Raw genomic sequence first — 54,152 nt, forward strand, 5'->3', positions numbered from 1 at the left:
GCGGCATTAATATAGCCAAGGACATGTGCTGCGAGGCCGTTAAGACTATAGCGTTTTTTCTCAGTCACTGCAATAACCCCAGGCAAAGCCGCCTCGTTAATCTTGTTTGCGGTTTGCTGATCGATTGCGTACTTCCACTTGAATGGTTGTTTAACTGTCGCTAAGGTTTCTCTAAGCTCTACACTGTCGACACCGAGATCAACCAAATTCGAACAGACTTTTTGCAAATGATAAATCTGCGCAGGAAATACAAACAGATAGGATTGCCCAACAGTACCTGTCAATGGCAATCCATTTCTGTCCAAGATGTCTCCGCGTATACTGTTAGCGGGCGCCTCAACAATTCGGCTTTCCAGCGCACGGATGCTTAATTTGTCAGTTTCAATAACCTGTAGAAAAAAGAGGCGGCCAAAGATTGCAAAAACACCTATTGTTACAATAAAGAATAATTTTCTAAGACGAGAAACAGAAAAAGCCATACTATCACCCTTAGGATAGTATGGCCATAGAAATTATTCCCTATTCCGCGCCGTCCACTAGTAAGTATGGAACTGGCAGGTTGGTGACGATTGAAAGAACCTCCTGTCGCGTGTCCGGAGTAGCACGTATCGCCAATAGCCCCTTGGACCTATCAAGTGTTGTCACAACTCCAAGGTGCTCATAACCCTCCATAATCTTGCAGATAAAGGTAATATCCGCAGGAGCAACCTGAATATATACTGCTGCAGGATTATTCATGGGCTCACCTGGCGACGAAGCATAGAAAACGGGGCAACTGGCTGTTGGACATCCATTCTTACAAGCTGTTGTGCGTGGGGAGCGACTGATATTTCATTTCCCTCTACATCAGTCATCCGTGTGATTATTTGTTGGAAATTCGACTGGCCTGGCTGCATGATTTCAATTTCTTCGCCTGTCTTCATATTATTTCTCTGCTCAACGATTGCGGTTTTGCTAACAGGGTCATAGGAATGAACTAGACCAACAAAGTCATGGGTTTGATGGTAGGTTCGATCGCCATAAATCTGATCAGCCTCAGTTGTCTTAGCAAAGGCGAAGCCGGTAGTGTAAGCGCGATGTGAAATTTTAGCTAGTTCAGTAAGCCATTCCGGTCGGGCAACAAAGTCTGATGGGTCGGCGAAATATGTATCAATAGCCTCCCGGTAAACTTTAACAACAGTTGCCACATAATGCACACTTTTCATGCGGCCCTCGATCTTAAAACTATCCAGTCCTGCCGCGATCAAATCGCCAATATGTGGTAACATGCACAAATCTCGAGAGTTAAAGACATACGCGCCGCGTTCATCTTCTAGTACAGGAAAGTACTGTCCAGGCCGAGTTTCCTCTACTACAGAATATTTCCAGCGGCAGGCTTGGGCGCATTCGCCGCGGTTAGCATCTCTACCAGTTAGATAATTGCTTAATAGACACCGTCCCGAATAGGAAATACACATTGCGCCATGAACGAAGGCTTCCAGTTCCACCTGGGTTTTCTCACGGATGCCGCGTATCTCGGACAGTGACAACTCACGGGCAAGCACAATACGCTTTGCCCCCTGGGACTGCCAAAATTGAGCTGACGCCCAGTTGGTATTGTTAGCCTGGGTGCTAATATGAAGCGGCAGTTTAGGCGCTACTGAACGAGCCACGCTAAATATACCAGGATCAGAAACAATGAGCGCGTCCACACCGGCTTCAGACAGAAATCTAATATACTCCGGCAATCCAACCAAGTCTTCGTTATGAGGAATAATATTCACCGTTACATAGACCCTGCGCCCAAGCGCATGGGCGTAGGCAACAGCTTCACGCACATCATCATCCGTGAAGTTGTCGCTAAATGCCCGCAGGCCATAGGCCTTGCCGCCTAAAAATACCGCATCTGCTCCATAAGTTAATGCAATCTTTAGTTTTTCCAGATTACCCGCTGGTGCCAATAGTTCAGGTTTCTTCATCAGATTCTCCTCGATGTTCTCGATAATAGGAAATAGCCACCCCGTCGCCGTCAGACAACAAGGTGGTTGCAAAACGTTCATCAGTTGAAACAAAAGCCAAGTACTCGCGCAACCGTTTTACCAAAGTCCGATAACGGCGCGGCGGATTTTCCTCAGCGTTTACCATACCCCGAAATAAAACATTATCAGCCACCACAACTGCGACTGGCGCAAGTTTGTTAAGTAATAGCTGCAGGTATGCAAGGTACTGCCCTTTAGGTCCATCCAAAAAGATAAAATCAAAATCACCAGTTAGCTGGTTAAGTATTGTCAACGCGTCACCGACCAGTACTGTCACACGTTCACTAAATCCGGCGTCAGCAATATGTTGTTTGGCGATAGCCGCTCTTTCGGCATCAATTTCTAAGGTTACCAAGGTTGCGCTCTCTGGCATCGATGCCGCAATTAACAAAGTAGAATACCCGATTGCCGTGCCAACTTCCAACAGCCGCACAGGCCGTTTCTCCCGAACGACATCAACGAGTATTTTTTCGCACTCTGGCCTCAAGATAGGTACCGATTCCTCGGATGCAGACCGCCGCATGTCTGCGAGCAAGGCATGTACTCTTGTCATTTAATTGCTCACCTGGGCAATCGCCGCCAAATGTTGTTCATAGGTTTTCGAGAAGTGATGAACACCATTTTTATCAGCAACAAAATACAAATTATCGGTTGCTGCCGGGTAGAGGACAGCTTTGATTGAGTCAATGCCAGGATTGGCGATCGGGCCGGGCGGCAACCCCATATTCAGATAAGTATTATACGGGGAGGGAATCTGCGTATCTTGAATCGTTAGCTCAGGCTTCGGATAACCCAAAATGTATTGAATCGTCGCGCAAGATTGCAACGGCATTTCCAACTTCAAGCGATTCATGAACACTGCTGCAATGATCGGACGTTCAGACTCGACCTGAGCCTCCTTTTCAACCAGAGAGGCCAGTATAATAACATCTCTCAGGCTAAGGTCCATTTGCCGAGCTCTTTCTTTCATTTCTGGTGTGAAGCGATCGTTAAATTGATACAGCATCATCTTAAGTAACTGTGGTTCGGTTACCCCTCGCGCTACGCGATAGGTATCAGGAAAAGCGAAGCCCTCTACCGGGTAAACAATATCGGCCCCAGCCTGTATATACTCATAAGGTCTCAGGACTTTAGCAGCTTCTTTAAACTTAGCGGCATCAGCAAGATTCTTCTCAGCCAAAAGAGCTGCAATTTGGTCAATCGTATATCCCTCTGGTACGGTAAATTGCCGGTAGGCTACTTCACCTCTGGCTAACATGCCCACAATGTGACGTACACTCATGTTGGGACTGAAGGAGTACTCCGCTGCTTGCAACGATTTCTCCATTCCTTCTAACCGGGCTACCATCCGAAAGAGGGAAACGCTCCTGATTAAGTTTTTTTCATACAGCACTTGTCCGATCTCCTGGGTAGACATGCCTGGCTTTACTGTTATCATCACTGCAGCGGCAGATCCGGCGCTAATCGGCTGAGCCAACTCATATACCATTCGCCCGCCAAGCAGACCAGTAAGCATCAAGAGTGCCAATACAGCCGGGAGAAGCCACCGGCGAATCTGTGGTTTAGTTTGCAGCATTATACCACCTCTTTTTTGTGGCTTGTTCAATACGGGATAAAGAAGACTTGATGTAGTTGGAGTTTTTACTCCATTTGAATCCTAGTCCACTTATCCAGGACTTAGTCGTTCTTTCTCCCGCTTTCGAAGCGGGAGTCTTAAATCGGGTTAGTCATCGATAAATCCCTTTATAAAGCATACAGTACTGCCTGAACAGATGTCAATATGCGACAAAATGCTGCACGTATTATGATGCACATTTTTACAAGAAAAAACCGTCGTTACATATGAGACTAGCAGTAATTGTGCAGCTAGAGCAAAAAAAACGCCGTTACTATGAAACTAACAGCAATACTATTAAGGCTAGTCAGAAATAAAACCACCGTCGCATATGAGACTAGCGGCAATTGTAGGGCCTAGTTATAAAAACCGCCGTTACCTACGAGACTAGCAGCAGTTGTAGGACTAATCAAGAAAAAACCGCCGTTACATATGAAACTAGCAGCAATTGTAAGGCCTAGTTATAAAAAAACCGGGGCGAGATGCCCCGGTTAGCTATTTTTTAGTCCTCTGCTTCTTCTTCAGCCATGATTTCATCGTATGCTTTGATCACAGCTTCGTACTCTTCGTCTGTCGGGTCTACATAGACTTGTTCGCCTTTTTCATCCTCGTCAATCCGAGCGATGATAGCATCTTGTTCGCCGCCGCAGCAATCGCAATCGGACTCTTCTTCGGAACACTCGCAGCCTTCTTCTTCATCCATTTCAAGCGGTACTAAAATGGCAAAGTTCTTATCGCCAACAGGAATTACCATTTCTTCCCGATAATAGAATTCATTGCCTTCTTCGTCAGTAATAACGACAATGGCATCTTCTTCCATACCGTCGAGATCATCTTTTTCAAAATCAGCCATATTCACACCTCATTTCGCTATTTGGAAACATTGGGTAATCTACTAGGTAATGTAGTCATTTTATAGTAGATAATCGGCCATGTCAAGGAACATTCTACTAAGATGGACGAAAGCTCGTTGTTAAACTATCGAGATATCCTTGCAAAATAAATACTGCCGCCATTTTATCAATTACCTGCCGCCGTTTGGCTCGGCTGACATCGGCTTCAATTAAAGACCGCTGAGCTGCGACTGTCGACAAGCGTTCATCCCACAGACGAATAGTGATCCCCGGAAACTGTTCTTTGAGTTTGTCAGCGAACTGTTTGGTTTCCTCACCACGCGGACCGATTGTGCCATTCATATTCTTAGGAAAGCCGATGAGCAGGGTGTCAGCTTCGTATTCATCAATAAGCTGCTTCAGGCGAGTGATATCTTTTGCCCATGCGGAGCGTCGGATAACTTCCACACCCTGGGCTGTAATCATGAGCAAGTCACTGACAGCCACCCCAATCGTTTTATCGCCAACATCTAATGCCAGTATGCGCATACATCCTCCAATTTATACCAAACAAGCAAACTTATATCACTTTAAGACAAAATTCCGAACAAACCGAAGCGCAATAACCGCAAAGCACGCATCGTTTCTGGTCAACCACAGCTTTGCCTTGCTCTAGAGTCAATGCGCTCATCGGGCAACGGGCCACACATTGACCGCAGCCAGCGCACCAGTCTTCAATTAAAAGCCGCCGTTTCTTGCCAGCCACTGCTGACACCTGCTCGGGCAGCGGTTTACGTCCCTCAAAGATAGCGCAATTGAATGCAACCTCATCAGGCGTCTGCATCCCAACGACAACTGAGGCGAGGTTAGCTTTGTTCAGAATCCAGGAAAATGCCTGTTGGGCATTTTGCCCTAAATGCCCGCCGCCTAACGCCTTCATACCATATATGCCTTTACCGGCACTGGCAGCATCATCAATAGCCGCAAGCATGTCGTCGACCGTCCCGTCAAGAATGCCAAGTCCAGCTTTATTAATGATTGGATGGATAACATCAATTTCTTCGATTAATGCGGCGGCGCGTACAACTTCAACCGTGTGGGTCGACACACCAATGGCGCGCACTAGGCCACGTTCCTTCGCTTTGACGAGAAAATCAAGCGCCGGGCGATGACCTTTAAGCGTGAGTCGGGATGTCTGTTCATGCAGACTGAAAATGTCTATATAATCTCTGCCAATTTCACTGCAGGCAGTATGAACACTCTGTTCCATTGCCTGGTATTCATACGCATAGGACTTGGAAGCAATGATAACATCACCATCAAAGCCGTTTAGGCCTGCCCGAATGTGAGAGTATGTGCCATATAATTCTGCCGTATCGATAAAGTTAACCCCAGCGTCAAGCGCAACGCGGATTACCCTGCCACCATCCTCTGATGATAGCCCTGCTTGCAGCGGACCAATTGTCAATGCGCCAAACCCTAGACGGGAAACCTGAATACCTGTCTTACCTAATGAACGCAGTTCCATGTTACTTTTCCTTCACATACGCTCCGACCAATTCCTCCAGAATCTCGTCCCTTTCAAACTTTCGAATCAGCATCCGCGCATTGCGGTAGCTGGTGATATAGGTGGGATCGCCGGACAAAAGGTAGCCAACGATCTGGTTAATGGGATTATAGCCTTTCTCTTTCAGCGCCCGGTACACAGTCACGATTGTTTCGCCAACGTCTTTCGGCTCTACATCGTCAACCTTATACATCATGGTTTGATCGGAAACAGGCTTCATACCACATCATCTCCTTTAAGGATATTACCTTGGGCTGTTAATAGACAATGTCTATTATTTCTATATTCGACTCTTGCTATGTATTTCCTGTCTGGCAGTAAGTCAATTGAATTAAAAGCGCGGTGAAACCACCGCGCTTTTTATCATTTCTTAATTTGGCTATCAACCACTGTTCTCGCCACAGCAAGCGCTTCGATCAGTTTTTCAGGATTTTTACCACCTGCTTGGGCCATATCGGCGCGTCCGCCACCGCCGCCGCCAGCGGCTTTGGCAACTTCTTTAATAATGTTGCCTGCATGAACACCTTTTGCTTGCGCCGCTTGGGTCGCCATGGCGACAAAGCTGACTTTGCCCTCCTGCACAGCGCCAAGCACCACAACTCCTGTTGTCATGCGATCACGGACCATGTCTGCTAGCGAACGAAGTTCGTCCATGTCACCGGCTTTCACTTGACCGACAGCGAATTCAATACCGTTAACATCAACAATTTCTGCCAGTAGCTTTTCTACAGTCGCTTTCGCCATGCCGCCCTGAACAGCAGCAAGTTCATGCTCAAGCTCTTTTGCTTTGACAAACAGCCCCTGAATCTTGGCGCTAATTTCTTCAGGCCGAGATTTTAACAGTGCAGCAGCTTCCTGTAACAGTGCCTCACGTGACTTGACATATTCCAGCGCGCCATAACCGGTGACAGCTTCAATCCGACGCATGCCCGCGCCGACGCTGCTTTCCGAAATGATCCGGAATAATCCGATTTCACCAGTTCCCTCAACATGCGTTCCGCCGCAGAGCTCGCGACTGACATTACCGACAACGATAACGCGAACTGTTTCACCATATTTCTCACCAAATAGAGCCATCGCGCCCATTTCTTTGGCTGTTTCTTGTGAAGTTTCAATGATGCCGACTGGGGTATTAGTGAGGATTGCTGAGTTGACAAAATCCTCAATCCGGCTCAATTCTTCCTGAGTAATTGAAGCGAAATGCGAAAAGTCAAACCGCAGACGCTCAGGGGTTACTAATGAGCCGGCTTGATTCACATGCGTGCCGAGAACATGGCGCAGTGCAGCTTGCAATAAGTGAGTTGCCGTGTGATTGCGAGCCGTTGAGCGCTTTCTGCACGAATCAGGTCGTACTCCTACTACTTCGCCAAGAGTTAGAGCACCTTCTATCACTTCGCCGATGTGATAGGTCGTTCCATCAGGCAGTTTCTTTGCATTCGCGACTTGCATCCTGCCGGTCGGAGAAACAATCTCACCTGTGTCTCCCACCTGACCGCCGCCTTCTGCATAGAAGGGTGTACTATCTAGGATTACTGTCACATCTTCGCCTGCATGGGCAGTCTCAACTACCTTGCCGTCCTGCAAAAGCACAAGAATCTTTGCTGTCTCGGCGGCAGGATTATAGGTCACGCGCTGGGTGACCAGTGCGGATAAGTCGGGAATAATGATTTTATCATCGCGCTCTTGGCGTGCGGAACGAGCTCGTTCACGCTGTTCTTTCATTGCTTCGTCAAATGCAGCTTTATCAAGTTGCATACCGTTTTCTTCCAATATTTCAAAGGTCAGTTCCCAAGGGAAACCAAAGGTATCATACAATTTAAACGCGGTAGCGCCATCAAGTAAGATATCATTGCGTTGCTTCATGTCATTAACGTGCGCGTTTAGCAGTTCAATCCCTTGGGCCAATGTCGTATGAAATCGTTCTTCTTCTTGTTGGATGACTTTCTTGATAAAAGCCTTCTTTTCATTAAGATCGGAATAAACATCAGCAAATATATCAGCGACGACATCAACAATGTCTGCTAAGAATGGCCGTTCAATACCCATCAACCGTCCATGACGGACAGCCCGACGCAACACCCGGCGCAGCACATAACCTCGTCCTTCATTTGAAGGCAAAACGCCGTCAGCAATCATCACCGTTACGCTACGGGCATGGTCGGCAATCACTTTAAGCGAAACATCCGTTTTTGCTGAGGTTCCATAGCTAACTCCGGCTACCTTCATCGTATGTTCGATAATCGGGAACAGCAAATCAGTTTCAAAGTTTGACGGCTTGCCCTGTAGCACTGATGCGATGCGTTCAAGTCCCGCACCTGTATCAATGTTTTTCTTAGCCAGCGGCGTATAGTTGCCAGCTTCATCGCGATCAAACTGGGTAAAGACTAAATTCCATATCTCTAAATAGCGATCACAACTGCAGCCGACTTGGCAATCCGGTTTACCGCAACCGCGCGCTTCTCCCAGGTCAAAATGTATCTCAGAGCAGGGACCGCAAGGTCCTGGCCCGATTTCCCAGAAATTATCCTCAAGGCGAATGATTTTCTCAGCATAGATGCCAATTTCATTACGCCAAATGTCAAACGCTTCATCATCAGAGGTATGGATTGTAATCCATAGCTTATCTTTCGGCAATTTAATTTCTTCAGTAAGGAATTCCCAGGCCCAAGCAATCGCTTCTTTTTTAAAATAATTGCCAAAGGAGAAATTACCCAGCATTTCAAAAAAAGTATGATGGCGAGCTGTTCGGCCCACATTCTCAATATCGCCGGTGCGAATACATTTTTGACAAGTGGAAATTCGTTCACTCGGCGGTTTCATCTTGCCGGTGAAAAACGGTTTAAACGGCGCCATACCTGCGCCAATCAAGAGCAGACTCGGGTCATCCTGCGGAATCAACGAGGCGCTCGGCAACACCAGATGTTCTTTACTGGCAAAAAACTGCAAGAACTTTTTACGCAGTTCACTTCCTGTCAAAATCATCAACCTCCACAATACATTGGCACATTCTTCTGGAATTATACATAATTTTTATGGGTTCTGTCAATCATTGGACAAGCTAGCCGGTCGATGAATGCATAGACGCAGTGCATGACGGAGCACCACTTTTCCCAACGCCGCCAGAGGCACGCCAAGCAGCAAGCCCGCTAAGCCGCCGACCTCGCCGCCGACCAACAAATAAAAAATAACGGTTATCGGATGGAGCCCTACCTGCTCACCCAAGATACGCGGTCCGATCACGGTACCTTCCAGTTGATGGATCGCGAAAAATAGCAATGCCACTTTTCCTGCTAGCAATGGAGAATCTAACAAAGCAATAACAATCGCTGGCGTAGCGCCAATAAACGCGCCAAAATACGGTATGACGTCAAGCGCACCAGCTAGTAGGCCAATCAGCAACGCGAAGCGGACATCAAGTATCGTTAAGCCCACGCTGACCAAGAAACCAACAATCACGGCAATCGTAACTTGGCCACGAATAACTCCGTTCAAAACCTTGTTGATATCTTTAAGAAACAATCGCACCCCCGGCCGCCAACTGCCTGGAACACTCAAGTAAAACTTCCGTTTCATTTCATGGCTGTCATATAGAAAATAGAAGGCTAATATCGGACTAGTAACGATGCCAACACCATGACTAACTAAGTTTAGCAGTGTATCAACAATACCTGAGACTGTATTTTGCAACATCATCTCCACTTGTGCTAATCCGTTATCAAAAGCCAACCGCAATGAATATGGCATAGTCGTATTTTGATATTGAGACTGCGCCGATTGAATTAAACTGTCGCCATGAGTGATTAGCGTCGGCAATTCGCGAGCGAATACTTCTAATTCCCGGATCAAGACAGGCACTAAATAGCTAGTGCTAATGATCAGGGTGCTGAGAAGACAAATATAAATAACGATGATTGCCCAAAGGCGGGGCATCTTTCTGCGTTCTAGGTAGCATACCGCTGGATTCAACAGAAAAGCCATAAGAAAAGCAATGACAAAAGGATATAAACTTGCTCTTACCCACCAGAGGAAATACGCCGTTGCTAGAGCTGCTATTATAAGTACTGCGATGCGAACTGCACGCTGAACCATCACAATATGTACACCTCAGAGTGGAAAAACCGGAGGCCAACGGCCCCCGGTTTTTACCGGTATTTAGCGGAAATTCTTCATCAAACGTTTTCGGGTCCGGCGTGCTTCTTTCATCAAATCTTGCGTTGAACCCATAAAAGATTCACGGACAGCATCAACTCCACGCTCAATAAGTGGTTTCCGATGTCGCCGCATCATTGGAACCATGACAGCGCCAATCATACTGCCTACGACGCCTCCCCAGACTAATCCTCGCCAAAAATTCATACTGCAACACTCCTTTGCACGGCTGTTTATTGAACGACTTCTTGCAACGGAGCCTCATGGGCGGTTAGAGAACCGTCCACTTCGACGTCAAAAATTTCGACGTCTCCTTTGTCGCTGACGCTAAATTCTACGCAACAATCCCAACAATAGAATTGACCGGAGGCAACCTTGCCAACCGCTTTGCGTCCGCAAACAGGACAAACGAACATGCATTACACCTCGCGAAACCGAATTCTCACTCGCTGTGCAGTAGTTGAGACATAGCTTCCGGCACTAACAGCCGATTTGAGTGAACTATCTGTGCCTGTGGTAGCGGCATGGCCTTACGGCCAAACAGAAAATCAGAAACTATTCCGTCAGAAAGCTCATACCCTGTTAGTTCCCCTGTTTGCGGCTGAAAGAAAATGTCGGCCAACATGCCTAGATATAGACCGGTTTCCGTATAGATGGTTTTACCGGCCAATTCCTGAACCCGGAAGCAACCTTCCAGATCAAGCAGTGCAATCGGTTGCAGGCAACTTGCATCTCTTAGCATGATGGCGTCAGTTCCCGTTCGGAAGATATCGCCAAATATAATGCTACGACACTCAGAAAACCAGGCTTCCGCACTGACTAGTAAGCCGCAAATCGTTGCTTTGCTAATATCAACTACCAAATCTTGAACTTCGCCAATTTGTTTGCCATCATCTAACGATAATACCGGCAGACCGATCAATTCCGTGATCCTGTACATATTGGCCTCCGTTCAGATTTACTGTTAGTATAACCAACTTTGCGCGGTGTTATTTCCTATTCGTTTTCTTTTTGCTTAAAATCGCCAATCTATGCTGCGCGTAATTCTCAGCGTTTCCCGATCAGCGAATCGCAGTCTGAATAATGCCACCGCCAATCACCGTGTCACCGTCGTAGAATACAACTGATTGGCCGGGAGTGATCGCTCGTTGCGGCGAATCGAAGACAACGTGCACCTTGCCGTCAGAAAGCGGCAAAAGCGTCGCCTCTGCCTCACGAGCGCTGTAGCGAATTTTCGCCTTGACGGTTATGCTTTCTGTAAGTTCATCAATCATAATCCAGTTCAGATCATCGGCAATCAATTCTCGTGCAAAAACATCACGATCATCGCCGACCAAGAGTTCGTTTTTGGCATAATCAAGTGCAACAACGTACAGCGGGTGTCCGGCAGCTAGCCCTAGACCTTTACGCTGTCCCACCGTATATAGCGGCAAACCAGCGTGACGTCCGATAATCTTTCCAGTTGTATCAATAATGTCGCCTGGTTTTAAGCTTTCCGGCGCGTGATCACCGAGATAACGCTTATAATCATTATCAGGAATAAAACAGATCTCCTGACTGTCAGGCTTGTCCGCCACAGCGAGATCGAATTCCCGGGCCAACTGTCGTGTTTCAGTTTTCGCATAATCTCCTAACGGCATGAGAAAATGCTGAAGCGTCTTCTGATTAAGATGGTATAGCGCATATGATTGGTCTTTGCTTGTATCGACACCCTTTTTTAGCAGATGCCGGCCGAGTACTTCGTCATAGACGATACGTGCATAATGCCCAGTCGCTACATACTGAGCCCCTAGCTGCTTGGCTTTTTCCAGCAGTCCAGCAAACTTGACATAGCGGTTACAAGCGATACAAGGGTTCGGCGTCCTGCCACCAGCATATTCCTTGACGAAATAGTCAATAACCGTTTCCTGGAACATCTGCCTGAAGTTCAGGACATAGTATGGTATGCCTAGTTTGTCCGCCACTCGCCGCGCATCCTCTACTGCGGAAAGCGAACAGCAACCGCGGCTATCAGGGTCGATCTCGGTTAAATCGTCGTCCCAAAGCCGCATAGTCGCGCCAATGCAATCATAGCCCTGATGAACGAGAAGGGCGGCAGTTAGAGAACTGTCCACCCCGCCGCTCATGGCTACTACTACTCTTTGTTTGTCAGCCATATATTTCAATCCCTTATCTTACGTCTTACTTGTGTTTTTCGTGATAGTCGCGAATTGCCTCATGCAACGCATCAGCTGCAAGGTTGGAACAATGCATCTTCGCTGGCGGTAGCCCATCAAGTGCCTCAGCGACTGCTTGATTGGAAATTTCCAGTGCTTCTTCAATCGTTTTGCCTTTGACCATTTCAGTCACCATACTACTCGTTGCAATCGCTGCTCCGCAGCCAAAAGTCTTGAACTTCACGTCGGTTATGATGTTGTTTTCAACCTGCAGATAGATTCTCATGATATCGCCGCATTTAGCATTTCCAACCTCGCCAACGCCGTCTGCTTGTTTGATCTCGCCCACATTGCGGGGGTTGGTGAAATGATCCATTACTTTATCGGTATACATAGTTTTTCTCTCCCATTTAATAATTTTCAGTTATTCATGCCGATGACAAGTACTGCAAGGATTAGAAACTTGTTCTGACGCCGCTGCTCCATAAAGCGGTGACATGCTGCGCAGACGCGCAACAATCTCAGGCAGAACTTCGAGAAGATAGTCGACCTCCTCTTCCGTATTGCCCAGTCCCATGGTAATACGTAATGATCCGTGAGCCACTTCATGTGTCAGCCCCATCGCCAAAAGCACATGCGAGGGGTCAAGCGACCCCGAAGTGCAGGCTGAACCGCTCGAAGCAGCAATCCCCTTCAGGTCAAGGTTCAGCAACAGTGATTCACCTTCGATGAAATGAAAACTAAAATTAACGCTGCCTGGCATACGCTGAGTGGGATGACCATTCAACTGCGTATGGGGAATGGTCGCGAGCACCTGACTAATTAGCTTATCGCGCAATCCCTGCAAGTGAGCGATTTGCTCATTCATATCTCGCTTAGCAATTTCCGCTGCCTTGCCAATTGCCACTATGCCTGGCACATTTTCCGTGCCTGCCCGCATATTCCGTTCGTGAGCGCCGCCTTGCTGCAAAGATTCAAGGCGTACACCGCGCCGAGCATACAAAGCGCCAACTCCCTTAGGAGCGTTAAACTTATGACCAGCCATAGTCAACAGATCGATGTTGTCCTCTTTTACATTAATCGGGTAATGACCGACCGCTTGCGTCGCGTCTGTGTGAAAGAATATCTTTTTCTCTCGCGCCAGTTTGCCAATTTCACGGATAGGTTGAATTGTTCCCACTTCGTTATTCGCAAACATGATGCTGATAAGAATTGTCTGGTCTGTTATTGCGTTCCTCACATCGTCGACAGATACCATACCATATTGGTCGACCGGAAGATAAGTAATTTGGAAACCTTGGTTGGCTAAGTATTCACAAGTGTGTAAAATCGCGTGATGCTCGATTGCGCTAGTAATGATATGATTGCCTTTCTTGCGATTAGCGTAAGCAATACCTTTAAGAGCTAAGTTGTCTGATTCAGTGCCGCCACTGGTAAAGAAAATTTCGTTCGGCTCGGCACCAATCAAGTCAGCCACTTTTGCGCGCGCCTCATCGACAGCCTTGCGCGTTTCGCGACCGAAGGAGTGGACGCTTGAAGGATTGCCGAACTTATCGGTCAGGTATTCCATCATCGTAGCGACGACTTCAGGGTGTACTGGTGTTGTAGCAGAATGGTCAAAATAAATTCTTTTCATACCTTCATCCCCTATTCTTTAATTGGGTCTTCCCCTTGGCACAAGTCCGCGAGGGTAATGGAATCAAGAACCGAGCTGATGCTATCACGTACTTTCGCCCAGACATTTCTGGTAACACAGGCGCAAGCGCGTTCACAATACTCATTGTCAACTGCGTCAGACAGTAAACAATCTACAGGAGCGATAGGGCCTTCCATGATGCGGATAATGTCGCCAACAGAAATGGCGGTGGGCTCTTTGGTTAACGTATAGCCTCCCTGAGCACCACGGACACTTTTGACAAATCCAGCTTTTCGTAGTGTACCCATAAGCTGTTCTAGGTAGTGTTCAGATATTCCCTGCCGTTGCGCCACGCTTTTTAGCGAGATAGGCCCTTGGCCGTGATGCAGGGCTAAGTCATACATAGCCGCTACCCCATAACGACCCTTTGTTGAAAGTTTCATAGTCTTCCCGCCTTTTCCGACTATAACGATAGGATTTATTATATATAAAATATAGCAAAAAAATTAACGCCTGTAAAGTAATTCCCAGCAAAATATATGACATTATTATTGTGTGAATTTGTTAGAGAGTTATGCGCAAAAAAACTGAGCCCGCCAGTTGTTGGCGGACCCAGAGTCATTAATAATTATGGATTAACTTTTGTCCGGAAGGTTTGTTTGCCGTCTTTCATTTCAATGATGACAGCACTCTTGATCGGGTCATGATTGGCGTCCATAGAAAGCATACCGGTCACAACTTGCAGGTTTTTGGTCTGGGCCAATGCTTCTTTGATCTTTGCCGGCTCAGTGCTGTTGGCGCGTTTGATCGCGTCAATCATCATCAAAGCACCGTCATAACCGAGAACAGCGAGAGCATCTGGATCTTGGTTATATTCTTTTTTATAGGCTTCAACGAACTTAACAACCCGAGGATCTTTGTCTTGGGCAGAATAATGGTTGCTGAAGAACGTATTGGCTAACGCAGCAGCGCCAGCAATCTCAGGCAATTTGGGTGAATCCCAGCCGTCAGTTCCCAGCATTGGAATCATTATGCCAAGCTCGCGCGCTTGTTTGATAATTTTGCTTGCTTCTTCATAGTAAGCCGGAATGTAGATGACGTCTGGATTCGTTGCTTTAATCTTGGTCAAAGCAGATTTGAAGTCTTGGTCTTTTTGCAGGAAAGCTTCTGTAGCTAGAACTTTGCCGCCGTTTTTCGTAAAGTTATCTCCAAATACTTGGGCTAACCCTTTAGAATAGTCGGATGAGCTATCAACATAGAGAACGGCTGTTTTGGCTTTAAGGTCCTTACTGGCAAAGTTAGCCATAATTGCACCTTGGAATGGGTCAATAAAGCACGAACGGAAGATATAGTCTTTGACTTTACCGTTTTCAACTGTAATCTTTGTGTTGGTACCAGTTGGAGTTAATAAAGGAATCTTGCTGTCGGTCGCAACAGGCACTGAGGCCAAAACGTTCGCGCTGGCCGCCGGTCCGATAAGAGCAACCACTTTGTCTTGGGAAATCAGTTTCGTCGCCGCATTCGCGGATTCAGCCGGCTCAGATTTATTGTCGGCGATAATTAATGTAAGTTGTTTACCTAATACACCACCGGCCGCGTTCGCTTCTTTAAAAGCGAGTTTTATGCCATTGGCAGCAGATTGGCCATATTGCGCGACACCGCCAGTCATTTCAAAGTTGCCACCAATTTTAATCTCTTTCGACTCCGTTTTGGTCTCTGCTTTTCCACCGCAACCAGCCGCGAAGACCATCGTCAAAACCGTAGCCGCAACTGTTGCCACTTTCCAATTACCCATGTTTACTCCCCCTGCCTCTTGATTTGTTCTGTGTATTTAATTTTCCATTCGCACACCTGAACAACCTAGCACTTACTACTCTTTCTTTAATCGTATTTCCCATTAGCACATTAGTCTCTTCAGTACGTATATATTGTTAATATTTTGTATAATGTACATTATATATGCCTATTGATAATGTGTCAATCGTATATTTATCTTACTACAGTAACACACTGCTTTTGCACAAAAAATAAGCCCGCCGAGTACGGCGGGCTTATTTACTAATTACGGATTACGGATTAACTTTTGTCCGGAAAGTTTGTTTGCCTTCTTTCATTTCAATGATAACAGCACTCTTGATCGGATCATGATTGGCGTCCATTGAAAGTATGCCGGTAACAACCTGCAGATTCTTGATTTGCGCCAGAGCCTCTTTAATCTTAACAGGTTCTGTGCTATTGGCGCGTTTGATCGCGTCAATCATCATTAAACCGCCATCATAACCAAGCACAGCAAATGCGTCCGGCTCTTGGCCATACTCTTTTTTATACGACTCGACAAACTTCGCAACGCGCGGGTCTTTATCCTGTGACGAATAGTGATTAGTGAAGAACGTATTAGTGAGAGCCGCAGCCCCGGCTATTTCAACCAGCTTCGGCGAATCCCAGCCATCGCTTCCAAGCATAGGAACGCTTAGGCCAAGCTCACGAGCCTGCTTAATAATTTTGCTAACTTCTTCATAATAGGCTGGAATGTAGACAACTTCAGGATTAGTGGCTTTGATTTTAGTAAGAGCAGATTTAAAGTCTTGGTCTTTTTGCAGGAAGGCTTCTTTGGCTACAATTTTGCCGCCATTTTTAGTAAAATACTGTTCAAATACCTGCGCCAGCGCTTTCGAATAGTCAGAAGAGCTATCTACGTAGATCGCGGCAGTTTTCGCTTTTAGGTCATTGCTAGCAAAGTTTGCCATGATGGTCCCTTGGAAGGGATCAATGAAGCAAACGCGGAAGGCATAGTCTTTTACCTTGCCATTTTCCACTGTAACTTTAGGATTGGTACCGGTTGGAGTCAAAAGAGGAATCTTATGCTCAGAAGCCACCGGTATCGAGGCGAGCACGTTGCCGCTAGCAGCTGGACCGACAATAGCGACTACCTTATCTTGAGAGATGAGTTTGGTTGTTGCATTAGCGGCTTCAGCCGGTTCGGATTTATTGTCTGCGATCACGAAGTTGATCTGTTTGCCCAGAACACCGCCGGCAGCATTTACTTCCTTGAAAGCAAGTTTTACACCGTTGGCTGCGGATTGGCCATATTGCGCAACCCCGCCAGTCATTTCAAAGTTACCGCCAATTTTGATGTCTTTGGATTCAGTTTTAGTTTCTGTTTTCCCGCCGCAACCGGCCGCAAAGACCATGGCCAAAACCGTCGCTGCGACTGCTGCCACTTTCCAATTTCGCATGACTAATCCCCCTACCTCTAGTTCATTTAGTAGTCCGATGCTGTTGAAATTCCTCGCTTCCAGAATGCGTTCCGCCTAAGACTTTTTGATCATTTATGATCACCTGTAAAGCACACACATCCATTGCACGAAAACACACACTCAGCATTTTGTATACAATCTATTATATCTGCCCATAGAGAATGTGTCAATCGACTAAAATTAACTTTTCCCTACCGCTCTATGCCTATTATTTGATTACAATAACTTTATATGTTCATCTACAAAAGACACACGTTCGTTTTTAATAGACAACAAGAGCTATCCTCATTTATGTTCCATACGCTTCTTAATTGTCGCCTCATATCCCTGGTCAGTTGGGTGATAGTATTCCACTTCAAGCAGCTTGTCCGGCAGATACTGCTGTTTAACCCACGCTCCAGGAAAGTCGTGTGGATACAAATAGCCCTTTCCATGTCCGAGCGCTGAAGCTCCTTTATAATGAGCATCGCGCAGATGTGCAGGCGGTGGTCCGCAATCCTTGCTCCTGACATCGGCAAGCGCCTGGCCAATAGCCAACGTAGACGCATTGCTCTTGGGCGCAGTAGCAAGATAGGTCACAGCCTGAGCCAAAATCAAAGAGGCTTCCGGCATGCCGACAAATTGCACAGCCTGAGCCGCAGCACTTGCGACAACCAGCGCCTGCGGGTCGGCGTTGCCTATATCCTCGGCTGAGCAAATGACTATGCGTCTGGCAATGAACTTCACGTCTTCACCAGCTGCTAACATACGGGCCAAATAGTGCAAAGCCGCGTCCGGGTCAGACCCGCGCATGCTCTTGATTAAAGCAGAGGCAACATCATAATGATTATCTCCCTGCTTGTCATAACGTTGGATCACATCGCCAGCAACCAACTCGACGGCATCTGCTGTCAGATTCTGTGACTGACCGAGCGACATAGCCGTCTGCTCCAGTAGATTCAAGGCTACCCGTGCATCGCCGCCTGCAACTGACGCAATGAGGCTTAGAGCATCATCTTGCCAAGTCAGTTCCATCGCGCCGAGTCCCCTCTCCCGGTCAGTTAGCGCTTGACGGAGAACCGCAGTCACATCTTCGGCTGACAACAGTTCCAGGCGGATTATTCTCGCACGCGACAAAAGCGGTGCATTGACCTCGAAATACGGATTTTCTGTCGTCGCTCCGATCAGGGTCACTGTCCCGTTTTCAACGTGTGGCAGCAGTGCGTCTTGCTGCGTTTTATTAAAACGGTGGATTTCATCAATAAAGAGAATCGTTGCTTTGCGGTAGAGGGTCAAGCGTTCCCGTGAAGCCTCGACCACCTTGCGGATGTCAGCAATACCGGCAGTTACTGCATTCAACTTTTCAAAGTGAGCGCCTGTTTTGCCGGCGATCAGCAGTGCCAGAGTTGTTTTGCCGGTTCCTGGCGGGCCAAATAAAATGACCGAAGGCACAGTATCGGCCTCAATCATGCGGCGAAGAAACTTACCTGACGCAATGACGGCGTTCTGGCCCAAAAACTCATGAAAATCGCGAGGACGCATTCGGTCGGCCAAGGGTGCGTTCCGGCTTGCTTCCGCAGTAGCTGCGTGACTAAATAAGTCCATGGCTATTTAGCAAGCTCGGCCAGAACCGAGATGGCATAGTCCACATCATCACGCGATATCCCCTGATGTGTCACCATCCGGACTTTCGCAGCGCCGAATTGATTGGCCTTGACACCTCGCGCGTTTAGGTCTCGGACAAATTGTTCTATGTGTAGAGTCAGAGGTGAAACGTCAAATATTACGATATTGGTCTCTACTGTCGTCAAATCGATGCCAAAGCCGCAATTGGCAATGGCTTCAGCCAGATAGGCTGCATTGCCATGATCTTCAGCAAGCCTGTCAATCATCTGAGTCAGCGCCACTATACCAGCAGCAGCTAGCACGCCAGCTTGGCGCATGCCGCCACCGAGCATTTTGCGATAGCGTCTGGCCCGATCAATAAAATCGCGCCTGCCGACTAGCAGGGAGCCTACTGGCGCGCAGAGCCCCTTTGAGACACAAAACTGGATCGAATCTGCGTATTGGGCAATGTCGCGAGCCGTTGTCTTCTGGGCTGTTGCGGCATTAAAAAGGCGCGCTCCATCCATGTGAATCGCTATTTTTCTCTGTTTAGCCAATTCATGGATATCCTGCAAGATAGGCAAAGAATAACAGGTACCACCAGCGCGATTATGGGTGTTTTCCAGACAAATCAACGTGGTCGGTGGTTGATGGATATCATCGGCGCGAATGGCGGGCGCAATAGCGGCAGCTGTCAAAATACCGCGCGGAGCAGCGATTGTCCGTGGTTGCACGCCAGCCAGAGTCACCAAACCGCCAACTTCATAATAATATACATGCGCCTCAGCCTCGCAGATCACCTCATCACCTTTCTTGGTGTGAGTAAGTATTGCAACTTGGTTGCCCATGGTACCGCTGGGCATGAAGAGCCCTGCTTCCTTGCCAGTTATATCGGCTGCCAGTTCTTCCAAGGCGCGAATACTGGGATCTTCGCGATAGACATCATCGCCGACTTCAGCTTTATACATAGCTTCACGCATGGCTGGCGTCGGTAAAGTAACGGTATCGCTGCGGAAATCCACTGTTCTCATGAGGACTCAACTCCTGTCTATATTGCAGCGCAGAGACTGCGGATAAGATATAGTATTACATTCGCTCTTAGCAAAAAATATCCTATGTAATAAAACATAAAACCGCAAGCGTCGGATTTAGCCGTGCTTGCGGTTTGTCATTTGTTCCCCACTATGCCGTTTATCACCCTTGTTTTGAACCTGCCCCTGGCAGGTGGGTGCCGCCTAACTGCTTTTACGCTCCTCGACTAGGAGGCATGCATGCCGCAATCAGAGTTAAGCTCCCATACTCAATGTGTTGGCTCAAAACATGGGTCGTTGCGCACACAGTAGGGCTTAAGGATTCGCTTCGATCTAATCTTAACAAAGAAAGGCGGTAATTGCAAGCACTGCCGAATGGGATTTTCTGGGCAAGAAAAGCGTCACAAAAGCGCGCTTATACCTCTGTCTTCTTGACAATAACCTCAGAACGAATCGATAGTTCTCTTAGCTGTTTAGGCGTAACCTCAGACGGAGCTTGACTCATTACATCGGCTGCACTCTGAGTTTTCGGGAAGGCGATAACATCACGGATAGAAGCGCGTTTAGCCATTAACATGACCAAGCGATCAAGGCCAAAGGCAATACCGCCATGGGGAGGAGTACCATATTCGAAGGCGTCCAACAGGTAGCCAAACTTATCGTAGGCCTCCTCTGGCGTCAGACCGATCGCGGTAAATACTTTTTCCTGCAATTCTCGCTGATAAATCCGGATACTGCCGCCGCCAATTTCTGTACCGTTAAGGATCATGTCATAGGCTTTTGCTTTAATCCGGCCGGGTTCTGAACCTAAGTATTGGATATCTTCATCGCGCGGCGATGTGAACGGATGGTGCATAGCAACCCAGCGTTTGTCCTCCGGATCATATTCGAACATTGGGAAATCAACCACCCAGAGGAAAGACAGCTTGTCCGGATCAATTAAATTAAGCCGACGTCCCATTTCCAACCGCAGTTGACCAAGTGCGTTGGCAACCACTGCACTCTGATCAGCGATAATCAGCAGTAAGTCGCCCTCCACCGCTCCAGCAGTCGCAGTTACGCGGGCAATAACATCTTCGGAGAAGAATTTCGTAATCGGTGATTTAATGCCTTCCGGAGTATAGCAGATCCACGCCAAACCTTTAGCCCCATACGTGGATACATAGTTAACCAAGCCATCGAGTTCACGGCGTGGAATACTCGCATATCCCTTGACGTTTATTGCCTTGATCTTGCCACCCGCATCCAGCACAGAGTCAAACACTTTGAAACCACAACCGCGCAAAGTGTCTGTCAGATCAACAAACTCCATACCGAAGCGCAGATCAGGTTTGTCCGAGCCATAGCGATCCATTGCCTGATCATAGGTTAACCGGAGCATAGGAGAAGTAATTTCAACTCCTGCCGCTTCCTTGAACAGGTATGCTACCATGTTTTCCATCATCTGTAGAATGTCTTCCCGTTCAACGAAAGACATCTCGATATCAAGCTGAGTAAACTCAGGTTGCCGATCTGCACGTAAATCCTCATCACGGAAACAGCGCACGATTTGGAAGTACTTCTCCATCCCGGCAACCATCAAAATTTGTTTAAATATCTGAGGAGATTGCGGCAATGCATAGAATTTACCTGGATTGACACGGCTTGGCACGAGATAATCACGCGCCCCCTCTGGCGAACTCTTGGTCAACATCGGGGTCTCGATTTCAATGAACCCTTGACGGTCAAAGAAGTCACGCATCGCTTTGGTGACACGATGCCTAAGAATAAGGTTTTTCTGCATCTCAGGCCGGCGTAGATCCAAATAACGATACTTCAGCCGCAATATTTCATCAACATCAACGTTGTCCTGAATATAAAACGGTGGTGTTTTAGCCTGGTTTAAGATGCGAAGTTCTTTTCCAAGAACTTCGATTTCACCTGTGCTCATATTAGGATTAACGGTGTCAACATCACGCAGCATAACTGTCCCTTGCACAGCGATAACAAACTCTGTACGAACTGATTCAGCTTTGGCAAAGGCATCCTGATCAACATCAGGCGAAAACACCACTTGCACAATTCCGGACCGATCCCGCAAATCGACGAAAATCAAGCCGCCGTGGTCACGACGTCGCGACACCCAACCACAAAGTGTAACCTGTTGCTCATGAAATCCCTTATCCAGTTCGACGCAGGAATGCGAGCGTTTTAAGCCTATCATTGTATCCATTAGCGTTTCAACTCCCCTTGCAGTTTGGCTTTCAGTAAAGCTTCTATACTATCTGGTGCGATCAATTCCTGTTCGCCTGTCAGCATATTTTTTAACATAACCTGCCCCTGCGCAGCTTCTTCTTCCCCGATCATAACGGTGAAGCGCGTCGCGAGGCGATTGGCTTGTTTGAATTGAGCCTTGAGTCCCCTGTCGAGATAATCCATGTCTGATTTGATCCCTACTTCGCGTAACCGGCAAAGCAGAGAAAAAGCAAGCGTTCGGGTTGACTCGCCAGTGCAAGCGACAAATACGTCAGTTTGCTCTGCAGCGGCTGGCAGCAGTTGTTGTTTTTCCAAAGCGAGCAAAACTCGCTCAAGGCCAATAGCAAAGCCAATACCGGGAGTTGGCTGACCACCACACTCCTCGATTAAGCCGTCATAGCGACCGCCACCACATACCGCACTCTGAGCCCCTAAAGGAGCATACTGAATCTCAAACGCGGTTTTCGTATAATAATCAAGGCCACGCACTAGCCGTGGGTTATGAATAAAATCAATGCCAGCCGCCGTCAAGAGCTGCTTCAGTCCCTCAAAATGAGTCCGACACTCCTCACATAGACAGTCGCTGACAGCTGGCGCCCCCTGAGACAGGGTTTGGCATTGTTCGACTTTGCAGTCAAGTATCCGCATAGGATTCCGGTCAAAACGGGATTGACAGTCTTCGCAAAAGTGAGGCAATGATTCCCGCAAATAATTCTGTAAGGTTGCACGGTATGTCGGTCTGCACTGTGGGCAACCGACCGAATTGACAAATAGCCTGAGTTCATTTAACCCAAGCTGACGGAAGAACTGTACAGCCATTACTATTGTTTCCGCATCTATTGCCGGTCCCGCCGCACCAATGGCTTCAATGCCGAACTGGTGGAACTGACGAAGACGCCCAGCCTGTGGCCGGTCATAACGGAACATGGGACCGATATAGAACAATTTAAGCGGCTGCGGCAGTGAATATAGCTTATTTTCGAGATAGGAGCGAACGACCGCCGCCGTATTCTCTGGGCGCAGTGTAACGCTGCGTCCTCCTCTGTCTGTAAATGTATACATTTCTTTCTGCACCACATCAGTTGTCTCGCCAATGCCGCGCAAGAAAAGTTCTGTGTGTTCAAAAATTGGCGTGCGAATCTCTCTGTAGGCATGGAGATCGCAAATAGATCGAGCGATATCTTCCACACGACACCAGTGTGGGGTCATATCTGGGAGCGCGTCCTTCGTCCCCCTGGGTCCGGTAACTTGCATAGGTGAATCCTCCTTACTTAGCGAGCGCCGCAGCCAACAAGGCATTGCGCTTTTGCAGTCGGTTAGGCAGCGTGTTGATATAGGTTGAAATATCTTTGGGTTGATAGTAATTCGTTAGTCCGCATGGTTGCACAACTTTCGTCGTAGCAGCTGGACCAATGCCCAGAATCGTCTGACGTTCCTCAATTACCTGAATGTTATATATACACTCTTTCCCCGGCAGCGAGTACCCGATATTTTCCAAGTTGCCTGCCATTCTTTTTTGTCGGTAAAGATAATATGGTAGCATTCCTAGGTTTTTCGCCGTTTGGTCTGCTAACGAAAGCATCTCTGCTGTCACTAGTGCATCCGGCGTTTCATACGCTTCAACAGACTCGCTTAAGCGAGAACCTCGCTTAAGCGCTAGGGTATGTACTGTGAGGCTGTCCGGCTTTAGCGCAGCAATCTGTCTAAGCGTGTCCGCCATGTCTTCTACGCTTTCTCCCGGCAATCCGGCAATGATGTCCATATTTATCACGGGAATGTTACACATCCGTATTTTTCCGAATACACATATTATATCTTGTACACTATGCATTCGTCCAATGAGTTTTAAAGTTTTTTGCTGCATCGTTTGCGGATTCACACTAACTCGAGTTACGCCATAATCAACCAGCAGCCTGATCTTAGCGTCATCTAAAGTGTCGGGTCGTCCGGCTTCGACGGTAAACTCGGTGGCCTCGCCGGCAAAGAGTGTCACTGTTTGCGCCAACAAGGCTTCCAGATCAGTTAGTGTTAGGCTAGTTGGAGTCCCGCCGCCAATATAGACGGTTTGAACCGATAGTCCATATCTAGTTAAAGCTTCCCTGGCTGCCGCCATATCCGCGAATAGTGCTGTTAGAAAGGCCTGCGTGGCTTCCTCCCCTGGCAAAACATAGGCTGGAAAAGAGCAATACAGACAACGAGTGGGACAAAAGGGAATGCCAATATAGATGCTAACCTTCTTCGTTAGTTCCTCCGGCCTCATCAAAAAAGGCCGCTGCCGCAGGGCTACCCCTGTTACCAGCTGCGCCTTCTCCGGTTGTAACGCAAATTCCTGTGTTAATGATTTTAAAATAGTTGCAGGTGTGCTTCCATGATCTAGCATCCGATGCACGAGTTTAGCTGGACGAACTCCGGACAGAATCCCCCACGGATTCGAAGCTTGACCAGTTATATCAATTAACAAATGATATAGATTCAATCGAACCAGCCAGCGTTTTTGGCGCAGGTCAGTACAATCGTCTGCATAATCTCGCCTAGCCGCGTAGCGCAACCCCTGTTCCGTTCGATAGAAGACCTCACAGATACTGGCAGTTCCTGTCTCTTGGGGAACGAAATGATGATAGATAAGAAACGTGTCATTAGGCAGTTGGCTAATTTCATCTGACCAGACTGCAACAGCGCTCATGGCAAACAATGCTGTCACTTGCGTTACTGCGAGTTCTTCGCCTTGTCCGGCACCGCGTAAGATATAGCGTCTATTCTTCACGCTTCTCACGACACTCCTGACAATAGCCAAAGAACTTCACATGATGATCAACAATTTCAAAATTGTTCTTGCGAGCGATGCTTCCTTCAAGCGCCTCCAACAAATCATCATCACATTCTCTAACTTTACCGCAAGTCAGACAGATCAAGTGATGGTGGTGGTGAGCCTCGTTCGACGTATTGATCTCGTAGCGATTACGTCCGTCCCCGAAATCAATCTTTTGTAAAAAGTCCAGTTCACTAAGGAGTTCAAGCGTCCGATATACTGTAGCCAATCCGATTTCAGTTGAATCACGCCGCACGATATCAAACACGTCTTCCGCGCTAAGGTGCTGACCCGGATGGTCAAAAAACGTCTGCAAAATCAGTTGACGCTGCGTCGTTAATTTGTACTGCTTTTCACGGAAAATTTGCTTAACATCTTTTAGGTTGACAGTCATGGAGATCACCTAACTTTCCTGGTAATGCCAGAGATGCTTGTATAAAACTTTCAGAATGGCGACAGCCGGTACGGCCACGATCATCCCGATAACACCAGATAGATGTGCACCAATCAATAAACTGATGATCACTGTCACAGGATGCAATTCTAGAGTATGCTTCATAATATTGGGAACCAAAACATTGTTCTCGAGTTGATGAATCACAAGGTAAAATGCTAACACCTTTAGCGCTAACGATGGTGAGTCCAAAAGCGCCAGCAGGAGAGCGGGTATAGCACCGATAATCGGTCCGATAACCGGAATGGCCTCAGTTAGCGCAGCGATTAACCCTAACACCAGCGGATAGTCGACGTTGAGGGTCAGCATGCCGAGGAACACAAGCACTCCCATAGCCACGCTGACCAGTAATTGACCGTGGATATAGCCACCAACTACAAGCCCTGCTTCATCAACAATCATTCTGGTTTTTTTATGTGCAATCGCCGGGAATGCTTTGACAAAATTATCCCGCATCATCGGCCAATCTTTAAGAAAATAAAACGCCAACACAGGAACAACGATCAATTCTACGACTTGCCCGGCAAACCCCACGATTGAATTAATCAATCGACGGGCAATATCCAGTGAGTATGCCGCCGCATTTGACAGATTGTTATCAATCATCAGGCGAACATTTTCCGGCAAGTTTGCCCACTGTGCCGAAGCGCCAAGCGAAAACGTCAGTTGCTTGACTTGATCGACCAGTTTCGGCAGATTGACAATAAACTGGTTAAATTCGCCGACAAAAGGCATGAAGATATAGGAGATGACCATCGATATCACTACGCCTGCAACTAGAAAAGCCAGCAAGATAGCCACTTCTATCGGAAGCGTGCGCGTTCTAGGCCATAACCGAATTTTGCGGAACAAACGAACAAGCGGGTGCAGAATAAACGCAAGTACGGTGGCCAAAAGCAGCGGCAAAAATATCGCAGAAGCTTGCCACAACATGTAAAACAGCAATAGAACAGCCGCTAAACGAAGCCAGCCTGAACGCGATAGAGGCATTCTAGCCTCTCCTTTCGATACTTACTTTTATTGAATAAACGGATTCATCTTTCGTTCCCAGCCAATCGTCGTTTCGGGACCATGTCCAGGATAGACGATATAATCATCTGGCAAAATCAAAAGTTTTTGACGAATGTGCTGAATCAGCTGGCTGTAAGAGCCACCAGGAAAATCTGTACGGCCAATCGACTCGGCGAAAAGTGTATCCCCGCTAAATACCACTCCGTCGCCTTTGAGACAAATCCCCCCCGGCGTGTGCCCGGGCGTTTCGAGTACAGTCAGCGATTCAGTCCCAAATTTGATGATGTCCCCTTCCTTAATTGTCCGGTCAGCTGGTTCACAAGTAATTCCAGGCCCCATATAAGTTGATAAATTACGCAAACTAGAGGTTAGCATATCCGCGTCAGCGTTATGAATCAAGACAGGTGCACAAGTTGCTTGTTTAATTTTGGCCACTGCGCCGATGTGATCGGCATGGCCATGAGTGTTAATGATATATTTTACAATTAGTTCTTCGCCGCCGACCTGAGCCATGATCGAAGCGGCATCGCCACCCGGGTCGATAATGACTGCCTCCTTTGTCTGATCACACCAAACAATATAACAATTCGTTCCCAAAGCGCCTACTTCAAGTTTGATGATTTGCATATATAGCCTCCTACGCGATTAAAAAATTCGTTTGCTATCTAGCAGCATGGTCACCGGTCCGTCGTTTTCCAGGCTAACCAGCATATGTGCCTGAAATTGTCCACAGGCAACCGCAACGCCGTAAGCGCGAACCGAGTCGACAAATACCTCGTATAAACGTTTGGCTTCTTCAGGTTGCGCTGCTTGGTCAAATCCAGGTCTACGGCCCTTACGACAGTCTCCGTACAGTGTAAATTGTGATATTGCCATCAGCTCGCCACCAATATCAAGCAGAGATAAATTCATTTTACCGTTCTGATCCGGGAAGATGCGCAGATGAACCATTTTTTCGGCCAAATACTTCGCATCTTGGTCGGTGTCGTCACTACCGACTCCGATTAGAGCCGTCAAACCGGGGCCGATCGCTGAGATTTCTTTTCCATCTACGGAAACACTCGAGTTAACGGTTCGCTGTACTACAGATCGCACGCCGCTCCTCCTGCATTACTTGCCGCCCGGTGAACACTAGACACGTCACGAATGCGGCGCATTTTCGTCATTACTTGCTCTAGTTGGCTTAAACTGCTGATCTCCAAACATAGGTTAATGGAAGAGACTTTATTTTTCAGTGCTTTGGCATTAACTGAACTGACATTGAGTTTGATTTCCGCAGCTACCATCATAATCTCGGTAAGCATACCGGGACGATCCATCGCACTAATCTCGATCATGACTTTGTACACACTGTCAGTCGCCACGTCCCAGCTTACTTCGATAATCCGCTCGTAACCTTCTTCATCGTGTACAATATTCGTACAATCCGAACGATGGACGGAAACCCCGCGGCCGCGAGTAATATAGCCGATGACTGAGTCACCTGGCACCGGATTGCAGCAGCGGGCTAGCTTAACCAGGAGGCCAGACTCGCCTTTTACTAATATGCCATGACTGACTTTGCTCTGAGTTGGACGCTTCGGTTTTAGGTCAGCCAGCAGCTTTGAAATATCAGGGGGGGTTGACCCCTTTACTTCCTTCTTATATGCCTCGATCAGCTTCAGCATCACACCATGTGCTGTAATACCACCATAGCCAAGAGTCGCAAAAAGGTCTTCTTCATTAGGGATATTCAGCTTTTTGGCACATTCAATCAACCGATCGCCTTTGATTAGTTCTTTTAAGTCATAGCCAAGTTTCTTGCTATCCCGCTCTAACAATTCTCGCCCTTTGATGATGTTTTCTTCGCGCTTTTCTTTTTTAAACCACTGTCTGATCTTATTGCGGGTTTCAGACGAACCAACAATGTTCAGCCAGTCACGACTGGGCCCAGACTGTTTGGAAGTCATAATCTCAACAATATCGCCATTAGATAGTTTGTTCTCAAGAGGAACAATCTTTCCATTGACTCTGGCGCCAACACAGCGGTGACCTACATCGGTATGTATACGATAAGCAAAATCAATGGGAATGGAGCCTGCGGGTAAATCGATTACATCACCCTTCGGCGTAAAGACAAAAACTTCGTCTGAGAATACGTCTAATTTCAGAGTTTCCATGAACTCGCGCGGATCACGTAAATCTTGCTGCCAATCAAGAAGCTGCCTTAGCCAGGAAAGCTTCTGATCAAAATCCTTATCGCCTCGGGGCCCCTCTTTGTAGCGCCAATGCGCGGCGATACCATATTCTGAAGTGCGATGCATCTCCCAAGTACGGATCTGTATTTCAAGTGGCTGGCCGTGTGTGCCAATCACAGTCGTATGAAGCGACTGATACATATTGGATTTAGGCATAGCGATAAAATCTTTGAATCGCATTGGTATAGGCTTCCAGAGGGTGTGAACAATGCCTAACGCGCCATAGCAATCTTTGACTGAATCTACGACAACTCGCACTGCCGATAAATCGTAAATTTCACTCAGGTCCTTATGGTCTTTCACCATTTTCTTATAAATGCTGTAAAAATGCTTGGGTCGACCTTGTATTTCAGCCTTAATTCCGACTGATTTTAGTCGTTCGGACAGAATAGAAACTGCTTCGTTTACATTCTCGAGCCTTTCTTGCCGTTTTTGCTTAACCTTCTCAACCAATTCGTAGTATTTCTCCGGCTCGAGATAACGGAAAGACAGATCCTCTAACTCCCACTTAATGTTGGAAATGCCAAGCCGATGAGCCAGCGGAGCATATATTTCCATAGTTTCCTGGGCGATCCGTTTCTGTTTAGCCTCAGGCATATGCTTCAGAGTGCGCATATTATGCAAACGGTCTGCCAATTTAATGAGAACTACGCGGATATCTTTGGCCATAGCCAGGAACATCTTGCGATAATTCTCCAATTGTTGCTCTTCTTTGGATTTATATTCAATTCGGCTGAGCTTAGTCACGCCATCTACTAACATGGCGATTTCCCGACCGAATTCCTTTTCAATTTCATCCAGTGTAACGACTGTATCTTCTACCACGTCATGCAAAATGGCGGCGCTGATAGTAATAACATCGATTTGTAAATCGGCGAGGATTTTGGCAACCCCTAAGGGATGACAAATATATTCCTCCCCCGAAACGCGTTTTTGTCCTTGGTGAGCAGCCTCCGCGAAAGTATAGACACGACGGAGAAGATCAACCGGCGCATCGGGCTGATACGCAAGTATTTGTTTAGTTAAATCATCAATCGTCATGCTAATCGCACTCGGCATACCTTCACCTCACTTCACTGCATATCTTCCATTGTATTCCAAACCTAGTATTGCACAAGTGACTTAACTTTATAGTTATCTAGTCCGGTCCGCCCATGTAAAAATAACAGTTCAATCAAAAAGCCAAGGCCGACAACCTCGCCACCAAGCTGCTCCACCATGGAGATGACAGCTTTAGTCGTACCGCCTGTGGCTAGTAAATCGTCAACGATCAATACTTTTTGGCCTGGTAGAATCGCATCCTGATGTATTTCCAGCGCATCAACCCCGTATTCCAGGCTATACTCATGATGCAAAACCGCAGCAGGCAATTTACCTGGTTTGCGTATCGGCACAAACCCAGCCCCTAGCGCATAAGCCATTGGAGCGCCGATCACAAAGCCGCGTGCTTCTGGACCAGCAACCAGATCAATGTGTTGACCGGCAAATTCTGCGGCTAAACAGTCAACTGCCTGTCGGAATGCAGGTCCGTCTTTCAGCAGTGTCGTAATGTCCTTGAAACTGATGCCCTCAGCGGGAAAGTCGGGTATCACTCGGATTATATTTTGAAACTGCATGCAAAATGGCTCCTTTATGGTTTACTTCCTCTGGACCGATAGGTTGCAGAGGCTAAGATATCCAATTTTTCTGTTGGAGGGGGAAAGACAAGAATCTGCTGATTTTTAGCTTGCCGATGGACAGAGATGAGTCCCAGTTCCTCCAGAACGGTAATTGAGAAGGTAATTTCTGCTTCATCCATATTGATGTGGTAATGGGTGGCCAATTGGTTAGACAGTTCATACCAATCAGCTGATAACTCCGCAGGATATTTTCCGGTACTTCGACTAAGCCCCTTAAGCAATAGGTATAGTTTACCTACAGCTTGCTTGTCTGGGAGATCACACCCAGTCTTACGTACATCGATTGCTCGCATTCGCACAGAGCTTCGCCCCTGCCATTCGTGAATCTCAGGCACGAACGCAATTTCCGCCGGGCACTTGCGATCGAAGGTTGGCGCCAGTTCCCCTTTATTCCAGGCAATCACCTCACTGCTTATAGTATTCTCTCGAACCCATAAGCGCAGATGGCGATTTTCCTTGCCAAAGGCAGACGATGACTGCAGTTCAATTGGCGAACATGCTAACAGCGGACTGGGATTCCCCATGCCAAATGGTTCTAAGCAAGCCATTTGTTCAATGAGCGATGTATTCAACTCGCGCAGACTAATCATAGCATCGATATTCAATAAGGGAAAGAAATCATCAGCAGACAAGACCTTACCCGCAATTGCGTTAAGTCTTTGGGTAAAAGCAGGAATATCTTCCTGCTTTAGGCTAAGCCCCGCAGCTTGACGGTGACCGCCAAATTGCAGCAAAAGATCAGCACAACTTTGCAGTCCGGCATACATATCAAACCCAGGTATGCTACGGCAAGATCCCTTGCCGATCCCATCTCTAACACTAATGAGAACTGTTGGTCGATGATAACGTTCGACCAAACGGGAAGCCACGATGCCGATGACCCCGGAGTGCCAGTCCGAACCAGCAACTACTAATGCCTTAACCGTATCCCAATCTGTATCGTTAAGAGTTTCTTCCGCCTTCTCCAATATTTGCCGTTCTACTTCCTGACGCTCAGCGTTAGTCAGATTTAGTTCAACCGCAATTGCCTGAACCTTTTCTGTATCTAACGACGTAAGCAGTTCTACTCCGGCGGCGGCGTGATGAAGGCGACCCGAGGCATTCAAGCGAGGCGCGATGACGAAGCCAATCTTGCCGGCATCGATTGACGCACTTTGGAGGTCACATGCAGAGAGCAGTGCCTGCAATCCCAAATTTTCCGTCTGTCGCAGTCTCTCTACGCCGTACTTAACCAATAGCCGGTTTTCTCCAGTTAAGGAGACCATGTCTGCGACAGTACCGATTGCGACGATATCCAGATAATGCAAACAATCAAGGTGAGCACCCAATCGCTTTGAAAGAGCTTGACAGAATTTGAAAGCAATTCCAACCCCGGCAAGCTCCTTTTCCGGATAAGAGCAGCCCGGCTGTTTGGGATTAACAATAGCAACAGCTGTAGGCAATAACTCGGGCGGCTGATGGTGGTCGGTAATGACAATATCCAGAGCCGGAACTGCCAGCACTTCGCTACAAGCGCTTATTCCGCAGTCAACAGTTATCAACAAGCCAGTTCCTGAGCCAGCGATTTTCTCAAGCGCCTCGACATTTAATCCATAACCTTCACTCTGTCGCTCTGGTATATAATAGTTAATATTAGCACCAAGTTTACACAGTATGTTGTACAATAGCGAGGTTGCGGTAATGCCATCCACATCGTAATCGCCATATATGGTAATCTTTTCTTTGGCGTTCAACGCAGCGACAGTTCGCTCTATCGCTGCATCCATCCCTTTGAGAAGGAATGGGTCGTGAAGTCCCTCCAAGCCACCGCAGAGAAACTGTCGTGCCACGGTTTCATCAGAAATACCGCGGTTAAGCAACAGCTGCCCCACTACTGTTGAGACACCCAAACGGCTGGCCAAAGTGGCGGCCTGCTCCGGGCATGCTGTACGCAGACGCCATTTTTTCTTTGGCCTATATACCATCAGTATTCATTTCCTTATCAACGTCTTTATTTATTCCTGTAGCCGTTGGTTGGCCATTATCTCTATTGTTTTCCTTGTTCAATTCACTTGTCGGCGCTGCCAATTTCTTCTCTTCCAGCGCCTGGAGCTTTGCTTCCAACTCGCTTACTCGGCGATTAGCTTTATCAGCTACCCAACGTAAACGAATCTGAACAGGAGCAGCCAGCAGTAAAATAATCAATGCACCAACCATTGCCGAACCTAGTATGACCAACACGAGAGAGGTTTGAAGGCTCCAAACAGCAAAGCTAACCGTGACAGCAGTTGCATTTTGCAAGGCGACCACTGCTCCAAATGAAGCAAAGATCAAGGCAAATACCACAAATTTCATAATATACACTCCCGTTCAACATGTCCGATTTGTTATTATTCTCTAATATGGTCCAAGAATCCTTTTCGTTTGATGAATATATACAAAACTTGCCTTGCACAAAATATACTAGGCGACCCCGCGAGCCATCTCACTAGCGCCTATGGAGGCACGCTGACGATGGGGTCACGGGGTCGCGATAAGAGATTGGCCAGATAGGCCTTATTTTAATGTCTGATACACTGCTGCTGCCAGGCGGTTCGTACTAAAGCCTGTTTCTCCAGTTCTTCCAGCATATATACGCTGCCGCCGGCTGTTTCGGCCAACTTGTTCAAATAATCTCTATGGGGGCGTAACCCAATACAGGTAAATCCATAACCCTTTTCTTTTATCTTTTTGGCTGCGTTGAGCGCGTCTAAGACTGGATCCTTGGTAACGTCGGCAAACGTCGGCACACCGTCGGTCACAAGCAGAATTAGCGGCTGTTTCGGTCTTGCTTCTTCCAGATAGCTCACGCAGGTCTTTATACCCAAACCCAGAGGGGTTGAACCAACTGCAGTAATTTCTTTTAAACTCTGTTGAAGAGTTACATAGTCTCTCGTAAAAGGCACCTGCACTGTTGCTTTATCTTCTTGAAACAGTATCACACTTACCCGATCAGGCGTCGAGAGTAACAAATGCCGAACCAGATACTTAGCGGCGCTCATCCGCTGCCCTGCCATACTGGCGCTAGCATCAATCAGTACACAAATTTCTGCATTACATGTTGTCCGCCTCGAGCTGCGTCGAATATCCTCTTGACCAATTCGCAACACCCCTCCCGGATTGGCCGCCAGTCGGCAAGCCGCCGCCTGTATAGTTTCCGGTAAGGACACCTCGCCGTGTACATTTTCTGCACAAAGAATCCGGCGGCCGGCGCCCCCGTCCCCAGGCGCTAGATTGGCTTTCGTTCTTCCGAACCGGGCGTCATAAGGCTTGAACAACCGATACATACGTCTAATATAGCTTTCCACATCAGGCAGCCTTTGGGACAGAAACGTCTTTAATTCCCGCCCATACTCAGTTAACACCGGTTTATCGCCTTTCATTGATATTATGCCCATTCCGCTCAGGCTCTGGCAGATCCGTTCGGTTTCCCCCGGAGTCGTGCAAATCGAGTTGAACCTCTTAGAATCGTCCTGTTCAATTGCCGAAAGTGTATCATATACGTCTTTGGCGCTGTCCATTTCTTCGGCTAACTCGGTTGCGTCCTGCATAAACTGCTGTCGTTTCACTGCGAATGAATCCTGCTCAATGTTTTTTTCCTGCAGAAACGAATCCGACTGATCTGAATACGGCGACAAATCAGCCCCGCCCCCGCCATGGGTTTCCACATGTTGCAGAGTTTCATTCGCCCGCAGTTCCAACCCGCTATCCATAATGATTGACTCTACCGCTTGAACAATATAAAAAGCACAAGCTAGACTCTCCGTCGGGAGCATGCCTGCCAAATGCACATGATTTTCATGCGCCCTACGCAAAGATAACTTCTTTCCATATTCTAAACTGCCGGTAATTCGACCACCGCCAGTTGATGTCTGCACATCAAAGCAGTCTGGTTTTACAATGCCAGTTTTGTTTTGAAAAAATATACCACTTCGCATACTCTGATGAAAATTGAACAATTCTATTGCCTTGCTAACAATCTTGGCAATTTTTCGGTGGTCGACCGGGCCGCACTGATGAAAAATATCGAAATGATATATTTGCCCACCTTGAATCCGCCGGTAAAAAACTTTACCTGCGTCGGCATGTTGCAGAATAGTCACAGCCTCGGGCTGACTTGGATCGACAGTGTGAACTTTCTGACTAAACACCGTGCTTTGCCCGATCCGCGCTCCTAAATTACGATGTATATAGGTGGATAATAAACTGCTAGGCATGGCCAACTGATCCAGATTGTGCTGTTCAAACATGCCTGTCACCGGTCACTTCGGAATTTTTCGTCAGTATTAACGAACTCATCCAGTGATAAACGAGACAGCGGAGCAGCTACATTGGGTGGGGCAATGATATTAACCTGGGTGGGATCAGCGATTTGCTTCCCGCCTGATCCCGATCCCGCAGCTCGATTTTCGGCAGAACCACTTTTTGAGCGTTGGGTAGTGGTCTCTTTCTTATTTTCATTGTTTTGTCTTGACAATTTTTCTCTTACGCGACCCCACCAATCAGCCAATCGACTCTTTGTTGTACAATGAGGCGGATTTATGCATCTGCTTTGCCGAGCTGCATCGACTGGTATGTTGCCTGCTGCGAAGTTATCAGCCAAAGACGACTTATTCAATTCACCAAAATTCCTTAAATATTTCAAGATATTGGCAATAGTTGCCGGGTCGGCGCGATGCGAGAGCACTAAGGGAACGATCTGTGAAATATCATTTGTCGACACCCTATCTTGACCATTAAGCAAAGCATTCAACTTAGCCGCAGTCTCCATTGCCTCAATCGCCCGCAAGCTTTCTAATCCATAGTCCACATAGATCGCAGCCAACAATTTTTGGGTATCATCATCAACCGTAATATCATTTACGTGAATAGAGGGAATACACTTGCTGGTAATTGAAGGTTGTTGTCCTGACCTGCTTGACCTGCTCATTAAAATCTCCAGTACTGACTGTACCTCACTCGGTCTTCCCATCCCTACCGCCATATCAAAACGGTCAGACAATTGTTTGCGTATTTGCGATAGTGCTCCTGGTTCCTCATCCGGATTGGACGCTGCCCACACGGCCACTTGGACTGGCATCTCTACGGTTGGCAAACCCGATTCCTCAATTTGAATCCTGCCTGGCTTTGTACCCATGACATCTAACAGAACATCTGCAATTTCCGGCGAGGCGTCAGCCAGCCGATTAATCTCGTCAACAAAGATAATCCCGCGGTGAGCCTGAGGAATGGTACCCGGCAATAAGGCCGCCATCGGCTGCGAAGGATCGGTTAGCTTAGCCAGATCAATGCTGCCAACAATTGTGCCGATTTTAGCACCATGCGAAATTTCAAGAAAAGGACACGGAATTTCTTCTCTGCCAATCGCTTCAATTTGCTGGATGGATAAACCGCGGTGCCCCGGACAATGCGGCTGCTCCGGATCGCAATTGTACAAGCAGCCTTTAATCCGTGTAATCGGCGGCAAAATAGACGCAGCAGACCGCAAAATCGTTGTCTTGCCGGTGCCGCGCAGGCCTTCAGTATGAATATGAAAAGGGTGGCCGCTTGACAGCGCAGCTACAGACATCTCCACTGCCAGGAATAGATCATGGTTACCTTCATGACGCACCAATTGATTAAATGACTTCACCCAACCACCTCCGCCGTTAATGTTTTTAGTGTTCCCAATAGAAAATGTCCAATACGACACACAAGATTAATCGCAGGTCAGAAAAATAAAAACCGTTGTCGTAAACGAGACGCAACGGCGGTGGTAATATAAGAAAAGAACCTGGGTACCTACCCAGGTTCTTCGTTTGAAAATAAGCTATTTCGCGCCGCGCGCTCTTGCTTCTTGCCTCCGGCGTTGTTCACGGTTTCTCAAGGCTACCCAGATTGGACTGGCGTTAAAAAGTGTGGAATAGCTGCCGCTGGCAATGCCGACCAGCATAGCCAGTGCAAAGTTCTTTGTCGATTCTCCGCCAAAGACATACAAAGAAAGAGTAGTAAACAAGACAGTCAAAACAGTATAAATTGACCGAGTCATTGTTTGCCAGATACTACGATCTACTAAGTCATCCAGTGCTTCATCCTTGCGCTGAGTCTTCAAGTTTTCACGAATACGGTCGAAAATAACGATCGTATCATTAATCGAATAGCCGATGATGGTAAGCAGCGCAGCCACAAAAGTTCCATCGATTTCGATTTGAAAGATCGAGAAGAAACCCAATACAACCAGGACATCATGCACCAGTGCGGCAATCCCTGAAATCGCAAATTTAAACTCAAACCGATAGGTAATATAGATGACCATCATGACCATAGAAGCAAGCAATGCGTAAATTGCATTTCTTGCTAACTCACCGCCAACGACGGCGCCAACATGCTCGTTGCGCAAAACATCGGCTTTCCCAAGTTTACTCTGCAGAGTCTCGACTGCAGTTCGACGATCCGAATCTGACAATATGCGGGTACGGATCAATACATTCTGCGATTTGTCCGTCTGCTCGGACGTTGCCAATTGGATCACGCTTTGTTCTAAATCTAGCGGTTTCAGCACTTCACGCACTTGTCCGACAGACACCGGCTGTGCGAATTTCATATCCAATAATGTACCACCGGTGAAATCAATACCAAAATTAAAGCCCTGCACCATCATGGAAATTAACCCTGGAACAATGAACAGCGCAGAGATTAGGAACCATAATTTGCTTCTCTTGATAATAGGAAATGAATATTTCATAGTAGCATCCCCCCTACGCCCCAAAGATCTTGCCATCTTTAAATACACCGGACCGCATAATCATTTTCAACAAAAATCTGTTCACAGTAATTGCCGTAAACATACTGATAATGATGCCTAGTCCCAATGTAACAGCAAAACCCTTGACCGTACCGGTACCTAAAAAGAACAACACGGCCGCGGCAATCAGAGTCGTCAAATTAGAATCCAGAATTGTAGCGAAAGCACGGTCGAAACCGGCATCCATCGCAGCGCGCAAGGTCTTGCCGTTTCGGTATTCTTCCTTAAACCGTTCAAAGATCAACACATTCGCATCGACAGCCATGCCGATAGACAAAATAATACCAGCAATACCGGGTAAGGTTAGCGTTGCATTCAGCATCTTCATGGATAACATTACAAGCAAAACATATACCAATAGAGCTGTATTAGCAATAAATCCGGATAAGCGGTAAAATAACAGCATGAAGAGAACAACAGCCCCGATGCCGATCGAAAATGCCACTACGCTTTTATCTTTGGCATCTTGTCCCAGTGTCGGGCCGACAGAACGGGTTTCCATGATGTCTACTTTTACAGGCAGCGAACCGGAACGCAAGAGAATGGCCAGGCGTTGCGCCTCGTCAATCGAGCGGTTACCAGTAATGACAGCCTTTCCGCCTGTAATGACCTCTTGTACAACAGGGCTGGTCAATACTTGTTTATCAAGCAGTATGGAAATTGTCTTGCCGACGTTTTTCGAAGTGAGATCGGCAAATTTCTTGCCACCCTCATCGCTAAACTCAATTGCGACCAAATTACGGTTCTGATCGATCTGGGCTTTCGCATCTTTTAAGTCTTTGCCGGTAAGCACTGTTTTGCCGCTTTCATCTTGAAATTCGAGCAAGGCAGTTTTGCCGATCAGTTCGATAGCTTTCTCCGGCTCATTAATGCCAGGAAGTTCTACGATAATGCGGCGCTCGCCTTGACGTTGCACGATCGGCTCAGTCAGGCCTAATTCGTTGATCCGGCGTTCAATAATTTGCATAACCCGTTGTACGGCATCCTCGTCAACCTTAGCCTCAGGCGTATCAACTGCCTGCAGCACAATATGGGTGCCGCCTTGCAAGTCAAGCCCTTGCTTGATGGACAGAGACAACGGCGTAATGTAGTAACCGAAAACAGCAAAAATAGCAACAGTTACTACTAGAAACTTAACTAAATTCCCCCGTCCCAAATCAGTTCTCCCCCATTTCATGTCAATTCACAAAATTAATTATAGACCTTGTCCGATAATCCTGTCAACGAACTCAAGCAATCTCAAGCGTTCTTTCTACTCCGTGTACGATTACAGTAAAGAATTGCCGTTGATAATTAGACCAAAACGGTACTTTAAAAACTCTGCTGCTCGGCGACACATGATCATACGTCCGAGAAATATCTCAAAATACTCCATTACTGGACAAATCTGCGTGTTAATGGTTAACTCAAGTCTTATGGTGCGGCAGTCCCGATCAACGGTCAAAGAACTTGATTCTGCCGCATAATTGACACGATCATGAATGTCAAATTTTGCAAAGTCGGTGTTGGTCACTCTGCCGCGATGAACATCAGATTTATCCGCTAAAATGAGCGCCGCAGCCACAGGATTCACCGAATGCCCTCTCTCTTCCTCATGATTGCCAATTGCCGAAATAACTAAGGCGATTTCCTCCGGTGGCATGCGCAAACGGGCAAGAATTTGATACGCCATTACCGCCCCCATACCGCCATGGTTGTAGCGATTAATCAGATTAGCGATATCATGCAGATAACCGGCAATAGCAGCCAGCTCACACTCCCGGTCAGAAAATCTTATGTCTCGCAATACCTTTTCCGCAAGGTGCGAAACTATCGAAGCATGCCGCTTCCCATGTTCGGTATATCCCATTTCGCTCAGGTATTGTGTGCTGCTGGCCAAATACACGCTAACTTCATGATCTTGCTTCAATTGGTCTACAGTTACAATCGACATATCCATTCCCCCTGACCTCTTATCGGCAATTTAGCTCAAATCTTTTGCCTGTCAAGTCTAGTATGTCGGTTTTCTTTGCTTCCATAACCAGCAGGCGAACTCAGTCAACACAAAAAAGGCAAAATGAAGCGTACGCCGCACTTTGCCTTTTATTGCTGAGTCCAAACAAGACGCTTGTCGCAGTTGATGATTCTGTCTTCAGTAACCACCCATTGCATCAGGATATCATGTTCCGCCCACGGGACTTCGCTCACTAATTGTCGCGACCAACTAATGCCTGCCCGGAGTGCCTGCGGCGCTCGTATGAGAAAGCGGTCATAATAGCCTGCCCCCATACCAAGTCGGTTGCCGCTGTCGTCAAATGCAACACCCGGAGTCAACACTAAATCAATGAGGCTTGGATCAAGTATACGTGCGCGTGACGGATCAGGCATGCGGACTCCTAGCCGTCCGGCAACTACTTCGTTAAGATCTGTAATCGCTGCGCTCTCCATGACTCCATACACAGAGCCCATCAGCGGAACGCAGACTGTCTTACCTGCCTCTATAGCATGAATAAGCAAATCATCCAGATACGGCTCGCCAGGCATAGCTAAATACCCCATTACTGTCTTGGCCTGTTGAAAGACCGGCCAAGACAGTAATTGTTTACAAATAGTCCGACTACCCGCTGTTACCACTTCAAGAGACATTGTCTTTCGCTGTAGGAACATTTGACGCCTTAGTATCGATTTAACCTCAGCTTCCAACATATTAACCTACGTTCTGCTGATTGGCGATCGCGCTGCGCAAGAAATCAAGTTCTACTTTGTCAGCAACTCTCAATGTTACCGTCTTGTCATTGATAGCGGTAATAACACCATACATGCCGCCAATTGTAACAACTTTGTCACCTTTTTTGAGGCTGTTAAGCATTTCAGACCGTTTCTTCTGTTCTTTCTTTTGCGGACGGTACAACATGAAATAGAAAATGACCGCCATCAGGATAATCGGTGCATATGACTGAATCATCTGTAGTGTTTCGGCTGTAATTCCAGGCAATAGTTTCACCTCCTGCTTGTTTTTCTTTTCTTGTATTCCACATAAATGAATCAAATCCTCTTATATTTGCACAAGCATTCCTAGTTTTCCTCTTTGGGATAGTATTCCCAAAATTCCTCACGAAAAGCAAGAAAACGATCTTCGATAATGGCTTGGCGCATACGGCGCATGAAATCCAGCAAATGATAAAGGTTATGAATCGTGGTCAGTCGCAAGCCGAAGATTTCGTCAGCCTTAAAGAGATGCCGGATATAGGCGCGTGAGAAGTTTTGACAGGCGTAACAACCGCAATCGGGATCGATGGGGCGCAGATCACGTGCAAATTCGGCATTTTTTACAACCAGTCGGCCGTTTTTCGTCATAGTCGTTCCATTTCTCGCCACTCGCGTCGGGAAAACGCAATCAAACATATCAACACCGCGCATTACGCCTTCCACCAAACAATCAGCGGTCCCTACACCCATTAAATAGCGAGGTTTATTTGTAGGCAACCGGGGAGTAGTATGCTCAAGCATTTCATACATTAGATGCTTCGGCTCACCCACACTAAGACCGCCAATGCCGTAGCCGGGAAAGTCAAGAGATGTCAGTTCAGCAGCGCTTTGCGCCCGCAAGTCTTTATACATTCCCCCCTGAACAATGCCAAACAAGCCTTGGTCCGCCCGGGAATGAGCTTTCAGGCAACGTTCAGCCCAGCGGGTAGTTCGCTCAGTTGAGCGCTTCGCGTAGTCATACTCTGCAGGATAGGGGACACATTCGTCAAATGCCATTAGGATGTCTGATCCCAAGGCATTTTGCACTTGGGTGGCGATTTCCGGCGACAGAAACTGCCGTGAGCCATCGATATGAGAGCGAAACGCTACCCCTTCTTCACTGATCTTTCTCAAGTCACCAAGACTAAAAACCTGGAAACCGCCACTATCTGTTAGAATACCTCTATCCCAGCCCATGAACTTATGCAGCCCGCCTGCTTCAGCGACTAACTCATGGCCGGGGCGAAGAAATAGGTGATAGGTATTGCTTAATATGATACCTGCGCCCATTTCCGTCAATTCGCGCGGCGACATTGCTTTAACCGTTGCTTGCGTGCCCACCGGCATGAACATGGGAGTATTAAATGATCCGTGCGGAGTATGAAGAATCCCGGCTCTTGCACCGGTGTGTGCACATTGTTTAACTAATTCATATCTGATCGCGTCCGTCAAAGTGCGGCATCCCCCTTTGTCTAAAGTAACAGCATTGCGTCACCAAAGCTGAAGAATCGGTACTCACGCTGCACAGCCTCTTTGTATGCGGCAAGCACTCGCTCACGCCCGGCAAACGCGCTAATCAACATAATCAGCGTGGATTTAGGCAAATGAAAATTAGTGATGATGCCATCTACTAGTTGAAATTGATAACCCGGATAAATAAAAATCTCGGTCCAGCCGCTGCCTGCCGATAAGCGCCCGTTTCGCACCGCTGTCTCCAGCGTACGAATGGACGTTGTCCCTACGGCAATCACCCGGCCGCCCTGTTCCTTTGCTTGATTAACCGCTTCAGCAGCTTCCTCAGAAACGGAGAAGTACTCCCGGTGCATGACATGATCAGTGATATCTTCGGCAGCAACCGGTCGAAACGTGCCTAATCCGACATGCAGCGTAATAAAAGCCAATCTTGCCCCTTTTTCTTTGATCTGGCTCAGTAAGGCAGGCGTAAAATGAAGTCCTGCCGTTGGCGCGGCAGCAGACCCCCGTTGTCGCGAGTATACGGTTTGGTAGCGTTCGCTGTCTGACAGTCGTTCATGAATATAAGGCGGCAGCGGTGTCTCGCCCAGACGATCGAGAATCTCTGCAAAGATGCCAGAAAAGGCAAACCTGACAACTCTACCGCCAAAATCTGTCCCGCTAAGCACCTCACAAGACAGTTCAGGACCAAATTCAATGACCATTCCTGGCTTGGCCCGTTTTCCCGGTTTTACCAGAACCTCCCACTCACCTTCAGTCTTCTCTGATAGTAAGAAAACTTCAACCTGACCGCCGGTATCTGCTCGCCGCCCCATAAGCCGGGCCGGAATAACGCGAGTATCGTTGAAGACAAGTGTGTCTCCCGGCGAGATGTACTCAAGCAAATCCTTGAACATGCCATGCCGGATTTCCGTTGATGCCCGATCCAGCACAAGCAGACGCGAGCTATCGCGGGGTTCTATCGGGTGTTGTGCAATCAACTGTTCCGGCAAATCATAATCAAACTCAGATAACTTCATTAACTAGTAAACCTCTCTTACTTATACCATCTTTGTATTGTCGCGCCAGGGTAATAATATGCCAAGATTTCCTTGTAGAATTGATTACTGCCCAGCGGTGCCTTCTCTGCCATGGCCTTGGCACCCCATTGCGATAGACCAATTCCATGTCCTGATCCTTTGCCAGAAAGGAGTAAGATATCACGAGACGAGTCCTGAACAAGCCCGCGTCGGGCAGACTTACCCGTCAATGCAGGTAGAGCTTCTCCCCGAGCGATGGAAACATCAAACAGAGTGCTGGGCAGGCTCAAGAGAGAGCTAAATTTTGCACCGCTTAGCTGCACTCTCCCCGCCGTCCCGGTAATTTTAATCGTTTTTACCCTTCCGGATACACCGCGATCAGCCGCTTTTACGGGCTGGTGAGTTAACGGTGATAATTCAATACCAGTAACTTCTCCTACCGACAAACCAGCTGTTCGCAGCAGTTCGGTTAATTGGGCAATACTTATGCGACGATCCCAGACAAAACGGGGAGAGTCTTGATCAAAATCTCGCACTCCTCGCAGATACGGGAATGGCGTGCCCCAGACATTTTCACTGTTTTCCGTGTGTCCGCCGGAACTAGAATGGAAGAAAGCTGTAATAACACTGCCTTGGTAGGTTGCCATCATGCCCCGTGTTTCATCTACCGCCTGATTACTGCGGGCTGCTTCGCTATCGCGACCGCCGTACACCTGGCAATGCACGGTGGGACATACATCAAAGCCCTGACCCTGGTGTTTGCCAACGCCTGCGAACGCATAACTGCGCGCCGCAACTGCCTGCGCCCTGATAGCTTCCATTGGCCAGGAAGGCGATATTTCCTTAGGAATTACACCGTACAAATATGCTTCCATCGGTAGAATATTAATTGCAGTTAAAGTATTGTCCCCTGCTTGCCGTCGAACCTCGATGACACCGCGGTAGCGCTTGCCATTAAGTTGAATAAACTGCCCCTGCTGATTTAGGCTGTCCGCCTCATTCACAGCCTGTTCCAGCTTGCCACCATGCCCTCGATTCGGCGAGTCGGAGAAGCTTAGCCTGATAACCGAAGTCGCCGTAGGAATCCCATTTACCGCCAAACGGCCCCCCTGTATAGTAATACTTAAATTCTCCTTCGCCTTATACACCTTTTTAAATTCATTAGCGTCGTCGGTACGCAAAAAAAATGCAGTATCGGCAGATACGGTCACTCGAGTCTGCTGTAACGCCAGGCCGACTTTAATCAGTGGCTCTTGCAATTCGGTCGACTTAGCCCAAACAGAAAACGAAGTTAGCACTAGCAGAGCTAGCGTGATCAGTACAATGCGGAACTTCATGGCATTGCTCCTATCTTCGAAATAACAAGTTCAGTAAAAGCGTTAGCACAATGCTGATAATAATCGATGTAGCAAAAGGAAAGTGGAAACTGAAGTTCTCTTTCTCCCAGTGAAAATCGCCCGGCAAGCGGCCAAGCGGCAGAATCTTGCCGCCGAAATGGACGAGCGCACCAGCTATCAATAAAAGGACACCAACAGTCATCAGCGTCTTACCTAAAGAATCAAAGCCGAACATTTTCAGCCCCCTGTTTCTTCGGTTTCCAATAACGGTCACGCTCGCTGAAAATGCAGCCGCAATACGGTTGTCGATACAACTCCATCTCAAGACTTTTCGTAACCCCCTCTTTCCAACCTGGGCGAAAATCTTGATAATAAAAGGGTATGTCAAATTTCTCCGCGGCTGCCTCGCCCGCCTGGCGGATTAAATCATGCTTTTGATAAGGACTCACTAACAGTGTAGTAGTAAACGCATTAAAACCGCTTTCCTTTGCCGTGCGAGCCGCTTCATCCAATCGAAGTCGGTAGCAGGCATAGCAACGCCCCTCCGGCGCTGTTAATGCGCGAGTGAGAAAGTCCTCCAACGTATAATCGTCTTGCACCAGCATAATCAACTCAACTCGGCGGGCAAATTCACCGGCAGTATCGAGACGACGCCGGAATTCTTTGTAAGGATGAATATTGGGATTATAAAACCAACCGGTTAGCTGATGCCCTTGTTCACGCAGATAGCTTACCGGATACACTGAGCATGGGCCACAGCACATATGTAAAAATAGATTCACGACTTTGAGCATCCTTTCACCAAAGTGAGTCTTGTTTGTCTACGGCTTCCTTCATAGAGTATGCAAAGCCCATATGTTCATACGCAGCCCGCGTCGCAACTCGTCCGCGCGGCGTGCGTTGCAAAAATCCCAACTGCAATAGAAACGGTTCATATACATCTTCAATCGTCTCAGTTTCTTCACTTATCGAAGCAGCCAGTGTATCCAAGCCCACCGGACCACCGCCAAATTTGCTGATAATTGTGGTTAGCAACCGTTGATCAGTCTTATCCAGTCCACAAGCGTCTACTTCTAGCCGCGCGAGTGCTTCTTGGGCGATTGTTTTAGTAATCGTCCCCGATCCAGCGACCTGCGCAAAATCCCGCACCCGTTTTAACAGGCGGTTGGCGATTCGCGGTGTGCCGCGTGAGCGCCGAGCAATTTCCTCAGCTCCTGAGGGCTCGATAGAAACCTTCAGAATATCGGCAGCGCGGCTAACAATAAACATAAGCTCTTCTGTCTGATAAAACTCCAGTCGGCAAATTACGCCAAATCGGTCTCTGAGTGGAGCGGTTAGCGCTCCAGCCCTAGTCGTTGCCCCAACTAGAGTAAACCGTGGTAAGTCCAGGCGAATAGACCTAGCACTGGGGCCTTTGCCAATCATGATATCAAGGGCATAGTCTTCCATTGCTGAATAGAGGATTTCTTCAACAGTACGCGACAGCCGATGAATCTCATCAATAAATAATACATCCCGGTCGCTTAAGTTGGTGAGAATTGCCGCCAAATCGCCTGAACGTTCAATAGCTGGGCCTGAGGTGACGCGGAAATTCACTCCCAATTCATTGGCTACAATCCCAGCTAACGTTGTTTTACCTAAACCTGGCGGTCCATAAAGCAGCACATGATCAAGCGCTTCTCCGCGTGATATTGCAGCCTGGACGAAAATGGACAAATTGTCCTTTACTTGTTCTTGCCCAATGTATTCCTGTAAACGCCGTGGACGCAGACTATATTGCCAAGAATCTGCATCTTGTTCCCCACCGGCAATTATCCGTTCTTGTTCCATCATGACCTCCCAGAGAATTCCTTCAAGGCAAGCTTAATGATTTCTTCAACACTTGTTGCCTCAGCAGCCTTACGCAGAACAGGCGTGATCTCCTGTTGTGTATAGCCGAGAGTCAGTAGTGCTTGTAAGGCCTCCGCCTGTATCGAGCCGGCAGCGTCAGTGGCAGCAGCGATAATAACGTTATCCGGATCGGCTTCTCCAATTTTATCTTTTAATTCAAGAACAATCCGTTCAGCAGTCTTTTTGCCGACTCCTGGGATCTTTGTTAACAGGCTGAAGTTCTTTTGGCCGACGGCCATAATAAAATCAGTAGGACTAATCGCTGACAAAATCCCAAGACCAACCTTGGGACCGATTCCGCTGACTGATGTCAAAAGTATGAACAAATCATATTCTTGCTGACTGCTGAAACCATATAATAGAAGTGCGTCTTCGCGCACATTTAAGTAGGTAAACAGTGTCGTTTCCGCACCTTTTGATAAGTTCTGCCGAGTTGACTGCGGGATAAATACCCGGTAGCCCACACCGTTAACGTCAACAAAACAACTATCAGGAAAAAGGTGTGAAATTTTGCCACGTACATAGCCAATCATCGCTTACACTCCCAGACCTTATTAAAAGTATGTGTATGTAAACTGCAGATAGCAACCGCCAGTGCGTCAGCCACATCATCAGGATGCGGCTTTGCCGGCAATCGCAGCAATTTCTCGGTCATATAGATAATTTGTTCTTTTGTCGCCTTGCCGTATCCGGCAACCGACTGTTTAACCTGCAATGGTGTAAACTCAGCAAGTTGTATGGCATTCTGCGCCGCAGCCAACAAGATAACACCCCTAGCCTGGCTAACCGTCATGGCTGTCGTTACATTGCGGTTGAAGAAAAGCTTTTCAACGCCAACAATATCCGGCTTGTATTGTTTTATCACTTGATCGATTCCCTGAAATACCGAGTTCAGCCGCATTTCGACCGGCTCGCCCGCGCGCGTTTCAATGGCGCCATAGGCTACGGCCTTCAGCGTGCTTCCTTCCAATCTAACCACTCCGTAACCGCATATCGCAGTTCCCGGATCAATTCCCAGCGCCAGCATAACAGAACCTCCCTTTACTTCCTCCTGTATTTCGACAGTTTGGGCTTTGATTCCTCCATAAGAAAAAGAGGGGCTAGCCCCTCTTTTTCTACTCACGTCTTATTGTGATTGCATGCCTTCGAGTGTTCGCAACAATTCTTCCTTGGTATTTACAACAATTCCTTTTTCCAGTTCGGCGACATCTTCAGCAACCAGTTGTTTTGTCGCTATTTTTGTGACTTCCTTGACGATAGGCTTAATGCCCGGTTTGCCATAGAACACAGTGACATAACCATCCTTAGTACCAATGTACATTCCATTTGCGTGTTCACGGCAGAAGTTGTCGATTTCAAGTGTCATACGTACTTCGGTTGCATCAAAATAATCAATCGTCCAGCCAGGGTACGCGACTTGAATCTGTGAAAGAGTCATGCCAATGTAATTCTCCGATGGTCTGGCTCGAAGGTTCTCCTGGTCACCACATTTTTTATAAATCATCTTTTGATGCAGCATTGTCTCAGCAGTAATCTTTAATCTCGCATCATGTTGAACTTTCTCGCTCTGGGGCTGAGCCCGATAGTCGACAATTGGCGGATTTTTACTAATATAGCCATAACCAAAATAGCCAACTAAAGCAGCAAGAATAAACAAAGCGCCGGCGAACCACTTATTACGGGTACTCAATTTTGGCAATAGCAAGAGATCACTCCCTTTATTGTTAAGGTATGTAATCAGTGTTGCCATTTCCCTGCAAAATTATACCAAGGTCTTGTTTCACAATTTCGCATAAAAAAGTAGCCGGCAAAGGTATCATCCTTTACCGGCTGCGGTTTCAATCCTCTTCTTCCTCATCAGGCAGGTCAGCATTCGTATAGACTTCCTGCACGTCATCATGTTCTTCCAACGCTTCAAGCAACTTCGTCACTTTGGTTGCGTCCTCATCAGCAAGGCTGACCGTCGTCTGTGGAACCATAGACAGTTGGGCTGATGCAACGGTAATCTTCGCAGCATCCAAAGCTTGTTGCACTGCCTCAAATTGATCAGGATCGGTAAGAATTTCATAGACATCACCATCAGCAGAGAAATCATCTGCGCCGGAATCAAGGGCCAGCATCATCAGCGATTCCTCGTCAACGCCATCTTTTTCAACAATGATGATACCCTTTTTAGTGAACATCCAAGAAACACAACCAGACTCACCGAGGTTGCCATTATTCTTTGAAAACAAGTGACGAATATCAGCCGCTGTACGGTTGCGATTGTCAGTCAGGATATCGAGCATGACGGCAACCCCAGCTGGTCCATATCCTTCATACATGAATTCTTCGTAATTACTGCCCTCTAAGGAACCTTGACCTTTTTGAATAGCACGTTGGATATTTTCTTTGGGAATATTATTTTCCCGTGCTTTCTGCAGAGCCAATTTCAAGCGCATATTCCCCGTAGCGTCAGCACCACCATTTTTTACCGCAATGGTAATTTCACGACTAATCTTAGTAGTGACTTTGCCGCGCAAAGCATCCATTCTGCCTTTTTTATGCTTAATATTAGCCCATTTAGAATGTCCTGACATTGTAGTACGTCCCCTCTCAGACCATGGTAATTCGCCAATAATTGTAGCATAAATCAGCCTTTTTGGCAAAAAATCTTCTGTAAAAACTTAATCAGACGTATTGGTCACTCTTTGTGCCAATGACCGCCTTTTTCAATAACATCAACAGCCTTTTGATTTTCCGGTGCCATGACCGTTTTCGTCGCATTGACATGGGTTTCCAGCATCTTAGTAGTGATTCGGACATCATTAAGAGTCCCTGGGCCGCCCACACAACCGCCCACACAAGCCATGCCTTCAAAGAAATTCGCATCCAGATCACCTTTAGCAATCTGTTGAAGTGCCTGCTTGCAGTTTCCCAACCCCTCAGCCCGGTGAGGTTTAATCGTAATATCAGGCGCTAAAACACCAGCCGTATCAATAACCGACTTCATAACGCCACCGGCACTGGCAAATGAATGTCCATGGCGGGAAGCATCAGTTTCATATAAGGTATCCGTAATTTCAGTTAAATTAATCCCTGCTCCAACAAACATAGCTGCCAATTCTTCAAAAGTAAGAACATAATCGATACAGTCAGGATTCTTTTGGCCCTCAACCTTTTTTGCAATACAAGGACCAATAAAAACGACAACAGCATCTTTATCCTCAGCTTTGATCATTCGGGCCGTCGCGACCATCGGCGAAACCGTAGATGAAACATATTCACCACATTGTGGCAAGTGTTTATCAACCATTTCGACATACGCAGGACAACATGATGTTGTCATATACGCGCGATCTGTTGGCACCGTAGCGGCAAACTCTTTAGTCTCCTCAAGAGTCACGATATCTGCGCCAAAGGCGACTTCATGCAGTGCGTGAAACCCAAACTGAATTAGGGCTGTTTTAACTTGCCCTAATTTAACTTTAACGCCAAACTGACTAACGATTGCAGGCGCTACAATTGCATACACCCGCTTCTTCGCCTTAATTGCCTGAATGACTTGAACAATATACGTCCGGTCGCTAATCGCACCAAATGGACAGGCAATTTTACAGGCACCGCATTGCGCGCATTTATCATAATCAATAGCAGCGCGACGGTCGGCGGCGGCTGTAATCGCTTTTAAATCACACGCTCGCTCACAGGGACGGCTAATCTCAATGATGGCGCCATACGGACACGATTTCTTACACATTCCACATTCAACACAAGTCATTTTGTCGATATATGCCCTATTCCCAGCAACCATAATTGCCTTCTTGGGACAGCTTGCGATGCAGTGATGGGCTAAACAATTCCGGCAGGCATCAGTTACCATAAACTTATCAATAGGGCAGCGATCACACGCCTCCGGCAACACCCGAACAATTGACCCATCGGCAACTTCACCATTTAGCGCGTTAGCTGCCGCCTCTGTAATATCTGTTCCTATCGGTTGGCTGAGCGCCACATTGATCCGATCTTTCAAAACAGCTCGTTCTTTATGAATACAGCAGCGGTATCTAGGACCATCCTCAGTGACTACCGTAGTTAAAATATCCTCAACATGATCAGCCAATTTATCGTGAAGCGCTAGTCGCGAAACCTCGGCCAGCACTTTGCGTTGCAATTTAACAACTTCTGTTACTTGAGCCATTTATTCTCCTCCCCTTGACATTCCTGTCATAGATTATCTTCAATCGCCTGCAGTAGACGATCCGGAGTCATGTTACTCAACACAACACCTTTAATCCGCACATTCGGACCATGTCCGCAGGCTTTTAAGCAAGTAATACCTCGCAAATCAATTTTTGAGCGTTTATCTGGCGGCAATGTCTCCAAAGCATCGATTAAATCCTGCGATCCTAGCAGATAACAGGAGGTACCAGCACAAATTTCTACAACTAATTGCTCCATTTTTATCCTCCCCACTCATAACCATTCAATTTCTATTTGTTTTCCCCGTTGTTCAAGCGCAACCTTCAGTTTGCCTAGGACTTGCGCTTTCAGGTTTATATCTAACGGAAAATTAGGATTCTGGTGAGCCGGATTTATAGCAGTCCCCGCGAAGACGGAGATCTTATCAGCATAAAGTAGCCGCCTCGCCAGTAATGTAGCTCCATCCTGAAAAGATGGGTTATTTAAATGCTGTGAATGGTTGATGCGGTCAACTGCCGCATTCAATGTTAACACACCCTCTGTGACCAAATCAATCCCTTTTAATCGTCCAATAGGTGGAATCTCCGGATCATAGTAAGATAAGTCGACATGCAACGGCTGGCGTATCAGTCGACTGACAATATTGGCGGTGGTACCGCCTGAGACCACTTTTACGCCAGGTTGACAAAGAAAGCGTTTAACCACTCTTTCATCACAGCTTGTATCTGAAGGAGGTCCGGTAAGCAGAGACAAATAACGTGGACGACGAAGTCTAACAGCAACGGCGCTCGAATCATCGCCTGGACGGCTCAAGTAATACCCTTCACAGCAATCCATCACCCGTCTAACAACTACATCTGCATCCCAATCCAGTGCATACTCAGACTCCAAGTACTGGGCAATGCCATCCCAACTCCAGCCAAGTTTGAGCAATCCGCCAATACCAGCATGAATGACTCCATCGCTGACAAAAACAATTATATCATTTTCCTGTAATAATAATTGACCGATATTTATTATCTTGCCGCCAATGCTTTTTTCATGAGTAGGAAAAGGGACCACCCTTCCGCTACGGATAATGAAGGTGCGTGGACAATCAAATTCAACTACAGTAGCCTGCCCTGCCGGTGTAATCTGTAGAATCTGGAATGTAGAGTAGGCAATTTTTCGTTGCCGACAGACCGGCAAAGTTTCTGTTATGGTGTCCACAACATCTTCAAGCAGAACGCCTCGTTGCAACATCGAACTAGCAATCTTGGTAGTTAGGGTAGCGAGGATATTGGCTTTCACCCCACTGCCTAATCCGTCTGACAACACAACAATGGTAGAATCTGCCGTTCTAACAATTTCGATTTTATCACCGCACAGTTCTTCACCAATCTTCGATAATTGTGCGATTCCCACTTCAGCATGTAGTTCCTCCATCAGCGGCCCTCCTTCTCCCGCATAATGGCAATCAGTTCTAATAGAGTTGATTTGGTTTCAGCTGTTGTCTCACCCAAAAGTCCGGCGATTTCCTGCGCCACATGCATTTGCTTATTAATAATTTCCTTGGCTTTATCAATTGTGTCGATTTTCATTCGTTCTAGTTCATGACTGCGACGCTCTTGTTCTGTCACATCTGAAAAAATCAAAAAAGTCAAGCGGTGCTCCGGTACTGGCACGATCATTTTTTCGGTGACCAATGAAAATTCGGGGAACTCAACACGCTGTCCTGATACCTTTCGGCACTCTTGTATAGCACTCAATATGTCAGTGCAATCCATAACTTCAGTCAGACTCAAACCTTTAGTTAATTCATGACGACGATTGAACATCCGCTCAGCAGACGGATTAAACTCTTGAATAATTAACCTCTCATCAAGAACAATGATGGCATTCAAGGAATTGTCAACAACAATGTTAGCAAAAGACTCAGCTTTGGTACGCATATACGGCACGCAAGTGTCTGTTTCCGTCAATCCCTGAAATACAGCTACCGCATTGTCACGGCAAGAATTATAACCGCAAGCACCGCAGTTCTTTTCATCCGTTTTACTGTATTTTCCCGTCTGTCGCAGGATTTCTCTGATCTCCTGTTCAGTCGGCAAAGCTCGGGTAATCGGGGCAGGCAAATGTTCACAATTGAAAGAAATGTCCGGGACCTGATTACGTCGGCGCTTGCCAGTGGCGGCATAGCGCGTTACCAGGCGCCGTTTGGCAGGCAGAGACTGACTGGAATCTCCCGCAGGTCCATTGATGCAACCGCCGATACAAGCTAGCGCTTCGATAAAGCGTGGTTGTATCTCGCCTTTAGCTAAACTATCGAAAACAAGCATACATTGACGCAATCCATCTACAGAAATCAAATCAAGCTCTGTATCGTCCTCGCCAAAAGCGGATTGCAGTATCCCGCCAGCTAATGGAAACAAACGTGCTCGTTCGAAAGCTGCCTTGTCTTCTAAATATCCGGCTTCTTCCGGTGCAAGCTGCGACTTAACTTCATCCAGCATAGTGCGAAGCTGATTGAAAGTAATGACAGCGTCAATCGCTCTGCCGTCAGCCTCGGCTTCAGCTATTTTTGCAATACATGGACCTGCGAAGACAACAAAGCAGTCTTGTCCATAACGTGACTTCAATAACCGCCCGTGAGCTAACATCGGTGACACAACTGGCGACAAATTTTTCGAAAGATCAGGATAGTATTTGGTAATTAGGTTAACAATCGCTGGACAACATGCAGATATCACAGTTTGCTCAGTCTTCTCAACATGTGTCCGGTAGAAATCGGCGACAATTTCCGCACCTATTGCAGTTTCCTCAATGATGCGAAACCCAAGGCTGCGAATCATTCCTATAATTTCTTCCGAAGAGAATCCCGGAAACGCAGAAACAAATGATGGTGCAAGACTCATAATTACTTGGCGATTCGAAGTAAGCGCCTCTCGCACGATACTTGTTTGATCATCGACTTGTTTAGCATTTTGCGGACACTCGACAACACATTTCCCACATAAGACACATTTATCATCAACAAGTTGAGCGTGGCCTTTTTTAATTGCTATTGCTTTTACAGGACAAGCACGGACACAGCGATGACAGTCTTTGCAATTGACTTTCTGCGTGCTAATCGTTTTCATGTCCTCACCGTCCTAATACTTTATCTACAAAAATGTCATGAACTTTGTCTTTGGAGACATTTGTAATAACTTCATCATCGATTTTTATCACTACACCCTCTGTACAGCGCCCTTGACAAAAGTTCCCTTCGATATCAACAACGGCCTGCGTATCATATTTCTCTACTAAAGAAGTAAAAGCGTTTAAAACGTTATGCGCTCCACGTAAATGACAGGCGCTGCCGATACAGATAGAGATTTTTACCATGGGACACCTCCAACACGTTGTGAAAAAATTCACTTTTAATCCTTTATCTCATTCTAACGTATAGATGAAAGACTGGCAACCCCCCAAAAAAAACAAAAAGCACTCACTTTTCAGCGAGTGCTTTTTACAAACCTGCGACTACCTATCCTCCCAGGGCGTCACCACCCAAACGTTCTAAAAAGAAGCTCTTGCTCTACAATATGCCTCTTGCTGATTGCACCTTCGATACTTTCGGCGTATGTGTGCGCGTTCTAAAAAAAGCCTTAGCTCTACAAATAGCTTAATACTGGTTGCACCTTCGGAACCCGTTCTGAAAAGAAGCCTTGCTCTACAATTAGCTTAATACTGATTGCACCTTCGACGCGTTCGGATGCTGCTAAGCCTACTGCCACCGTATTCAGCTTATCTCTAAAGAAACGAAAAAGTAAAATGACCTACTTTATCAGTAGGTCATTTAGCAACCGGCAACTACTTATCCTCCCAGGCCGTCACCAGCCAAACGTTCTAAAAAGAAGTTCTTGCTCTACAATATGCTTCTCGCTGATTGCACCTTCGATACTTTCAGCGTATAAGGGCGCGTTCTGAAAAGAAGCCTCTGCCATACAAATAGCCTAACACTGGTTGCACCTTCGGAACCGCTGTGTTCGGACTGCTGACGAACTCACTGCCACCATAATGAACCGAGGGCAAGAGAACCTCGCTAGTAAAGCAAAAACACTCACTTTCAGTGAGTGTTTTTTACCAACCTGCGACTACCTATCCTCCCAGGCCGTCACCAGCCAAGTACTTTCGGCGTATGTGTGCTTAACTGCCGTGTTCGGAATGGGAACGGGTGGAACCACACAGCTATCGTCACAGGATTTTTAAGAGGTAAACATCTCAGAGAGTATGCTCCCTCAAAACTGTCACAGAAGATTAATGAGCTTACAATTAGGAAGTTCTTCGTTCCACTCAGAACGAAGCGATTCACACAGATTTTCGCGTCGCTTGCGCTTCTAAAAATCTGGTTCTCTGCTTCAGGTCAAGTCCTCGACCGATTAGTACCAGTCAGCTTCATCCCTTGCAGGACTTCCACACCTGGCCTA

At 47.2% G+C, this 54,152-nt stretch carries 55 protein-coding genes, 1 rRNA gene and 1 other RNA gene (1 of these 57 only partly in view); all 57 read right to left on the bottom strand.

Annotation, left to right across the window (positions count from 1 at the left end; translation table 11 throughout):
* A protein-coding gene (locus AXX12_RS07085; RefSeq protein ID WP_066240056.1) for a peptidoglycan D,D-transpeptidase FtsI family protein crosses the window boundary here: on the bottom strand, positions 1-479 show its 5' end (the start). It extends 1,180 nt beyond the left edge of the window; 479 of the gene's 1,659 nt are visible here — the first part of the coding sequence; its start codon is at positions 477-479; the stop codon falls past the left edge of the window.
* A gap of 40 nt (positions 480-519) precedes the next feature.
* On the bottom strand, positions 520-738 hold the full coding sequence (locus AXX12_RS07090) for a DUF4911 domain-containing protein (RefSeq protein WP_066240059.1): 219 nt from the start codon (positions 736-738) through the stop codon (positions 520-522).
* The gene (locus tag AXX12_RS07095) at positions 735-1,958 is read right to left on the bottom strand and encodes a peptidase U32 family protein (RefSeq protein WP_066240062.1); all 1,224 of its coding nucleotides are present in this window, start codon (positions 1,956-1,958) and stop codon (positions 735-737) included. Before AXX12_RS07095 ends, AXX12_RS07090 begins: the two co-directional genes overlap by 4 nt.
* Positions 1,945-2,571 carry an O-methyltransferase gene (locus tag AXX12_RS07100; RefSeq protein WP_066240064.1) on the bottom strand — a complete coding sequence of 209 codons (627 nt, stop codon included), beginning with the start codon at positions 2,569-2,571 and terminating at the stop codon, positions 1,945-1,947. The genes AXX12_RS07095 and AXX12_RS07100 overlap by 14 nt, the downstream gene beginning before the upstream one ends.
* Positions 2,572-3,594 carry an endolytic transglycosylase MltG gene (gene mltG / locus AXX12_RS07105; RefSeq protein ID WP_066240065.1) on the bottom strand — a complete coding sequence of 341 codons (1,023 nt, stop codon included), beginning with the start codon at positions 3,592-3,594 and terminating at the stop codon, positions 2,572-2,574.
* Positions 3,595-4,135: 541 nt separating this feature from the next.
* On the bottom strand, positions 4,136-4,486 hold the full coding sequence (locus AXX12_RS07110) for a DUF1292 domain-containing protein (protein WP_066240068.1): 351 nt from the start codon (positions 4,484-4,486) through the stop codon (positions 4,136-4,138).
* 97 nt (positions 4,487-4,583) lie between these two features.
* Positions 4,584-5,015, bottom strand: coding sequence for a Holliday junction resolvase RuvX (gene ruvX, locus AXX12_RS07115; RefSeq protein ID WP_066240071.1), 432 nt, complete (start codon positions 5,013-5,015; stop codon positions 4,584-4,586).
* Positions 5,016-5,046: 31 nt separating this feature from the next.
* The gene (locus tag AXX12_RS07120) at positions 5,047-5,994 is read right to left on the bottom strand and encodes an aldo/keto reductase (RefSeq protein ID WP_066240074.1); all 948 of its coding nucleotides are present in this window, start codon (positions 5,992-5,994) and stop codon (positions 5,047-5,049) included.
* A gap of 1 nt (position 5,995) precedes the next feature.
* Positions 5,996-6,253 (bottom strand): IreB family regulatory phosphoprotein, encoded by a 258-nt coding sequence (locus AXX12_RS07125; RefSeq protein ID WP_066240077.1) that lies wholly within the window; start codon positions 6,251-6,253, stop codon positions 5,996-5,998.
* 143 nt (positions 6,254-6,396) lie between these two features.
* On the bottom strand, positions 6,397-9,015 hold the full coding sequence (alaS, locus tag AXX12_RS07130) for an alanine--tRNA ligase (protein ID WP_066240081.1): 2,619 nt from the start codon (positions 9,013-9,015) through the stop codon (positions 6,397-6,399).
* 60 nt (positions 9,016-9,075) lie between these two features.
* The gene (locus AXX12_RS07135) at positions 9,076-10,122 is read right to left on the bottom strand and encodes an AI-2E family transporter (protein WP_231881835.1); all 1,047 of its coding nucleotides are present in this window, start codon (positions 10,120-10,122) and stop codon (positions 9,076-9,078) included.
* A 63-nt stretch (positions 10,123-10,185) separates the two neighbouring features.
* On the bottom strand, positions 10,186-10,389 hold the full coding sequence (locus tag AXX12_RS07140; protein WP_066240086.1) for a hypothetical protein: 204 nt from the start codon (positions 10,387-10,389) through the stop codon (positions 10,186-10,188).
* Positions 10,390-10,415: 26 nt separating this feature from the next.
* Positions 10,416-10,598 carry a hypothetical protein gene (locus AXX12_RS07145; protein ID WP_066240088.1) on the bottom strand — a complete coding sequence of 61 codons (183 nt, stop codon included), beginning with the start codon at positions 10,596-10,598 and terminating at the stop codon, positions 10,416-10,418.
* A 26-nt stretch (positions 10,599-10,624) separates the two neighbouring features.
* Positions 10,625-11,122: a PRC-barrel domain-containing protein gene (locus tag AXX12_RS07150; protein WP_066240090.1), complete on the bottom strand. Its 498-nt coding sequence runs from the start codon at positions 11,120-11,122 to the stop codon at positions 10,625-10,627.
* A 121-nt stretch (positions 11,123-11,243) separates the two neighbouring features.
* Positions 11,244-12,338: a tRNA 2-thiouridine(34) synthase MnmA gene (gene mnmA, locus AXX12_RS07155; RefSeq protein ID WP_066240092.1), complete on the bottom strand. Its 1,095-nt coding sequence runs from the start codon at positions 12,336-12,338 to the stop codon at positions 11,244-11,246.
* 25 nt (positions 12,339-12,363) lie between these two features.
* Positions 12,364-12,732, bottom strand: coding sequence for a Fe-S cluster assembly scaffold protein NifU (gene nifU, locus AXX12_RS07160; protein WP_066240094.1), 369 nt, complete (start codon positions 12,730-12,732; stop codon positions 12,364-12,366).
* Positions 12,733-12,762: 30 nt separating this feature from the next.
* On the bottom strand, positions 12,763-13,974 hold the full coding sequence (nifS, locus tag AXX12_RS07165) for a cysteine desulfurase NifS (protein WP_066240097.1): 1,212 nt from the start codon (positions 13,972-13,974) through the stop codon (positions 12,763-12,765).
* Positions 13,975-13,985: 11 nt separating this feature from the next.
* The gene (locus tag AXX12_RS07170) at positions 13,986-14,417 is read right to left on the bottom strand and encodes an RrF2 family transcriptional regulator (protein WP_066240100.1); all 432 of its coding nucleotides are present in this window, start codon (positions 14,415-14,417) and stop codon (positions 13,986-13,988) included.
* 185 nt (positions 14,418-14,602) lie between these two features.
* A complete protein-coding gene (locus tag AXX12_RS07175; RefSeq protein ID WP_066240102.1) occupies positions 14,603-15,769 on the bottom strand; it encodes an ABC transporter substrate-binding protein in 1,167 nt (388 codons plus the stop codon).
* A gap of 274 nt (positions 15,770-16,043) precedes the next feature.
* Positions 16,044-17,210, bottom strand: a complete 1,167-nt coding sequence (locus AXX12_RS07180; protein ID WP_066240104.1) for an ABC transporter substrate-binding protein — start codon at positions 17,208-17,210, stop codon at positions 16,044-16,046.
* Between the two features lie 306 nt (positions 17,211-17,516).
* The gene (locus AXX12_RS07185) at positions 17,517-18,815 is read right to left on the bottom strand and encodes a replication-associated recombination protein A (protein WP_066240107.1); all 1,299 of its coding nucleotides are present in this window, start codon (positions 18,813-18,815) and stop codon (positions 17,517-17,519) included.
* Between the two features lie 2 nt (positions 18,816-18,817).
* Positions 18,818-19,846 carry a low-specificity L-threonine aldolase gene (gene ltaE, locus AXX12_RS07190; protein ID WP_066240110.1) on the bottom strand — a complete coding sequence of 343 codons (1,029 nt, stop codon included), beginning with the start codon at positions 19,844-19,846 and terminating at the stop codon, positions 18,818-18,820.
* A gap of 141 nt (positions 19,847-19,987) precedes the next feature.
* A non-coding RNA gene (ssrS, locus tag AXX12_RS07195) (6S RNA) lies at positions 19,988-20,164 on the bottom strand.
* Positions 20,165-20,261: 97 nt separating this feature from the next.
* On the bottom strand, positions 20,262-22,058 hold the full coding sequence (aspS, locus tag AXX12_RS07200; protein WP_066240113.1) for an aspartate--tRNA ligase: 1,797 nt from the start codon (positions 22,056-22,058) through the stop codon (positions 20,262-20,264).
* Complete coding sequence (gene hisS / locus AXX12_RS07205; protein ID WP_066240116.1) at positions 22,058-23,335, bottom strand: histidine--tRNA ligase; 1,278 nt, start codon at positions 23,333-23,335, stop codon at positions 22,058-22,060. Before hisS ends, aspS begins: the two co-directional genes overlap by 1 nt.
* A 13-nt stretch (positions 23,336-23,348) precedes the next feature.
* On the bottom strand, positions 23,349-24,845 hold the full coding sequence (gene hemZ / locus AXX12_RS07210) for a coproporphyrinogen dehydrogenase HemZ (RefSeq protein ID WP_231881828.1): 1,497 nt from the start codon (positions 24,843-24,845) through the stop codon (positions 23,349-23,351).
* Entirely contained in the window at positions 24,835-25,284 is a 450-nt protein-coding gene (locus AXX12_RS07215; protein ID WP_066240119.1) for a Fur family transcriptional regulator, read from the bottom strand. Before AXX12_RS07215 ends, hemZ begins: the two co-directional genes overlap by 11 nt.
* 9 nt (positions 25,285-25,293) lie before the next feature.
* Positions 25,294-26,334 (bottom strand): AI-2E family transporter, encoded by a 1,041-nt coding sequence (locus AXX12_RS07220; RefSeq protein ID WP_066240122.1) that lies wholly within the window; start codon positions 26,332-26,334, stop codon positions 25,294-25,296.
* 27 nt (positions 26,335-26,361) lie between these two features.
* The gene (locus AXX12_RS07225; protein ID WP_066240124.1) at positions 26,362-26,982 is read right to left on the bottom strand and encodes an MBL fold metallo-hydrolase; all 621 of its coding nucleotides are present in this window, start codon (positions 26,980-26,982) and stop codon (positions 26,362-26,364) included.
* An 18-nt stretch (positions 26,983-27,000) separates the two neighbouring features.
* Positions 27,001-27,450, bottom strand: a complete 450-nt coding sequence (dtd, locus tag AXX12_RS07230; protein ID WP_066240127.1) for a D-aminoacyl-tRNA deacylase — start codon at positions 27,448-27,450, stop codon at positions 27,001-27,003.
* Entirely contained in the window at positions 27,438-29,651 is a 2,214-nt protein-coding gene (locus AXX12_RS07235; RefSeq protein ID WP_066240129.1) for a RelA/SpoT family protein, read from the bottom strand. The genes dtd and AXX12_RS07235 overlap by 13 nt, the downstream gene beginning before the upstream one ends.
* 44 nt (positions 29,652-29,695) lie before the next feature.
* Positions 29,696-30,208 carry an adenine phosphoribosyltransferase gene (locus tag AXX12_RS07240; protein ID WP_066240132.1) on the bottom strand — a complete coding sequence of 171 codons (513 nt, stop codon included), beginning with the start codon at positions 30,206-30,208 and terminating at the stop codon, positions 29,696-29,698.
* 14 nt (positions 30,209-30,222) lie between these two features.
* On the bottom strand, positions 30,223-32,235 hold the full coding sequence (gene recJ / locus AXX12_RS07245; protein WP_066240135.1) for a single-stranded-DNA-specific exonuclease RecJ: 2,013 nt from the start codon (positions 32,233-32,235) through the stop codon (positions 30,223-30,225).
* Entirely contained in the window at positions 32,225-32,605 is a 381-nt protein-coding gene (locus tag AXX12_RS07250) for a LapA family protein (RefSeq protein ID WP_066240137.1), read from the bottom strand. The genes recJ and AXX12_RS07250 overlap by 11 nt, the downstream gene beginning before the upstream one ends.
* 206 nt (positions 32,606-32,811) lie before the next feature.
* On the bottom strand, positions 32,812-34,539 hold the full coding sequence (locus AXX12_RS07255; RefSeq protein ID WP_066240140.1) for a vWA domain-containing protein: 1,728 nt from the start codon (positions 34,537-34,539) through the stop codon (positions 32,812-32,814).
* Positions 34,540-34,544: 5 nt separating this feature from the next.
* On the bottom strand, positions 34,545-35,921 hold the full coding sequence (locus AXX12_RS07260; RefSeq protein WP_066240143.1) for a magnesium chelatase: 1,377 nt from the start codon (positions 35,919-35,921) through the stop codon (positions 34,545-34,547).
* Between the two features lie 177 nt (positions 35,922-36,098).
* Positions 36,099-37,013 carry a protein translocase subunit SecF gene (gene secF, locus AXX12_RS07265; RefSeq protein WP_066240147.1) on the bottom strand — a complete coding sequence of 305 codons (915 nt, stop codon included), beginning with the start codon at positions 37,011-37,013 and terminating at the stop codon, positions 36,099-36,101.
* 13 nt (positions 37,014-37,026) lie between these two features.
* The gene (gene secD, locus AXX12_RS07270) at positions 37,027-38,250 is read right to left on the bottom strand and encodes a protein translocase subunit SecD (RefSeq protein WP_066240151.1); all 1,224 of its coding nucleotides are present in this window, start codon (positions 38,248-38,250) and stop codon (positions 37,027-37,029) included.
* 90 nt (positions 38,251-38,340) lie between these two features.
* The gene (locus AXX12_RS07275; RefSeq protein ID WP_066240154.1) at positions 38,341-39,006 is read right to left on the bottom strand and encodes an HD domain-containing protein; all 666 of its coding nucleotides are present in this window, start codon (positions 39,004-39,006) and stop codon (positions 38,341-38,343) included.
* A 149-nt stretch (positions 39,007-39,155) separates the two neighbouring features.
* Entirely contained in the window at positions 39,156-39,758 is a 603-nt protein-coding gene (locus AXX12_RS07280; protein ID WP_066240156.1) for a 5-formyltetrahydrofolate cyclo-ligase, read from the bottom strand.
* Between the two features lies 1 nt (position 39,759).
* Positions 39,760-40,017 carry a preprotein translocase subunit YajC gene (yajC, locus tag AXX12_RS07285; protein ID WP_197470670.1) on the bottom strand — a complete coding sequence of 86 codons (258 nt, stop codon included), beginning with the start codon at positions 40,015-40,017 and terminating at the stop codon, positions 39,760-39,762.
* A 110-nt stretch (positions 40,018-40,127) separates the two neighbouring features.
* Positions 40,128-41,252 (bottom strand): tRNA guanosine(34) transglycosylase Tgt, encoded by a 1,125-nt coding sequence (gene tgt, locus AXX12_RS07290; RefSeq protein WP_066240161.1) that lies wholly within the window; start codon positions 41,250-41,252, stop codon positions 40,128-40,130.
* Positions 41,253-41,272: 20 nt separating this feature from the next.
* A complete protein-coding gene (queA, locus tag AXX12_RS07295) occupies positions 41,273-42,292 on the bottom strand; it encodes a tRNA preQ1(34) S-adenosylmethionine ribosyltransferase-isomerase QueA (protein WP_066240164.1) in 1,020 nt (339 codons plus the stop codon).
* A 17-nt stretch (positions 42,293-42,309) separates the two neighbouring features.
* Entirely contained in the window at positions 42,310-43,629 is a 1,320-nt protein-coding gene (locus AXX12_RS07300; protein ID WP_066240167.1) for a SpoIID/LytB domain-containing protein, read from the bottom strand.
* A 10-nt stretch (positions 43,630-43,639) separates the two neighbouring features.
* Positions 43,640-43,864 carry a DUF2905 domain-containing protein gene (locus AXX12_RS07305; protein WP_066240170.1) on the bottom strand — a complete coding sequence of 75 codons (225 nt, stop codon included), beginning with the start codon at positions 43,862-43,864 and terminating at the stop codon, positions 43,640-43,642.
* Positions 43,851-44,411 carry an epoxyqueuosine reductase QueH gene (locus AXX12_RS07310; protein WP_197470662.1) on the bottom strand — a complete coding sequence of 187 codons (561 nt, stop codon included), beginning with the start codon at positions 44,409-44,411 and terminating at the stop codon, positions 43,851-43,853. Before AXX12_RS07310 ends, AXX12_RS07305 begins: the two co-directional genes overlap by 14 nt.
* Before the next feature lie 16 nt (positions 44,412-44,427).
* Positions 44,428-45,462, bottom strand: a complete 1,035-nt coding sequence (ruvB, locus tag AXX12_RS07315; protein ID WP_066240176.1) for a Holliday junction branch migration DNA helicase RuvB — start codon at positions 45,460-45,462, stop codon at positions 44,428-44,430.
* Positions 45,459-46,052: a Holliday junction branch migration protein RuvA gene (gene ruvA / locus AXX12_RS07320; protein ID WP_066240179.1), complete on the bottom strand. Its 594-nt coding sequence runs from the start codon at positions 46,050-46,052 to the stop codon at positions 45,459-45,461. Before ruvA ends, ruvB begins: the two co-directional genes overlap by 4 nt.
* The gene (gene ruvC, locus AXX12_RS07325) at positions 46,049-46,546 is read right to left on the bottom strand and encodes a crossover junction endodeoxyribonuclease RuvC (RefSeq protein ID WP_066240181.1); all 498 of its coding nucleotides are present in this window, start codon (positions 46,544-46,546) and stop codon (positions 46,049-46,051) included. Before ruvC ends, ruvA begins: the two co-directional genes overlap by 4 nt.
* Before the next feature lie 99 nt (positions 46,547-46,645).
* Positions 46,646-47,224: a BofC C-terminal domain-containing protein gene (locus tag AXX12_RS07330; RefSeq protein WP_066240183.1), complete on the bottom strand. Its 579-nt coding sequence runs from the start codon at positions 47,222-47,224 to the stop codon at positions 46,646-46,648.
* A 133-nt stretch (positions 47,225-47,357) separates the two neighbouring features.
* On the bottom strand, positions 47,358-48,098 hold the full coding sequence (locus AXX12_RS07335) for a YebC/PmpR family DNA-binding transcriptional regulator (RefSeq protein WP_066240185.1): 741 nt from the start codon (positions 48,096-48,098) through the stop codon (positions 47,358-47,360).
* Positions 48,099-48,202: 104 nt separating this feature from the next.
* Positions 48,203-49,699 (bottom strand): 4Fe-4S dicluster domain-containing protein, encoded by a 1,497-nt coding sequence (locus AXX12_RS07340; RefSeq protein ID WP_066240187.1) that lies wholly within the window; start codon positions 49,697-49,699, stop codon positions 48,203-48,205.
* 26 nt (positions 49,700-49,725) lie between these two features.
* Positions 49,726-49,959 carry an NAD(P)H-dependent oxidoreductase subunit E gene (locus AXX12_RS07345; protein ID WP_066240190.1) on the bottom strand — a complete coding sequence of 78 codons (234 nt, stop codon included), beginning with the start codon at positions 49,957-49,959 and terminating at the stop codon, positions 49,726-49,728.
* A gap of 15 nt (positions 49,960-49,974) precedes the next feature.
* Positions 49,975-51,126, bottom strand: a complete 1,152-nt coding sequence (locus AXX12_RS07350; protein ID WP_066240195.1) for a SpoIIE family protein phosphatase — start codon at positions 51,124-51,126, stop codon at positions 49,975-49,977.
* Positions 51,126-52,820: a [Fe-Fe] hydrogenase large subunit C-terminal domain-containing protein gene (locus AXX12_RS07355; RefSeq protein ID WP_066240198.1), complete on the bottom strand. Its 1,695-nt coding sequence runs from the start codon at positions 52,818-52,820 to the stop codon at positions 51,126-51,128. Before AXX12_RS07355 ends, AXX12_RS07350 begins: the two co-directional genes overlap by 1 nt.
* A gap of 4 nt (positions 52,821-52,824) precedes the next feature.
* Entirely contained in the window at positions 52,825-53,067 is a 243-nt protein-coding gene (locus AXX12_RS07360) for an NAD(P)H-dependent oxidoreductase subunit E (RefSeq protein WP_066240201.1), read from the bottom strand.
* Positions 53,068-53,810: 743 nt separating this feature from the next.
* Positions 53,811-53,927, bottom strand: a 5S ribosomal RNA gene (rrf, locus tag AXX12_RS07365).
* Positions 53,928-54,152 lie beyond the last annotated feature (225 nt).

Origin of the sequence: Anaerosporomusa subterranea, assembly GCF_001611555.1 — a bacterium.
Classification (GTDB): Bacteria; Bacillota; Negativicutes; order Sporomusales; family Acetonemataceae; genus Anaerosporomusa; species Anaerosporomusa subterranea.

Coding starts and splice junctions, on each gene's coding strand:
- AXX12_RS07170 (WP_066240100.1), bottom strand. CDS start 14,417: ATGAAACTTTCAACAAAGGGTCGTTATGGGGTAGCGGCTATGTATGAC.
- ruvX (WP_066240071.1), bottom strand. CDS start 5,015: ATGCGCATACTGGCATTAGATGTTGGCGATAAAACGATTGGGGTGGCT.
- ltaE (WP_066240110.1), bottom strand. CDS start 19,846: ATGAGAACAGTGGATTTCCGCAGCGATACCGTTACTTTACCGACGCCA.
- AXX12_RS07300 (WP_066240167.1), bottom strand. CDS start 43,629: ATGAAGTTCCGCATTGTACTGATCACGCTAGCTCTGCTAGTGCTAACT.
- AXX12_RS07280 (WP_066240156.1), bottom strand. CDS start 39,758: ATGTTGGAAGCTGAGGTTAAATCGATACTAAGGCGTCAAATGTTCCTA.
- AXX12_RS07180 (WP_066240104.1), bottom strand. CDS start 17,210: ATGCGAAATTGGAAAGTGGCAGCAGTCGCAGCGACGGTTTTGGCCATG.
- secF (WP_066240147.1), bottom strand. CDS start 37,013: ATGAAATATTCATTTCCTATTATCAAGAGAAGCAAATTATGGTTCCTA.
- AXX12_RS07335 (WP_066240185.1), bottom strand. CDS start 48,098: ATGTCAGGACATTCTAAATGGGCTAATATTAAGCATAAAAAAGGCAGA.
- AXX12_RS07340 (WP_066240187.1), bottom strand. CDS start 49,699: ATGGCTCAAGTAACAGAAGTTGTTAAATTGCAACGCAAAGTGCTGGCC.
- AXX12_RS07345 (WP_066240190.1), bottom strand. CDS start 49,959: ATGGAGCAATTAGTTGTAGAAATTTGTGCTGGTACCTCCTGTTATCTG.
- queA (WP_066240164.1), bottom strand. CDS start 42,292: ATGAAGTTATCTGAGTTTGATTATGATTTGCCGGAACAGTTGATTGCA.
- yajC (WP_197470670.1), bottom strand. CDS start 40,017: ATGATTCAGTCATATGCACCGATTATCCTGATGGCGGTCATTTTCTAT.
- AXX12_RS07135 (WP_231881835.1), bottom strand. CDS start 10,122: ATGGTTCAGCGTGCAGTTCGCATCGCAGTACTTATAATAGCAGCTCTA.
- secD (WP_066240151.1), bottom strand. CDS start 38,250: ATGAAATGGGGGAGAACTGATTTGGGACGGGGGAATTTAGTTAAGTTT.
- ruvC (WP_066240181.1), bottom strand. CDS start 46,546: ATGCTGGCGCTGGGAATTGATCCGGGAACTGCGATATGCGGTTACGGA.
- AXX12_RS07225 (WP_066240124.1), bottom strand. CDS start 26,982: ATGCAAATCATCAAACTTGAAGTAGGCGCTTTGGGAACGAATTGTTAT.
- AXX12_RS07250 (WP_066240137.1), bottom strand. CDS start 32,605: ATGAAATTTGTGGTATTTGCCTTGATCTTTGCTTCATTTGGAGCAGTG.
- AXX12_RS07240 (WP_066240132.1), bottom strand. CDS start 30,208: ATGCAGTTTCAAAATATAATCCGAGTGATACCCGACTTTCCCGCTGAG.
- AXX12_RS07125 (WP_066240077.1), bottom strand. CDS start 6,253: ATGAAGCCTGTTTCCGATCAAACCATGATGTATAAGGTTGACGATGTA.
- AXX12_RS07100 (WP_066240064.1), bottom strand. CDS start 2,571: ATGACAAGAGTACATGCCTTGCTCGCAGACATGCGGCGGTCTGCATCC.
- mnmA (WP_066240092.1), bottom strand. CDS start 12,338: ATGGCTGACAAACAAAGAGTAGTAGTAGCCATGAGCGGCGGGGTGGAC.
- AXX12_RS07175 (WP_066240102.1), bottom strand. CDS start 15,769: ATGGGTAATTGGAAAGTGGCAACAGTTGCGGCTACGGTTTTGACGATG.
- AXX12_RS07145 (WP_066240088.1), bottom strand. CDS start 10,598: ATGTTCGTTTGTCCTGTTTGCGGACGCAAAGCGGTTGGCAAGGTTGCC.
- AXX12_RS07120 (WP_066240074.1), bottom strand. CDS start 5,994: ATGGAACTGCGTTCATTAGGTAAGACAGGTATTCAGGTTTCCCGTCTA.
- AXX12_RS07095 (WP_066240062.1), bottom strand. CDS start 1,958: ATGAAGAAACCTGAACTATTGGCACCAGCGGGTAATCTGGAAAAACTA.
- recJ (WP_066240135.1), bottom strand. CDS start 32,235: ATGGTATATAGGCCAAAGAAAAAATGGCGTCTGCGTACAGCATGCCCG.
- AXX12_RS07215 (WP_066240119.1), bottom strand. CDS start 25,284: ATGACTGTCAACCTAAAAGATGTTAAGCAAATTTTCCGTGAAAAGCAG.
- AXX12_RS07360 (WP_066240201.1), bottom strand. CDS start 53,067: ATGGTAAAAATCTCTATCTGTATCGGCAGCGCCTGTCATTTACGTGGA.
- AXX12_RS07350 (WP_066240195.1), bottom strand. CDS start 51,126: ATGGAGGAACTACATGCTGAAGTGGGAATCGCACAATTATCGAAGATT.
- hisS (WP_066240116.1), bottom strand. CDS start 23,335: ATGCAAGTTACCGGACCCAGGGGGACGAAGGACGCGCTCCCAGATATG.
- AXX12_RS07305 (WP_066240170.1), bottom strand. CDS start 43,864: ATGTTCGGCTTTGATTCTTTAGGTAAGACGCTGATGACTGTTGGTGTC.
- AXX12_RS07150 (WP_066240090.1), bottom strand. CDS start 11,122: ATGTACAGGATCACGGAATTGATCGGTCTGCCGGTATTATCGTTAGAT.
- AXX12_RS07220 (WP_066240122.1), bottom strand. CDS start 26,334: ATGCCTCTATCGCGTTCAGGCTGGCTTCGTTTAGCGGCTGTTCTATTG.
- AXX12_RS07275 (WP_066240154.1), bottom strand. CDS start 39,006: ATGTCGATTGTAACTGTAGACCAATTGAAGCAAGATCATGAAGTTAGC.
- AXX12_RS07355 (WP_066240198.1), bottom strand. CDS start 52,820: ATGAAAACGATTAGCACGCAGAAAGTCAATTGCAAAGACTGTCATCGC.
- AXX12_RS07255 (WP_066240140.1), bottom strand. CDS start 34,539: ATGTTTGAACAGCACAATCTGGATCAGTTGGCCATGCCTAGCAGTTTA.
- ruvA (WP_066240179.1), bottom strand. CDS start 46,052: ATGATTGGCTATGTACGTGGCAAAATTTCACACCTTTTTCCTGATAGT.
- AXX12_RS07140 (WP_066240086.1), bottom strand. CDS start 10,389: ATGAATTTTTGGCGAGGATTAGTCTGGGGAGGCGTCGTAGGCAGTATG.
- AXX12_RS07090 (WP_066240059.1), bottom strand. CDS start 738: ATGAATAATCCTGCAGCAGTATATATTCAGGTTGCTCCTGCGGATATT.
- AXX12_RS07235 (WP_066240129.1), bottom strand. CDS start 29,651: ATGCCGAGTGCGATTAGCATGACGATTGATGATTTAACTAAACAAATA.
- nifU (WP_066240094.1), bottom strand. CDS start 12,732: ATGTATACCGATAAAGTAATGGATCATTTCACCAACCCCCGCAATGTG.
- alaS (WP_066240081.1), bottom strand. CDS start 9,015: ATGATTTTGACAGGAAGTGAACTGCGTAAAAAGTTCTTGCAGTTTTTT.
- mltG (WP_066240065.1), bottom strand. CDS start 3,594: ATGCTGCAAACTAAACCACAGATTCGCCGGTGGCTTCTCCCGGCTGTA.
- aspS (WP_066240113.1), bottom strand. CDS start 22,058: ATGGATACAATGATAGGCTTAAAACGCTCGCATTCCTGCGTCGAACTG.
- nifS (WP_066240097.1), bottom strand. CDS start 13,974: ATGAAAAGAATTTATTTTGACCATTCTGCTACAACACCAGTACACCCT.
- AXX12_RS07110 (WP_066240068.1), bottom strand. CDS start 4,486: ATGGCTGATTTTGAAAAAGATGATCTCGACGGTATGGAAGAAGATGCC.
- AXX12_RS07185 (WP_066240107.1), bottom strand. CDS start 18,815: ATGGACTTATTTAGTCACGCAGCTACTGCGGAAGCAAGCCGGAACGCA.
- ruvB (WP_066240176.1), bottom strand. CDS start 45,462: ATGATGGAACAAGAACGGATAATTGCCGGTGGGGAACAAGATGCAGAT.